The organism is Rhodococcus sp. NPDC003322 (genome assembly GCF_053589555.1).
The window spans coordinates 1-57,671 of record NZ_JBSFSC010000008.1 but is presented as its reverse complement, the minus strand read 5'-3'; the positions used below and the strand labels follow the sequence as shown (position 1 = coordinate 57,671).

Below are 57,671 nucleotides of genomic sequence, written 5' to 3'. Positions count from 1 at the left end.
ACAAGTCTGTTCGCATCACTATCGCGTTCAATCCGGCAACAGAAGAATTCGCGACACTCACACCGGTCATTCGCAAGAACCCCGAGTGGATCTCGGACGTCAGCGAACTCTTCAATGCAGCTTCGACCTACGGATTCGTGAAGGCCTACTTCGAATCGAATCCCTCCGCCGACGCCTCGACCGTCGAGGCAAACATCGCACGTCTTGAAGCGATCAAGAACGCCCAAATCGGCATCATCGCACTGAACGACGACCTCGACGTCGAGACGGTCTCGGAGATCTTCATTCGCATCAACTCCAAGGGCGTGCCGCTCAGCAGTGCCGACTTCGTTATGAGCAAGGTCGCGTCGTACGGACCACGGGGACGAAATATCAGGAAGCTGATCGACTACTTCTGCCACCTCGCGGTTGCGCCGCATTCGTACCCTGATATCAAGGACAACGACAGCGAGTTTGCGGAAAGCCCGTACTTGAAAGCGATTTCATGGCTCAAGGACGACTCCGAGGACTTGTACGATCCGTCCTACGGTGACGTCATTCGGGTCGCTGGGCTTGTCGGCTTCAGCCGAGGCAAAGCGTCGTCGATCGTGAGCGAACTTTCCGGCCGCGATCCCGATACCAGGAAGATCGATACCGACCGTGTGCCGGTGGCCTATGACCGGCTCGAATCAGCGCTGCTGGAGATCGTGAAGAAGTATCACTTCGAAAACTTCATCATGACCATCAAGTCTGCTGGCTACATCAGCTCGGACATGATCGGCTCGAGGAACGCCCTGAACTTCGCGTACGCACTGTACCTGAGACTTCGCGCGGACAGCTCGATGCAGGAAGGAGAGAGGAAGCGAATAGTTCGCCGCTGGTTCGTCATGTCGATGCTCACCGGGCGCCATTCGGGAAGCTTCGAGTCGACGTGGGAGCAAGATATCCGCCGGATCGATTCCCTCGGCGCAGCTACCTACCTCAAGCAGATCGAGGAATCTGAGCTCACTGACGGGTTTTGGACTGTCGCTCTTCCCGCCGCGCTCGAGACGACCAGTACGGCGAGCCCGTTCTTTCAGACATTTCTCGCAGCGCAGGTTGCCCGTGGCGCCCGAGGCTTTCTGTCGAAGAGCATTACAGCGGCAGCCATGCATCAGCAATCGGGCGACATCCACCACATCCTGCCGAAGGACTATCTCCGCAAGAATGGCTACACCGATCGTGTGCACTACAACCAGGTTGCGAACCTCGCTCTGACCGAGACGTCAATTAACATCAGCATCGGGAACCGACCTCCCACCAGCTACATGGCGGAGGTTGCAGACCAGATTGGTTCCGGTGAACTCACACTAGGGGAGATCATCGACCAGTCCGATCTCGCGAAGAACCTTGCCGAGAACGCGATTCCAGCGAACCTGGAGACGACAACATCAGGTTCGTACCTCGAGTTCCTGGGGCATCGAAGGAAGTTGATAGCGGGCACCATCAGAGCACATTTCGAACAACTCTGACGGCGACGCAACCCGGAAATCGGCTTCGCGGCATGAGCATCGCCGCCTCACGCAGATCGGCCGGGGCGCGCGACGGTGCAGGTAGCGGATCGAGATCGAGATCGTCAGTGAACACGTCATCGAGCGCGCACGATGTATCAGCCGCGATCGAGCGTTTGGGCACCGAAGAATGCGGCACCGGTACCGGCGAACGGAGTGATCGAAGGGACCTCAGAGTACTTTCTGCAAGCGATATTCGGCAGCCAGACGGAACGTCAGCGGAACGAGCCGTGGCAGACACCGTGGCAGGTCCCCGATAGTCGGTCCACCTGGTTCCGGAGCCAGGTTGTGATCAAAACCGATCTCGGTCGATCTCGCAGGCCACAGGTAGGTGCCGGCGGCTGCGTGATGCAGCGTAGTGGACCGGGGTAATCGATGTGTTCTCCCGCGTTGACCAGCAGCGCACAATGGCTTTGCCTGAAGATCCTTGGCTGTTGCGTGTCTACCCGCCGACTGACGCAGCGCTCATTGAGCGCAAGTTCCACAACATGCTTGATGCTGCCGATCATCACCGCACCGCTTCCAAGAAGGGTGTCCGCGAGCGGTTCCTGACCTCCCTCCGCATCCTTGACTGGTATGCGGCGGATCAAGGGCTAGAGATTCAGCGACCCAACGATGGGACTGTGGGGAGGAGTAGCCGACGGCTACTCGTAGATGTGTCCGAGCTCTTCGGACCTAACCCATGACGAGCTTTCGCTGTTGAGGTAGTCCACCAGCTCCTCGCGGATGGTCTTCTGCACTTCGAAGAAGAGGTCATCGACCGCCTCTTCTGTCTGCCACTCGTCAACGATCCACACGTACTCGCCCCCATCCACTGGCAGGCAAATGGGATTCTCGAAGGTCTGTAGGAACTGCTGGATCAGATCCTCCACGTAATCCTCTAGTGGCTGAGTCGTGGCTGCAACGATGAGCTCGTGCTTGGGGTGGAAGTACAGGCCTTCTAGTGCAGGGAGTTCATCAATGCCGTTGGGTGTGACCACGAAGGCAACATCAGCGAGCGTGAACTCAAGATCCCCGCGCACGCGCCACTCGCGTTCCCAGTCGAAGACGAAACGCTTGCTTGGCATCACGAGATCCACAAAGGGCGTCAGGTCCCACATCGGATGGGTGAAGTCAGCGTCAGCTACCAATGCGTCGAGTTGGGTGCGCATCGTTGCCGCTTGCACGGTGCCCTCATCGAGGTACCAAACGCGAGCACCCTGCTTCGACCGAATGAAGTCCTTGGTGAACCCGATGCCGTAGTGGCCGTGTCGGTGGGTCAGCCGCTGGATCTGGTCGAGGGGGATTTCGCTGAGGCAGACCGAGTGGTGTCCAGCGGCCACCTGCTTGATGGTCCGGTAGTAGCTGAAGCCGAAGGGCCCAGACGCCTTCAGACAGCCAGTCCCAAGGATCTTCCCGAGGATTGCTTGGGCATCAGTGAAGTGCACGACGTAGTCGCTCATGTCACCCGAGACCGGGTTCAGCAGGTGGCTTGGGACTTGTACCGGACTCGTCACGAGCAGAGCCTACAGGCTGACTGAACCGCCTCGGTGAGTCCGGAGACTTCATCTCTTGGGAAGGATGGAGTCATGTCAGGTTCGCAGAGGTACCCGGCCGAGTTGCGTGAACGGGCTGTGCGGATGGTCGCCGAGGTCCGTCCCGAGCACTCCTCACAGTGGGCGGCCATCAGGTCGGTTGCCGAGAAGCTCCACCGGACGACATCCGATTGTTGCAGCCAGCCGGGAGCAGATAAGCGGGGCACGTGCAGCCAGGTCACACTTTGTCTCACGGATCGTGAAGTCCACTCATCAGCACCCCGGGTCGATCTCCAGCCCTGCCACGACCTTCCTGGGTATGTGCAGCGTCGCGGCACCCGCCCTTGGATCTGGCGCAGTACGGAAAGTGCAGCCCGTCGCGTTCGGCGATCTTCCGCTGTTTGAGACCGAGTTCAGTCCATCGTTGCTGTCACTCGTCGACCGAACCCCACTGGCCGGCGCGGTGGGCGCTGGGCGCCGGCGCTTTTGAAGCGTCGATGGTCCACGAGCAGCGACGCGCACAGCGACAGCACCACTCTCTCCTTCTCTGTCGTCCCCGGTGCTCTGCATCACCATGCCACACCGCCAGAATCCGCTCCCCGTAAGCGGCTAACGACTCCACCCTGTCTAACGTCGCCACCTGGATAGAAACCATCTCGCTGTGATCGACTACCTCAGTGACCGACGCACTCCCCGAGGGAATCTACGAACTCCTGCGCACCGACCGCCTCGATGCCCAGCTGCAGCACACCGACCTGTCGCCGCAGTTCGCGGAGATCCCGAAGGGAGATTCGCCGCACGTCCTCGGCCGGCACATCGCCGACGCGGTGACCCGCATGCTGGAGGACATCGCCGAGCCGGAGGCGCGGCGGGAGCTGGCCAACCGGGTGCTGTCGGGTCTCGGTGCCGTCGACGAGCGCCTCCCCGCGCTGGAACAACTGCTGGAGTTGTCCTCGTCGCACCAGCCCCTCCCGCGTCCGGTGACGCCGCTGTCCGAGGTCGCGCTGCTCACCAACGCCCGGGGCGAGCCGAACATGGCCAGCGAGGTCGCGCACGAGTTGGCGAGTGCCGACACTGTGGACCTGCTGTGCGCGTTCATCCGCTTCGCCGGCATCAGCGTCCTCGCACCGCAACTCGCGCAGATCCGCGACCGAGGTGTGCCGCTGCGGGTGCTGACCACCACCTACCGCGGTGCCACCGAACGCCGCGCCGTCGACGAACTCGTCACCAAGTACGGCGCCCAGGTGCGCGTCCGCTACGAGACCGCATCTACGCGCCTGCACGCCAAGGCCTGGCTTTTCCGCCGCGCCAGCGGATTCGACACCGGCTACGTCGGCAGCTCGAACCTGTCGCGGTCCGCTCTCCTCGACGGGCTGGAATGGAACGTGCGCATCTCCGGCGTGAGCACCCCATCGCTGATCCGCAAGTTCGAGGCCACCTTCGACACCTACTGGAACGACCCGGCGTTCAAGGACTACGACCCCGCCACCGACGGCGAACTCCTCGACCGTGCCCTGGCCGAGGCCGGCGGCGCCGGATCCGGCCGGGTCACGCTGACCCTCTCCGGTCTGGAGGTCCGCCCGAAGCCGCACCAGGAAGCGATCCTCGAGGCCCTCGACGTCGAACGCGACGTGCACGACCGGCACCGCAACCTCGTGGTCGCCGCGACCGGCACCGGAAAGACCGTCGCTGCCGCCCTCGACTACCGCCGGCTCTCCGACGCCGCCGGCCGCCGACTGCCGCTGCTGTTCGTCGCTCACCGGAAGGAGATTCTCGAGCAGTCGCTGCGCATGTACCGGGAGGTGCTGTCCGACGCAAACTTCGGCGAACTGTTCGTGGACGGGCTCCGGCCGACCGCGTGGCAGCACGTCTTCGCCAGCGTCCAATCCCTGAACGCCGCGACACTCGCCACCCTGGATACGAAGCAGTTCGCGGTCGTCGTGGTCGACGAGTTCCACCACGCCGAGGCCGCGACCTACCGGCGACTATTGGACTTCCTGCGTCCCGTCGAGCTCCTCGGACTCACCGCGACCCCGGAGCGCTCCGACGGCCGCAACGTGCTCGACTGGTTCGGTGGACGCGCCGCGTACGAGCTCCGTCTGTGGGATGCGCTCGACCAGGACCTGCTGTGCCCGTTCCACTACTTCGGCATCGCCGACAACACCGACCTGCGCGCCGTGACGTGGAGCCGCGGCAGCTACGACCAGGCGGCGCTGTCGAACGTCTACACCGGCAACGACGCCCGCACCCGGCTGGTGCTGCAGGGCATTCGCGACCGGGTCGTCGACACGACGCGCATGCGGGCCCTCGGGTTCTGCGTGTCGGTCGAGCACGCCCGGTACATGGCGCGGGTGTTCACCGACCAGGGTGTCCGCTCTCTGGCGGTAACCGGCGGGTCCACCCGGACCGAGCGGGCCGAGGCGTTCGCCGCGCTCCGGGCCGGGGAGGTGCAGTGCCTGTTCGCCGTCGACCTGTTCAACGAGGGCCTGGACATCCCCGACGTCGACACCCTGCTGCTCCTGCGGCCCACCCAGAGCGCCACCGTGTTCCTCCAGCAGCTGGGCCGCGGCCTGCGCCGCAGTGCGGGCAAGGCGGTGCTGACGGTGCTCGACTTCATCGGCCAGCAGCGGCGCGAGTTCCGTTTCGACGCCCGCTACCGCGCGCTGACCGGTTCCTCTCGCAAGCGACTGATCACCGAGATCGAGGAGGGTTTCCCCTATCTCCCCGGCGGAAGTCGGCTCATCCTGGACAAGGTCTCCCAGCAGATCGTCACCGAGAACGTGCGGGCGTCGCTGCGCCTGAACCAGCGCAAGGAGATGGTCAACGACGTCCGCTCGCATGCCCTCGCGTCCCTGACCAAGTACCTCATCGAGTCCGGCCACGAGCTGACCGACGTCTACAGTGGCCGCGGCAGCTGGACGGCCCTGCGACGCGATGCCGGCCTGCCGACGCCGCCGCCCGGCCCCGACGAGGACGAACTGCTGCGCCGCATCGCCGCCCTCACCCACGTGGACGACCCCGAGCGGGCGGACGCCTACCGCCGGATGGCCTCGGTCGCTGGTCCCCGCTACGGCGACCTGTCCGAGCGGGAGCAGACCTTGGCGCGGATGCTGTTCTTCACGCTCTGGCCGAATCGCGGTGGCTTCGACGACTACGACGACGCCTTCAAGCACCTGCGCGCGCATCCCGCGGTGTGCGAGGAGATTTCACAGTTGCTCGATGTGACGGTGGAGCAGATCGCTTACGTGCCGCGTGCGATCAGCCCGGCGCTCGCCTCGATTCCGCTGTTGACGCACGCCCACTACCGCCGCGAGGAGGTGCTGGCCGCCACCGGGTGGGCATCGATGACGCGTGCCGCGCGCGGCCAGGCGGGCGGTGTGATCTGGGCACCGGAGACCGGGATCGACGCCCTGTTCGTCAACCTCCACAAGGACGAGGGCGAGTTCAGCCCCACCACCATGTACCGAGATTTCCCGATCTCCCGCGACCTGTTCCACTGGGAGTCCCCGAACTCCACTGCACTGGCTTCCGCCCCAGGGCAACGCTTCCTGCACCACCAGGAGATGGGCACACACGTCCTCCTGTTCGTCCGAGACAGGCCGAACAATGAGCTCGGTGCGGCGCCTTTCCTGCTACTCAGCGAAGTCGACTACGTCGAGCATCGCGGCGAGCGGCCGATCGCGATCACCTGGCGTCTGCGGCGACCGATGCCCGCCGAGGTGCTGCAGAGCGGATCGGTGGTCGCCGAGTGACAACCACCGCGAACCCCCGCCAGGAAGGCACGCGAGGTCGACGTGCAGCGTGTCGGCCGCCCAGTGCGAGTGGTACAACTCGACGCCCTGGTCGACGACAATGATGTTCGCCCGATTGCCCATGCCTCGCTCCTGCCGTTGTGATGTTGGCCGGCAACGTTCCCGATCGGCCTCGCGCAAGAATCGCAGCCGACACCGACGCGCCCGCATGGGAGCGGCAGAGGACGCCGGTGAGGTTCAAGCGAGTGGGATCCGTGTCGGGGGCTGACGTTACCGTCGCCGCACCCGAGCCGAGGAGTGGCCATGGACCAGAACGGTTTCGACGCGATCACGGCGGACGATGAGTGGGAGTCCGATGATCGCCCCAATGAACTGGCGCGAACCGTCATCCAGGGCGGGTGGGAGATCGCGAAACACATTGACCGCATCGCCGAGGCAATGACCGACTTCGACCCGGTGCTCACGACCGACTGCCTGAGGAAACTCGACGAGGTGGTCGGGGACGCCGGGTACAACGCCGTCCTCGCATATCTCGATCTCGCCGCGCTCTACGCTGACGACCCCGACCTGGAAGTCGAGGACGACTACTGGGGCGAGGTCCTGGAGCCACCGGGTGAGCTGGACCGCTCACGATGGCCGGTGGTGCCACGCGAAGGGGTCCGCAAGGGCACCCGGGCACTGGTGGCACAGACCTCCTCCTGCACGGACCTACTGCACACCTGCGCGACGTGGATCGACGAGTATCTCGCAGCCGCCAGCCGGTGGTACGACGACGACCAGCCCGGTGCGCGCGCTGTCCTGATCGCGTCGAACATTGTCGAGGTCCGAGACCTCGTCCGCAGAGTCGTCGATACCTGGCACAGCGACGTCATCCGTCCACACCGCAAACTGGCATCCGGTCTGCAGGGCCTGCATCCACCCGCATTCGTGGCGCGGGAGGCCGCACTGCAGGAAACGTTCGACGACATCGCCGCCCGGTTCGGCCGCCGAGGGCCGTCCGTTGCGTGACCATCGACGCCCGCCCGGGCCTGGTGCGTTCGGCATCGGCACCCCGCAGCCCCGGCCGCCGACATCGTCGGCCCTGTCCCGCGTCGCGCCGGCTCGATCAGCCAAGGATGTCGGTGCCTCGCGATAGCGTCATCAAAAAGGACGCGAGGTGCTCGGCGGAGCGCATCGACCGTCCGGGGAGACCGCAGCAAGACAGGGGGTTCGGGTGTCCGAGGTGGAAGTGTTCGACGAGGCCGTCGACGCGTCGTGGCGGGTGTTTCGCTCGGCCCTGGCCGACCACCTCGCGACGATGAGCGCCGACGACATCTTCATCGTCGGGGCGGCGTCGGCGGACTTCTCGAAGCTGGCCGTGACGCTCGATTACTGGCTCGCCCAGGATCACCTGGTGTGCTTCGCGCGGGTCGACGGCATGGCCGACAACCGTGACCTCCTCGACCTGGCACGCACCGGTGATTGGCGGCCCGTCGGCACTGACGAGCCCGACACCGTCCACCTCGGCATCCCGCAGCGGCTCGCGGACCTCGCCGCAGTGAAGGCGGTGGCGATGCTGCGTGACGTAGCCGGCATTCCGCACCCCAGCTTCGTGCACGCCCGCACCTCGGCCGGCCCGTTGGCGTTGACGCCGGCGATGGCCGACGCTCCTGAGGAGCTGGCGCCTCTGGTGCTGCCCGAACTCGACCATCCGACCAACCCCACCGAACTGCACGAGGCGGTCGCGCGGGCGCTGGCGTGGAAGTTCGGCACCCCGCCAGTCACCGACGAGGACAACGACTTCCCCGTCATCCTCGACGGATTCGCGGGGTACGTGCTCCCCCACGCCAAGGAGCCGCAGGTCCGGATCCTGGTGCCGCTGCTGCGCGACGTCACCGGACGCACCCGCGCCGCAGAGGTCCTCGCCGACCTCAACTCCCAGCTCGCGTTCATCCGCCTCACACTGACCGCCGATCAGGTGAACGCCGTCATCGACGTGCCGGGGCTGCCGTTCTCCCACGAGCAGTTCGGCGACCACCTCGACCGGATGACCACCTTCCTCCGCGGCCTCGACGACCAGTTCGCGCAGCGACTCGGCGGCCGATTCTGCGACGAGTCGCGCGCCACGGAACCCGAGGCCGCGTTCCCGGACCACGAATGCGAACCCGACCTGCCCGCCGGTCTGCTGACGCTGATCCAGCTGGATCCCGACGGGATCGGCGCGCTGGACGCCGAGCAGGTCGCCGACGTGTGCGGCCGCGACCGCGACACCATCCTCGAATACCTGCGGATCAGTGAGGAACAGGTCATCGAGTGGCGGGGCAACACCGTCCTCGCCCACGAATCAGACGACGCCGATGACGACGAACGCGAGATGTGTGAAGACGAGGCCGCCGGCTGGCAGCAGACCGTCGACTCGCTCCGCGCCGCCCTGCGTTTCGTCACCCTCGGCGCACCCCGCCGACCACGACAGATTGAACTCTTCGACCACGAACCCGACCAGCCCGACCTGTTCGACTGAACCGCTCCCCACCACAGACCTCACGGTCCGGAAAGCCGCACACCAACCCGGCCACCCCGCCCGCCCGTGCCGCGCTACGGTGTACGCGCACACCCGCACCAGACAGCGCCTCGCCCCACACCCGGCCGGCGCCGGAAAGAGGACGCTATGACCGAGCACGACCACACCGACGACCAGCCGCTGCAGCTCGACGGCGCCTTCGCCGTCGCCACCGAGGACCGCGACCAGCTGCACGCACTGTGCGTGCGGGCGCTGACCGAACTGCTCGGTGAAGCCCCCGAAACCGACGAAGACGGCGACATCGTCATCCCCGTGCACGGCTTCGGCGTGTTCGTGACGGTCGCCGACGACGGCCCGCAGCTGCACGTGTGGTCCTCGCTCCTCGACGGGCTCACCGACACCGCGAAGGCCGCCGAGCAGCTCGTCGAACTGGCACACGAGTGGCCGCGGCTGCGGTTCGTCCTCGACGACGGACACCTGCTGGCATCCACCATCGTCGACGCGGACCCGTTCGCGCCGCAGCACCTGCTGAACCTCGTCGACGAACTCCACGACCTCACCCACGAACTGGACGACGACTTCGCCGACCGCTTCGGCGGCACCCTCGACTGCGACGCCGACGACGACAGCTACGCCGGCGAATGCGGCGCCGGGGGCTGCGGCTGCGGCGACTGCGGATGCGGCGACGCCGGTGCTTCCGGAGACCTCGGCGACACCATCCCCGTCGGAGCCCCGCAGGCCTAGCCTCCTCCGAGGCCTGCCTCCGGCTTCTGCCGGACGAGCAGATCGCCTCTCATCGCAACGCCGAACCGGCGCCGACACCCGTGGGTGACGGCGCCGGTGGCGTCTCAACTCAGAAACCTGACGTGGGAGCGGGCGGTGCCTAGCCCTGCCGCACGAGCTGGCGCGCCTCCGCCAGCCACGCCACCCCCGCGCGCGGGTCGTCGACGGTCCCGCTGACCAGACCCCACTCCAGGCCCTGCCGCACGTCGCCGATGCTGCGGACCGGCCACGCACCCACCGCGTAGCCGGCGTCCTGCAGCCGCCGCACGACGGCGACGGTCAACCCGTCCCAGCCGCTGTAGAACGTCGACGCCCCGATAGCCTCGAGCACCGCCTCGATCCCGTCCGGGTGCCGCTCGGCGTCCGGGTAGCCCATCGTGATGAGCCCGCGCGGCACGTCCGGGGCGAGCTCGCGCAGCCGCAGCAGCGCCTCCGGAAGGAAGCTGGTGAACTGGATGCGGCGGGCGTCGTCGGGACGTGCCGCGACGATCCGCGCGACCTCGTCGACCGCCGAGGTGGCCTTGATCTCCACCTGCAGGGTCACGGTGGTCGCGTCGAGGACCTCCTCGAACGTCGGAACCCGCTCCCCCGCACCGACATCCACTGCCCGGATCTGCTCGAAGGTCAGGTCCGCGACCGGGCCGAGGTCGCGACCGGACTCGTCGGCGGCCCGGCGGTCCAGGGTGGCGTCGTGCACGATGATCGCCACGCCGTCGGCGGAGAGCCGGACGTCGAATTCGAGTTCGTGGACGCCGATCTCCTCGGCGAGCCGGAACGAGGCGATCGTGTTCTCGGGGGATTCGGCCATCGCGCCGCGGTGGCCCACCACTGCATACGAGGTCATCACGCCACCAACTCCTGGTACTGGGCACGGATATCTTCGGTGTCCTTGCGGATCACCTTGGCGGCGGCGGACAGCACCGTCGCCGGGTCGGCGTTCTCGGTGTACATCTTCTGCATGGCGTTGCGGGCCTCGATGATCGTCGAGGACACGTACCGGCGGACCGGGTCGGGCTGCCGGGCGATGTCGAGTTGCTTCACCGCGAGCCCGTAGTTGGGGCTCTCCGCGATCTTCTTGGTCACCACTGCCGACGCGGTCGCGCCCGGCGTCGCGGGCAGGTAGCCGGTGCCGACGGCCCAGTCCGCCGCCTGCTGGTCCTGCGCCAGGAACTCGATCAGCTTGGCGGCGGCGGCCTTTCGCTCGGGGTCCGCGTTCTTCAGGATCGACAGACCCGCACCGCCGGTCGGGACGCCGGGCGCCTGCGCGGTGGGCATGAAACCGGCACCGACCTCGAAGTCGGCCTTCATCAGGCCGGTCAGGGCGCCGGTGGAGTTGGTGATGGTGGCGGCGAGGCCGTTGGTGAAGTCGGTGGCGTAGTCCTGGGCCAGGTAGCCCATCTTGTCGTCGTTGATCAGCGCGCGGTCGAGCTCCGCCGCGGCGACCGCGGCGGGCGAATCGATGGTCACGTCCAGGCCGTTCGACATGGCGGCGCCGTAGTTCCACAGCAGGCCCTGCAGGTACCAGTCGTCGGCGCCGGTGTAGGCGCGCATGGCGACCTTGTTGCCGCGGTAGCTGCGGCCGTTCACCTTGTGCCCCCACTCGCGGAACTCGTCCCACGTCTGCGGCGCCCGGTCCGGCAGGCCGGCATCGGCGAAGATCTGCCGATTGAAGTAGAACAGCGGCGTCGACCGCCCGAACGGCACCCAGTACGACGCGCCGCGCACCACGCCCTCGTCGAACAGGCGCTGGTGGTAGGTGCCGCCGTTCCAGTTGCTCGTGAAGTAGCCGTCGAGCGGTTCGATCATGCTGGAGAGGAAGAACTTGTTCCACGACACGTCGGAGAACACGGCGATCTCGGGAATCTGCTTCGCCTGCAGGCCCGCCGACAGCTTCTCCGTCACCCCGTCGTAGCCCTTGAACTGCTGGACCTCGGCGTAGATGTCGGACTGCGACTCGTTGAAGCGGGTGACCAGGCCGGTGAACGCGTCGTGGTTCGTGCCGGACCACGGGCTCCACACCACGACGTTGGTGCGGCCCGCGAACTGGGCCGGGGGTGCGACGTCGGGCTGCGCGAAGCCGCCGCCGGAGCCGGACCCGCCGGGTGAGCCGCACGCGGCGAGGACGGGGACCGCGGCGGCGGTCATCCCGGCCAGGGTCAGGAAGCGGCGGCGGCTCAGCGACACGGCGCCGGGACGCGAGAACACGGACATGAGGGAACTCCTCGGGATCGTGAGGGGGGTGAGGGGTGAGGTGTCAGTTCTTGACGGCGGCACCGGCCAGGCCGGCAATGATGTACCGCTGCGCGAACAGGAACAGCAGGAGCATCGGCAGCACCACGAGGACGGTTCCTGCCATGATCGGGCCCCACTGGTCGACGCCCTCGGATTCCTTGAGAAACATCAAACCGATGGGGAGCGTGCGCATCTGGAGCGAGTTGGTGACGAGCAGCGGCCAGATGAAGTCGTTCCACTCGTCGATCACCGCGATGAGGGCGACGGTGACGACGGCGGGCTTGGACATCGGCAGCACGAACCGGGTCAGCCGGCGCAGGTGCCCGCAGCCGTCGAGTTCGGCGGCCTCGAGCACCTCCTTCGGTAGGGCGAGGAAGTGCTGCCGCAGCAGGAAGGTGCCGAACGCGCTCGCCAGCCCGGGCAGGAAGATGCCGGCATAGGTGTTGATCAACCCGAGGTTGCCGATGGTGATGTAGTTCATCAGCAGGGTGACGTGCCCGGGCACCATCAGCGCGCCGAGCACCGCCAGGAAGATCACCCGCTTGAACGGGAAGCTCAGGAACGCAAAGGCATACGCGCTGAACACCGCGAGGAGCACCTTAAGGGTGGCGCCGCATGCAGTCACGATCACCGAGTTCACGAAGATCTGCCCGAACGGCACCGCGTCCCACGCGCGCCGGAAGTGGTCGAGGACCAGTTCGGACGGGATCCACTGCAGCGGCCACCGGTAGATCTCGTCCTCCGGTTTGAACGCCGAGCTGAACATCCAATAGAACGGGATCAGGAACAGCAGGCCGACGACGATCAACACCAGCAGCCCGGGAAGGCCGCGGAGTCGACGTTTGGTCGCGGCATCACGCCGCTCGGTGGTGGTCGTGATGGCCATCAGTAGTGCACCTTCTTCTCCACGTACCGCATCTGGACCGCGGTGACAACCAGCAGCAGCACGAACATGATCATCGCGCCCGCCGCGGCGGTGCCGGCCTTGAACTGCATGAAGCCCTGCGAGTAGATGAACCAGCTCAGCGTGGTGGTGGCCTCGCCGGGCCCACCGCTGGTCATCATCGCGATCAGGTCGAACGACTGGAAGGCGCCGATGACCTGGGTGACCGCGAGGAAGAACGTGGTCGGCGACAGAAGCGGGAAGATGATGTGACGGAACGTCTTCCACTTCCCCGCCCCGTCGAGGCGGGCGGCCTCGAGTACGTCGCCGGGCAGCGATTGCAGCGCCGCGAGGTAGACGATGGCGACGAAGCCGACGCCCTTCCACACGGCGACGATGATCAGTGCGGGCAACGCCCACTGGCTCGACGTCGTCCAGTGCGGGGAGTCCATCCCCAGCGCGGAGAACACGACACGGGACAGGCCGTAGTTCGGGTCGAACAGGAACAGCCAGATCGCCGCGACCGCCGCCCCGGACAGGATGTGCGGCGAGAACGCCAGCGCCGAGACGACCCGGCGCCCCGGGATCCGGGCGGCGAAGAGCAGCGCGAGGGCGAGGCCTCCCGCGAGGCTGATCCCGACCACCGCGACCACCCACACCGCGGTGATCCGCAGCACGCGCAGGAACGACGGGTCGGTGAGCAGCGTTGCGTAGTTGTCGAATCCGACGAATGTCGGGCTCGGCGCGATCATGTCCCAGCGGGTGAGGCTGAGGTAGGCGTTGCCGATCACGGGCCAGTAGGCGAACACCGCGATGAGGGCGAGGTTGGGGAGGGCGAACAGCGCGAACAGCAGGTACTCGCGCCGGCGCCGCTGGGAGCTGCCGCCGCGGCGCCGCACGGACGCCCTCGCACGCTCCGGCTCACGCGCGGGCGTCGGCATCGATGTCGGTGCCGCCGCGGGGCGCTGCATTGTCAGGGACACGGCCACAGACCTTTCCTGGGTATCACTCGGGTGTTATCTACGAGCTCGGCCACCGCAGATGTTGGCACTCGCCCCGGGCGCGGTCAAAAGCACCAACGGCGCCCGTTTCGCACCGCGAGAGCAACACTCAACGGGCCGAATACCGGTGCTGTGCAGGTATTTTGACGCCTGCACCGGTGCCGGGACACGACGGTGGTCGCCCACGGTTCCACGGTCGTCGGGGAAAGCTTCGCGGCGCGTTCACCGACCATTCATCACAGTCGCGTTGTTATGAACGGGTGCCCACCACAGACGACAAGTGAGGACGGTTGATGGCGCAGCGGTCGATCAGCGACACCCGGCAGGAACGCCTGGACGCGATCCTCGAATGCCTACTCGCACAGCAGGATGCGTCGGCGCAGGCGCTGGCCGCCCGATTCGGGGTGTCGCTGATGACGGTGCACCGCGACCTGGACGAGCTGCAGCGGCGCGGCGTCGTCCGCAAGTTCCGGGGCGGCGTCAGCGTCCAGCGCACCAGCACGTACGAGATCGCGGCGACGCTGCGCCGGCTGATCGCGGTGCCGCAGAAGCGGGCCATCGCCGCGGCCGCATCGCGGCTCGTGGAGCCCGGCCAGTCGGTGCTGCTGGATGATTCGACGACCGCGGCCTCCATGCTGGACCACCTGCTCGACGTCGAGGACCTGCACATCGTCACCAACTACCTGCCGGCGATGTCGCGCATCGCGGCGGACGGGCGGGCGGCGCTGACCGCGATCGGCGGCACCTACGACGTCGGCCACGAGTCGTTCCTCGGGGTGGCCGCCGCGTCGGCCATCCGCGGCGTGCGAGTCGACACGGTGTTCTTCTCCACGACGACCGCAGACCCGGACGGCACCTACCACCAGGAGGAGTCGATCGTCGCGGTCAAGACCGAGATGATCCGGTCCGCGCGCCGTCGCGTGCTCCTGATGGATGCGAGCAAGCTCGCCGGGACGTCGCTGCGCCTGGTGTCGGACTGGTCGTCGATCGACGACCTCGTCACCGACACGGCCGCCCCCGCGGACCTGCTCGACTCTCTGCGCTCCCGGGGCGTGACCGTGACGGTCGCCGACCCGGAGGACACCGTGCACCAACCATTTTCACCAGATGAGGAGAAGTAGTGATCGAGCTCGACACCGCCGTGCAGGCGGTGCTGTGGGACATGGACGGAACGCTCGTCGACACCGAGCCGTACTGGTTCCGGGCGGAGACGGAGTTGCTGGCCGCGCACGGGATTCCGTGGAGCCACGAGCAGGCGACCGCCCTCGTCGGGAACGCGCTGCCCGACTCGGCGGCCGTGATCCGGGCGGCGGGGGTCGACCTCGGGATCCGCGAGATCATCGACACGCTGCTCGCGTCGGTGATCGCCCAGGTGCGGGCCGAGGTGCCGTGGCGTCCCGGGGCGCGTGAACTGCTCGCCGACGTCCGCGCCGCCGGCATCCCGTGCGCGCTGGTGACGATGAGCGAGCGTCCCCTGGCCGCGGAGATCGACCGTCTGCTGCCCGCGGGCACGTTCGAGTTCCTGGTCACCGGCGACATGGTCACCCGCGGCAAGCCGCACCCGGAGCCGTACCTCCTGGCCGTCGAGAAGCTCCGCGGCACGCGGGCCTCCGTCACCCACGACCGGGTGGTCGCGATCGAGGACTCCCTGCCGGGGCTGGCGTCGGCGAAGGCGTCCGGGGTGGTGACGATCGGCGTCCCCAACATGGTTCCGCTGCCCGCGGATTCGGGGCACACCCTCTGGCCCACCCTGGCCGGCCGCATGGCCGCGCATCTGCACGAGCTCGTCGCCGGCTGAGCCCGGCACTTCGGCCGCCCGGCGCCCGACCGCCCCTCTCCCCTCCCCGCCTGACCGAATGTGGGACTCGGACAGTTCAACTGACCGAATCCCACATTCGGTCAGCAAAAAGGGGCGGTCGGTGAAGGGGTGGTCGGCGAGGGAGGGGCGGACGCAGGAGGGGCCGCCCCGCTCGGGACGGCCCCTCCCCTCGTTCACGCGCTCAGGCGCATCCCGCTCTCGTGGTCGAACACGTGTACCGCGTCGGGTTCGGGGCGCACCCGGATCGTCGAGCCGATCGGCATCGACCGGTGGCCCTCCATCCGCACGGTCAGGTCGTGGCGCCTGTCGCCGACGCGGACGTGGCCGTAGACGAAGGCGTCGGCGCCGAGTTCCTCGACGACGTCCACCCGCATCTCCACGCCGGTGCCCTCGGTGCACAGGCGCAGCGACTCGGGCCGCACGCCGACCGTCACCGACCGTGCCGAGGCGGCGTCGAGGACGCCGCGCGCGATCGGCACGGTGAGCCCGGCGAGGTCGGCGCCGCCGTCGGTCAGCGGCAGGTCGAGCAGGCTCATCGCCGGGGAGCCGATGAAGCCGGCGACGAACCGGTTCGCCGGACGCAGGTACAGGTTGCGGGGTGTGTCCACCTGCTGCAGGACTCCCCCGTCGAGCACCGCGACCCGGTCCCCCATCGTCATCGCCTCGACCTGGTCGTGGGTGACGTACAGGGTGGTGACGCCGAGCCGCCGGGTGAGCTGCGCGATCTGATTGCGGGTCTGCACACGCAGTTTCGCGTCGAGGTTCGACAGCGGCTCGTCCATCAGGAACACCTGCGGCTGCCGCACGATCGCACGCCCCATGGCGACGCGCTGCCGCTGACCGCCCGACAGGGCCTTCGGCTTGCGGTCCAGGTACGGCTCGAGGTCGAGCATCTGCGCCGCCTCCCGCACCCGCCGCGCGATCTCGTCCTTCGGCGTCCGGGCGATCTTCAGCGCGAAGCCCATGTTCTCCGCGACCGTCATGTGCGGGTACAGGGCGTAGTTCTGGAACACCATCGCGATGTCCCTGTCCTTCGCGTCCACGTCGGTGACATCGCGGTCCCCGATCAGCAGACGGCCGTCGTCGACGTCCTCCAGCCCGGCGAGCATGCGCAGTGAGGTGGTCTTGCCGCAGCCGGAAGGTCCGACCAGGACGAGGAATTCGCCGTCGGCGATGTCCAGGTCGAGGGCGTCGACGGCGGGGCGGTCGGCTCCGGGGTAGCGACGGGTGAGGCCGTCGAAGGTGACGGTGGCCATGGGGTGTCCTTTCACGGGCAGGAACGTGCCCGACGATCCGTGGTGAGGGGGCGAGATGCCCGGCCGCCATTGCATCGCGCCGACGTGAACGCCATGTGGTCGCGAGGGGTCACGGGGGCGAACAGCACCCACCGACCGCTCACACCGCTCCCCGGACGTGGCGCCCGTCGGGTTCAGTGGAGTGGCCCCGGAGCAGGGCGAGCGCGCCGTCCCGGTACGCCTCGGTCGGTCGCACCGCGACGCGCTGGGCGGGGTCGAACGCGATCCACCCGAGGGTCACGGTCAACGCGGCCACCAGACGCTGCACCAGGCCGACGGTGTACTCGGCGTCCGCCGGCGCCGGGTCGGCGAGCAACCCGATCCGCACGGCGTCGCCCATCACCGTGACGCGCAACCCGATTCGCTCATCGACGAGCGAATCGGCGCCGTCGAACGAGCCGGGTGTCAGGTCCGCGTGCACCAACCGCACACAGTTGTGGACCACCCTGGTGAAAGTGGTGTCGGCACCGTCGAGGCGGGCGAACTGACAGGCCTCGAGGTCGAAGGCCGCGTCGAATTCTCGGTCGAGTTGGTGATCGCGGTGCCGCGGCACGACGAAGACCACGTACTCGGTGTATCCCATGTGCGTCTCCCCAGTTTGTCTGTACCTGGTTCGATGCAGCGACCACGCCAACGGTTCCCGCGGAATCCCACGCTGTGGACAGCTACCCCAACCGCAGCCCGCTCGCGCGGCGCACGTTCCGGGTCACGGCCGCGCGGACGGCGTCCTCCGTGCCGATGATGCGGACCTTCGTCCTGGCGCGGGTGATGGCGGTGTAGAGCAGTTCCCGGGTCAGCAGCGGAGAGTTCGCGTCGGGCAGGATCACGGACACGGTGCCGTACTGGCTGCCCTGGCTGCGGTGGATCGTCATCGCGTAGACGGACTGCACCGACGAGAGCCGGCTCGGGTGGATCAGCAGCGGCCGGCTGCCCCGGGCGAACGCGGCGATCAGTTCCCCGTCGTCGCGGCGGACAACGACGCCGGTGTCGCCGTTGTAGATCTGCGCGTCGTAGTCGTTGGCGGTCACCAGCAGCGGCCGGCCTGCCGACCAGCCGTCGGGGTCGAGACGGTGCCCGGTCGCGGCGCCGATCCATTCGAGAGACGCCCGCTCCCACCAGGACACGCCGTACAGCGGCCGGTCGCGGTGGGCGCAGAGCAGCCGATGCTGCTCCGACAGCTCCAGCGCCGCCACCACGTCGCCCGCCTCCGCGGCTGCCGTCACCTCCGCCGCGTTCGCCACCACCTGACGCCGCAGCGCGTCCAGGTCGTCGGGGGCCAGGAACTCGATCCCCGTGCCGCCGGTCCGGAGCAGGTCGATCACCCGGTCCGGCTCCTCGTCCCGGACCGCGTCCGCGAGCGCACCGATCTCCTCGTCGAACCGTCGGTTGCGATCGAGCCGGACAATGCCGCCGCGCAGCCGGTCCCGCTCGCCGTCCGCCCAGCGCGCCGCGCCGAGATCGGGGCCGACCACCTGCTCGAGCAGCGGGTTCTCGGGCACGGTGACCGGACGGTCCACGAGGTCGGCGAGTACCGCGCCGGCGTCGACCGACGCCAGCTGGTTCGGGTCGCCGACCAGGATCAGGCGCGTCTGCGGTCGCAGCGCCTCGAGGAGCCGGCACATCATCGTCAGCGACACCATCGACGTCTCGTCCACGACGATCACGTCGTACGGCAGGTGGTTCCCGGCGTGGAACTTCGGACCGTTCCGGCCCCAGCCCAGCAATCGGTGCAGGGTGGACGCCGCCAGGGTGTCGGGGATCCCGAGGGCCGCGCCCTCGCCCTGCACCGACTCCTGCAGGCGCGCCGCCGCCTTCCCCGTGGGGGCGGCCAGCCCGATCCGCAGCCCGTCGCCATGCAGCCGCCGCAGCATCGCCAGCACCCGCGCGACGGTGTACGTCTTGCCGGTTCCGGGACCGCCGGCAATCACCGCGGTCCGGTGGGTGGCCGCGACGGCGACGGCGACCCGCTGGCGGTCCGGCGCCTCCTCGTCCCGAAAGATGTCGGCGAGGCCTGCGCGCAGCACGTCCGCGTCGACCTCGGGGTGGTCACCGGCGCGGGCATCGAGCACGCGGCGGACGGTCTCCTCCTGCCTGTGGTACTTCTCCAGGTACAGCAGCGGACCGATCGGGGTGTGAACGAGCCGCAGCGGACGCAGCGGTCCGGCCTCGCCCCCGACGACCAGCGGGCTGGCGTTCAGCGCGTCGAGCAGTGCCGCCGGTTCCGGCCACGGCAACTCGTCGAGGTCGACCTCCGTCTCCTCCTCCGCGACCAGCGCGTCGACGCCCATGTCGCGAATCCTGTCCAGCTCCAGGCACACCGAGCCGGAGCGCACCGCCCGCACCGCGAGGGCCGTCGCCAGCACCGTGTCCTCGGACCGCTCCCCCGCCAGCTGCGCGAGCCGCAGCGCGACGTGCACGTCCGCGGCGCCGAGCACCCCCGCCTCGTTGAACGCCCGCAGCGCCCCCTGCCCACGCTGGGCCACCCACGCCTCGGTCACGGCCCCTCCTCCCCCGCCCGATGAAGGGCCCGTGTGTTCGGAACAACCGCACGAAGGTGCCCTTCAGCCACCTCGGGTGCGGGGGGGCCGGCCAGCAGATCGGACAGGTCGGTCACCAGCGCGGCCGGCGGATGCCAGTCGAACACCCCGCAGCCGGCGGGGGTGTCCGGGCCGGCCATGCCCCGGACGAACAGGTACTGGATGCCGCCGAGATGCACCGCCGGGTCGTAGCCGGGTAGCCGCCAGCGCAGGTAGCGGTGCAGGGCAACGGAATACAACAGTGCCTGCAGCGGGTAGTGCGAGCGCATCATCTCCGCGGCCATCGCGTCGCGGGTGAACTGTCCGGTGGTCAGGTCACCGGGCGCGATCCGGTTGGTCTTGTAGTCGACCACCACGAACCGCGGCTGCTCGGGATCGACTCCCGGCAGCCGCAGCACCGCGTCGATGCTTCCGGTCAGGTAGCCGCGCAGCGGGGCAGGCCCGAGCTCGGCGAGCTGGTCGGCGTACGGGGCGAGGATGTCGTCGGCGGGCAGGTGCCTGCGCAGCAGGGCGACCGCGGCGTCGAGCGTCACCCGGTCCGATGCGGCGTCGCCTCCCGCCAGTGGCAACTCGAAGTCGAGTTCCGGCAACCGATCCGCCGGCGCGATCGACGCGAGAGTGTGCTCGGCCCCTCCTCGGGCGAAGCCTCGGGCCGAAGCGCCGGCCAGCGGTGTCGCGAGCACCGGGAGCAGGGAGGCGGCGAGTGCGTCCGGGTCCACCCCGGCGAACCCGGCGGCCACCTCGTCGCGGCACCGCTGCCGGACCTCGGCGGCGAGGTCGGGGGCGGAGGTGTCGACGTACTCGAGGACGGCGTGCACGAGGGTGCCGAACGCGGCGCCGGCGGGAAGCCCGTTCATCGGGGAGGGCAGGTGGCCGTCGCCGGTGTCGACGCCGACCGCGGTCAGCGGCGGCTCCTCCGGTTCGTCGTCGAGTTCGGGTGTCTCCGCCTCGCTGGCCACAGGCGCGAGCGCGTGCGCGGCCGCGGTGATCGCCGTGTAGGACGTGCGCCGCCAGTCCGCGTCCAGGATCCGGTCGAACCGGGCCGCGACGAGCGTCTTCGCCGGCTCCTGCGGGGCGTTCCAGGTGCCGACGACGATCGGGTCCGGCGCCACCGGTTCGACCTCGATGCCGTCGACGCCGTCGGCCCAGCGGGAGAACAGCTGCGCGACTTCGGGATCCGCGGGAATCGACAGCCCGCGCGGCACATCGGCCGCGCCGGGGGTGCGGGCGAGCAGCATCCGGTGCAGCGGCGAGGACGCCGTCGAGGAGGACGGCGCCCACCACAACACGAGCGCGCACTTGGCCCGCGTCAGCGCGACGTACAGCAGCCGCAGTTCCTCGCCGGCCTCCTCCTCGTCGTGCCGCTTCCGGCGTTCGGCGTAGCCGGGGCCGTCGGGCCCGCCGACGTCGAGGATCCGGGTGTGGGCGTCGTCGTGCAGCAGCAGCCGGTCCGGGGTCGGGATCTTCGCCGCGTCCCACCCGTACGGCACGTAGACGATGGGGTACTCGAGCCCCTTGGTGGCGTGCACGGTGGCGATCTGCACCGCGGCGGCATCCGAGTCGAGGCGGCGGCTGCGGTCGACGGTGCCGGACGTGGGGTCCCGCATCCGGTCGGTGAGCCAGCGGGTCAGCGCGGTCAGACCCAGGCCCTGCCCCACCGCGACCTCGCCGAGCAGTTGCGCGATGTGCCGCAGATCCGTCAGCAGGCGTTCGCCACCGACCCGGCCGAGCAGCCTCGCCTCGAGCCGGCTCCACGCGGACAGTCGCTCCACCATCGCCGCGAACCCGGCCGTCGCGAACACCCGCGCGAGATCCCGTATCCCGCCGCCGATCTGCGCGACGAGCTCGTCACCGCCGGCGTCCAGATCGGTCGCGGTGTGCCCGAGCAACGACGTCAGCGCCGCCAGCCGCACGCGGTCGGCGCGGTGCGGCTGTTCGAGGGCCTGCAGCACCCACAACCAGTCCCGGGCGGCCGGGGTGACGAACACGCTGAGCCCGCCGACCGTGACCGCGGGGATGCCGGCGCGGTCGAGGGCGTCGTGGACGAGGGCGATCTGCCTGTTGGTGCGCACCAGCACGGCGACGTCGCCGGGCGCGACCGGCCGCGGTCCGGCGCCGAGCGGGTCGTCGGGGCCGAGATTGATCGTCGCACCCCCTTCGACGAGCCGCACCACGTCCGCGGCGACGTCGTCGGCGACCCGCGACCGAAGCGCGGCCACGAAGGGAAACCCGTTGCGGCCCAGAGGTCCCGCACCGGCGCGGGTCAGGTGCCGCAACCGGATCGGCGGCGCCCCGGACACCCGCGCGGTGGACCTCGCCGCCGACACGGGGTGCACGACGATGTCGGGGTGCCCGAGCGCGGCACCGCCCTGGACGTGGGCCAGCGCGTCGAGCAGCGGCTTGTCGCTGCGCCAGTTGGTGGTCAGTTCGAGGGTGCGGGCCTCGGTGACGGCGTCGAGGTACGCGAAGACCTCGGCGCCGCGGAACGCGTAGATCGCCTGTTTCGGGTCCCCGACCAGGATCAGGGTGGCGTGCTCGTGGAAGGCGGCCCGCAGGATCCCCCACTGCAGCGGGTCGGTGTCCTGGAACTCGTCGACGAGCACCACCTCGAACCGTTCGCGGACCCGGCGCCGCGCGTCGGCGCCGTGCTCGGGATCGGTGAGCACGCCGTGCAGCAGGGCGGGCAGGTCGTTGAAGTCGCGGATGCCTGCGGCGCGTTTGCGCCGTTGCACCTCGACTCGGACGGCCTGCGCGAACGCGACCGCGTCCCCGGCGGCGGTGCCGCCCATGTCACCGGCGGCGGTCCCGTCGGCGTTCTGCGGCGCGAGCAGGGCCTGCGGGTCGAAGATGGCCCCCCGCGCCGCCTTTCGCGCCTCTTCGGGGGTCAGCGACGGGTCCGGGTCGCGGCCGAACCGGTTCAGGTACAGGTCCGAGATGGTCTCGGCGATCAACTCGGTGGCTTCCTCGACCAGTTCGGTGTCGGGGTCGCGTTCCCCGGCGATGCCGATGCTGTCCAGCATGCGTTGGCAGAAGCTGTGCGTCGTCGCGATGGTGGCTGCGTCGAAGTTCGACAGCGCCTGCAGCAGCCGGCGGCGACGCAAGGCCACCGTGTCCGCGTCGGCATCGGCGAGATACCGCACCAGCCGGTCGTCGGTGGACGCCGGGTCGGCGAGGCCGGCGGCGACGCCGGCGAAGCGCTCGCGGGTGCGCTCGCGCAGCTCCTTGGTCGCGGCGCGGCTGAACGTCACCAGCAGCAACCGCTCGGGGTCCACGCCGCGTTCGGCGACGTACCGCACGGCGAGACCGACGATGGCGTACGTCTTGCCGGTCCCGGCACTGGCCTCGAGGACCGTCGTCTCCGACGGCAGCTCACCGAGCAGATCGAACGCGGCGCGGTTCGTGGTCGTCGCGGGCGCCATCACACCGTCCCCACCGTCTCGGCGGCGAGCAGTGGCGCCCACAGGATGCGGGCCTGCTCACCGAACCGGGTGCCTTCCGACCCGGCGGCGACATCGGCCGTGAGCACCGTCAGCGGCGCATCCGGCCCGTACAGGTAGCTCACGTGCTTGTCCTTCCCGTCACCGAACGGGCTGTCCCATTCCTTCTGGGCCGCGTCGACGGCGATCGCCACCGAGTCGCCCTGCGCGCGACACTGCGCGTACATCGCGGTGGCCCCGGTCGCGATCGGCAGCGGTGCGCGCAGTCCCTCGTACCGCAACGCGATCAGCGCGGCGAGCTGCTCGCGGGCGTCGGCGGGGGCGACGATGTGCGACCGCCACGCCGTCGGCCTGCGGGACCGTCCCTTTCCGGTCGTCTCGGCCCGCCACCGGCGGTCCGGGTTCGCGGCCGCCAGCGCCAGCACCTGCACCCACGCCGTGAGCCGGTGCTTCGGGCCGAGTTTCGAGAAGGTGGTGCGCGCGACGACGTCACCGTGGACCCCGTCGACGCTGCCGGTCAGCCGGAGTCCGCCCCCGAGATCGACGTCGACGTCGAGTGTCTCGGGCGGCCCGGGCATCCGGCCCGCGGACGCGAGCACCCGCACCGTCTCCTCCACCTCACGCAGCGCCCGCTGCCCGAGCTCCGCGGGCGGCAGGGTTCCGCGACGCCATTCCGCGGCGCGGAAATCGGCGACGGCCGTGGTGATGTCGCGGTCGTCGGCGAGGACCGCGGCGAGCATCCGCTCCCCGATCGCCCATTTCGCGAGCGAGTCGAGTTCCAGATCGAGTGCGTCGGCGATCTCCTCGTCCAGGTCGGCCAGCCGAACGCCGAGGCGCTGTTTGAGGAACCCCTGCGTCGGATGCACGACGAAGGCGATCAGGTCGGCGAGGTCCACGTTCCCCCGCTCCCGCTCGGTCAACGGCGACGGCAGCAGCCCCGGGTCCCGTTCGGCGGGATGCTGCGCGGCGAGTGCCCCGGCGAGGGCGGCGTTGTCGAAGCTGAACGGGGCGGAGAATCCGAGGGGCGTGTCCTCCCGGAAGTTGCGGGCATCGAACGGCTGCAGCGGATGTGCGGTGACGGCGGCGCCGGGACGGCCGACCATCTCGTCGAGCACGTCCCGCACCTCGCTGAGCGGGATGGCGGGCGGGCGCACGGCGCCGCTGACCGGATCCCTGCCGGTGTAGAACAGCAGCAGCCGCTCCCCCGCCGCACCGATCGCGTCGAGCAGCAGCTGACGGTCCTCGCTGCGCGGATCCCGTTCCCCCGGAAGCGGGTTGCGACCGAGGACGTCGTCGCCGTCGACGCCCGGACTACGCGGAAACGCCTCGTCGTCGAGGCCGAGCAACGCCACCACCCGGTGCGGGACCGATCGCATCGGCACCATCGTGCACACCGTCAACTCCCCGGTCCGGAAGTTCGAGCGGGTGGGCCTGCCGGCGAGCCGGGACGCGAGCATCGCGCGCACGTCGGCCAGCCGCAACTGCGCGGTGCCGTGTTCGACCGCGGCGGCCAGTTCCCGCTTCGCCTGCCCGAGCTGCCAGGCGTCGCGCTCGCGCACGTCGACGAGCAGGTCCAGCGACAGATCCAGCGCCGCGGCCCACGCGTCGACGGACTGCGGTCCGGCGAGGCCGTACAGCGACTTGTCGAGCCGGTCGACGAACTCGGCGAGCCTGCCTGCGAGGTCGATGTCGCCGCTGTCCACCCCGCCGAGGGGCAGGGCGAGCCCCAGCCAGTCGCCGTCGGCGTCGTCGGTGGCGGCACCGAGCAGGATCCGGTCCAGCGCCGACCGGACGGTGTTCTGCCGGAACTCGGGCAGTCCGTGCGCGGCACGCTCCCTGGTACCGATGCCCCACCGGGCACCGGCGACGGTGATCCACTCCCGCAGCCGCTCGAGGTCGTCGTCGGAGAACCGGAACCGGCGGCGGACCGGCTCCGTGGCGGCGAGATCGAGGACCTGGCTGGCGGCGACCCGGCCGTCGGCGAGCTCGAGCAGCGATGCCACCACTCCGAGCACCGGATTGGTCTGGTGCAGTGCGCGATCCGCCAGCCGCACCCGCAATGCGTGCCCGGGGTGCCCGACGCCGTCCTGCCCGAACGCCGCGCGGATCAGCGGCGCGTAGGTCTCCACGTCGGGGCACATGATCAGCACGTCACGGGGTTCGAGGTCGGGTAGTTCGGTGAACAGGTGCAGCAGCGACTCCCGCAGCACCTCCACCTGCCGGGCCGGACCGTGGCAGGCGTGGATCTGCACCGAGCCGTCGAGCGGGCGCCGGGTCGGTGCCCGGTCCGCGGCGAGGTCGGACTGCAGCGCGCCGAGCAGGGTGTCCGGGCGCGGCCGTGCCGGATGGTGTGCGTGCGCGACGGCGTCGAGCCTCAGCCGGCCCTGCAGTTCCCGCACGTCCCGGCCCAGGCTCGCCAGCAGCGGATGCCGGACCGCGAGGCCGCGCTCGTCGGCTGCGCGGGTGGCCGGCGGGTCGACACGGGCGAGGGCGTCGAACATCGCCGGACTCGGATGCGGAATCCACAGGTGCACATCGCGATTGACGGACAGGGCGTCGAGGACCTCGAGCTGGGCGGTCGTCAGCCGGGTCGGCCCGAACACCGAGATCCGCTCGGGGAGGTCGACGATGCCGGGGCGTTCCCGCAGCGCCGCGCACGCCGGAGCGAGCCGTTCCGCGGGGCTCGGCGCGCCGAGGCGCTCGCGGAGCCGGCGCCACAGTTCGGCCTGCCACGCCAGGTCGGGCGGGAGCATCGCACCGGCGCCGTCGCTGTCGCGTCCCGCCGCCCAGTCGACGAGCATCGCGGGTCGCTGATCACCGTAGGCGCGGAACAGTTCGGCCAGGTGCGCGGCGGTGCCGTAGCGGCGGCCGGCGCGATGCCCGTCCGGGTCGTCCTGGCCGAGGTGTCGCGCCAGCACCGCCGCCCAGGACTCGTCGAGGCTCGCGTCGATCACGTCCAGCAGCGTCCACAGGACCTTCGCGGGCTGCCACGGGTCGGCGTCGGCGGTGGTGCCGGTGGCCGCGGCGAGCGTCTCGTCGACCAGCCGGGTCGGCGACGGGAAGTCGATGTTCGCCGCGACCCCGTCCGCCGCATTCGGTGCCGCGCCGAGCACAGCCGAAAGCCGTTGCGTCAACCAGCGTTCGACCCCCTTGGCCGGGACGGCGATCACCTCCCGCGCGAACGGATCCGCGAGCGGGGCGGCAAGGGTGCGCGCGAGGGTGTCGGCGAGCGTGTCCGACCGCTCGGCGCGGTGCAGTGTGAGCACGATCCCCCCATCGGTCGGTGTGCGGGTCGAGTCAGGCTTACCACAGGCCCCGGACACGACAGCGCCGCCGCGCGCCAGGTCAGGCGGGCATCCGACCCGATCCGGGTACTCGCCGCACCGCGACTCCGCCTCGGGTGCACACACCCCTTCCCTCGTCCACACCCCATCTGCGCGCCCAATCTCCGTGTACACGCGGCAACGCCTGTGTGCACACGGCCGATCGCGGGCGCACACACCTTTTCCGGCGTCCACCCCTCGGCACGCGCAACGCCCCAGCACACAGGCAAAAACCCCTGCGCACACCCCACGACAGGTCCAGTTACTTATGTCACAGATCGTCCTGCAAAGCGGGACCCGGGGTGTGCTCCAGGCCACTGCGTGAGGTAGTGATGAACGAAAGGATTTGAGGCGTATTTCACGGGTACAGAGGTAATGACTATGTCTGACGCAGTGGCCATCGGCGATGGCATCTTTCAGATCACGGTTCCGATGACGCACAACCCGCTGGGCAGCACCTTCGTGTACGCGATGGAGTCGCCGGGTGGAATCGTGCTTGTCGACGCCGGATGGGACGGCGACGAGGGCTGGGAGGGGCTGACGCAGGGACTGGAGTCGGTCGGACACTCGGTCACCGAGGTCGAGGGCGTCGTCCTGACCCACTTCCACCCCGATCACACCGGCCTGTGCGGGCGCGTGCGGGAGGCATCCGGGGCGTGGATCGCGATGCACGAGGACGACCACGAACTGTTCCGGCTGATGTCCTCGAACCACGATGAGGCGTGGCTGGCGGACCAGCTGGTGAACATGGCTCGGGCCGGCGCCTCCGAGGAGGATCGCGACGCGTACGCCGAGGCGGTCCGCGGCATCAGCTCCCCCGCCGGCCCCGAGTCCACCCCGGACCGCACACTGAGTGGTGGTCAGGTCATCGCGCTCAAGGGGCGTGACCTGCGGGTGGTGTTCACCCCCGGCCACACGCCCGGCCACGCGTGCTTCCTCCTCGAGGACGCCGACGTGATGTTCACCGGCGACCACGTCCTGCAGAAGACGACGCCCCACGTCGGGAACTTCGTCTACCCGCTCGAGGAGCGCGACGCCCTCGCCGAGTTCATGGACTCGCTGCAGCGGGTGCAGTCCATGGGCGTCACGCGCGGCCTCGGCGCCCACGGCCTGCCGATCACCGATCTCCCGGGCCGCGCGAAGGAACTGATCGAGCACCACGAGGAGCGCCTCGATCACCTGTACGAGGCGTTCGGCGATGACGAGATCACCCTGTGGCAGGTCGCCGAGCGGATGAAGTGGTACCGCGGGTGGGACGCGTTCTCTCCCCAGGCACGCGGCATGGCGGTGTCCGAGGCCGCCGCGCACCTGCGGCATCTGGTGGCGCGGGAGAAGGTCGCCCAGGTTCCCGGCAGCGAGCCCGCACTCTTCGCCCGGCGGTGACGTAACGGTCTCCGCCGGTGCGGAACCCTCGACCGGCCCGCCCGGTCATGGGTTCCGCAAAACCCTTCCCAATTAGTTGGACGTCCCATAATCTGACGTGCATGAGTCTCGATCCGCGCACCCACACCGTCGACGGCGTCCTTCGTCGCTCGGCGGCGAAGTTCCCCGACCGCACCGCGCTGGCGTTCGACGGTCGCGTCCGCACCTACCGTGAACTCGACGACGCGGTGACCCGCGCCGCCGCCCACCTGCTCTCCCTCGGCCTCGCACCGGGCGACCGGGTCGCCGCCTACGGCACCAACTCCGACGCCTACGTGATCGGGTTCCTCGCGAGCGCCCGTGCCGGGCTGGTGCACGTTCCGGTGAACTACGCCCTCAAGGGCGAGGAGCTGACCTATCTGGTGTCCCAGTCCGGGGCTCGGGCCGTGCTGGTCGACCCGGCGCTCGCCGGCACGCTCGACGGCGTGCGGGCCGACCTGACCGGCGTCGAGCACGTCCTGCCACTGCGCGACGCGGACGGATCGCTGCTCGAAGCGGCCGAGGCCGACGAGGTGCCCGACCTGACGCCCCGCGCCGCCGCGACCGACCTGGTGCAGTTGCTGTACACCTCGGGCACCACCTCGAAGCCCAAGGGCGCCATGATGACCCACGAGGCCCTCGTCTACGAGTACGTCTCGTCGGTGATCGCGCTGGACCTGAAGTCGGACGACAATCCGCTGATCGCGATGCCGCTGTACCACTCGGCGGGCATGCACGTGTTCATGCTGCCGTACCTGTCGGTGGGCGCGACCGTGAATCTGATGGCGGCACCGGACATTCCGGAGATCCTGCGCCGCGTCGAGGCCGAGAGGATCGGGTCGCTGTTCCTCGCGCCGACGGTGTGGGTGCCGCTGGCGAACCACCCGGACCTCGAGACCCGCGACCTGTCGTCGCTGCGCAAGGCGCAGTACGGTGCGTCGATCATGCCGGTGACGGTGCTGAACCGGCTCCGCGAGAAGTTCCCCGACCTGGGGTTCTACAACTGCTTCGGCCAGTCGGAGATCGGTCCGCTGGCGGCGGTGCTGCGTCCGGAGGAGCACGCGGAGCGGCCGTCGTCGTGCGGGCGCGCGGTGTTCTTCGTCGAGACCCGGGTCGTGGACGCGGAGGGCAACGACGTCGCCGACGGCGAGTCCGGCGAGATCCTCTACCGCTCCCCGCAGCTGTGCCAGGGCTACTGGGAGAACCCCGACGCGACCGCGGAGGCGTTCCGCGACGGCTGGTTCCACTCCGGCGACCTGGTCAGCCGCGACGCCGAGGGCTTCGTCACCGTCGTGGACCGGATCAAGGACGTCATCAACACCGGCGGCATCCTGGTCGCATCCCGCGAGGTCGAGGACGCGATCTACACCCATCCGGCGGTCGCGGAGGTCGCGGTGATCGGCACCCCGGACGAGAAGTGGATCGAGGCGATCACCGCGGTCGTGGTGCTGCGCGAGGGCCAGGAGCTGACCGAGGAGGCGCTGGTCGGGCACGTCAAGGAGCGGATCGCGCCGTTCAAGGTGCCCAAGCAGGTCCGCTTCGTCGAGGCGCTGCCCCGCAACCAGAGCGGCAAGCTGCTCAAGCGGGAACTGCGGACGCCACTGGGCTCCTCCCAGGGATGACATCGGGCGCGGGTCACGGGGACACCTCCGTGACCCGCCCCTACATCGACAGGGCCATCCGCGCGAACCCGCGCGCCCAGTCCGGCGGCCGCCCGGCATCGCGCGGGGAGGACGCAGTCACCGCGCCGATCAGCTCGAGGAAGTCCGCGGTCGCGGCGGCCACCCGCCATGCGTCGGACTCGTCGAGAACCCCGCCGTCCTCGAGGCACCACCCGAGCGCCTCCAAGCCCTCGGCCAGCGCGGCACGCTGCTCGGCGCCGGTGGCCCCGGCGGCGACACCGAGCAGCAGCAGGCGGCCGGCCTCGTACTCGATCTGCTCCCTGCCGAGCGGCACCGTGGTGACCACGTGCTCCCACAGGTCGGAGTCCCGGCGCAGCAGCGTCGCACCGCGCTTCGTCAGCAGGAGCGCGCCCTTGTACTTGCGGGTCAGGCCGAACGCGCGGCCCGCGTCCAGGAGCCGCCGAAAGAGCGGATTGTCGGCCTCGCGGGGGCCGGTCCACCGTCCGCCCCAGTCGAGTTCGTCGCGGGCGGCCGCGACATGCTCGGACGGAACGTAACCGGCCGCGGTCAGCGCGATGCCCTCGGTGCCGATCCGGCGCAGCAGCCACCGCAGCTGGGCGAGCGCGGCGGCCTCCATCTCCTCGAACGGCACCACCAGCCGGTCCTGCAGGTCCGCGCGCGCCACCAGCGCGTGCACCCGAGGGGCAGCCTGGTACGGAATCCGCGCCAACAGCGCCGCGAACCGGGAGTCCAGGACGGGCGGGTGAAGTCGCACGGCGTCGCGCGCGGCCAGATTCACGTTCACCGCGTCGACGTCGAACGCTTCCGGGTCGAACTCGCCGCCGAGCCAGCCCAGCAGGTCCTCGCGTTCCGAATGCGCCCGGTCCGCGAGCACTCCCACCAGGTGCCGGTAACCGGACGCGCCCCCGCAGTCCTCCGGTGGACAGGCCCGTTCGCCGGCGATGCAGTGCGATTCGTCCGGGGAGGCGTCCCGATCGACCGCCTCGAGCACCACGGTGTGTTCCCAACCGTCTCCGAAGTCGTACTCGTACTCCAGGACGTCGCCGGGCGCCCTGAGCACGTCGTCGAGCCGAACCTTCTCCTCGCAGCGGGCGCCCTCGTCGAAACCGTCCTCGATGCTCGACCGCATGGCATACCGGTCACTGTCACCGAACCCCCGCGGGTCCGGACGGAGCCATTGGTGCAGGTGGGTGTCCTTCCATCCCATCGCGGACTGCAGTACCGGGTGCAGCTCGTCGAGCCTGAGCGTCGACGGCACCACCAACTGCCGCCACACCGCCGGAAAGACTCCGTCGAGGTCGATTCGCAACCGGTAGGCGACGGCGCCGAGCGGCTCCGTCCAGGCGCGGGTCTCCTCGACGAACGACCGCAGAGCGTCGGGGTCGGTGGGCACGGACCGGAGGCGTCGACCGGATGCGGAAGCTCCCATTGCGCCAGCCTAGGACAGGTCACGGACAACGGCCTCCGGAGACCTTCCCAATTTCTGCAACACGTTCTAGGGTGCTGGGCATGAGCATCCTCATCGACGACCGCGCCCGCGTCCGGACGCTGACCCTCGACCGACCGGACGCGCTCAACGCGTTCAACGAGGCGCTCTACGACGCGACCACCGAGGCGCTGCGTGAGGCCGCCGCGGATCCGTCGGTGGCGGTGGTGCTGCTCACCGGCAACGGCCGCGCCTTCAGCGCGGGCACCGACCTACGCGAGATGCACGCGCGGGCAAGCGATCCGAACTTCCAGCCGGGAAAGCACGGCTTCCTGGGCCTGATCGACGCGCTCGCCGAGTTCCCGAAGCCGCTGATCTGCGCGATCAACGGACTCGGCCTGGGCATCGGCACGACCATCATCGGGTTCGCCGACCTGGCGTTCATGTCGACCGCGGCGAAGCTCAAATGCCCGTTCACCGGCCTCGGCGTGGCCCCCGAGGCGGCGTCGAGTTACCTGCTGCCGACGTTGATCGGGCGGCAGAACGCGGCCTGGGTGCTGATGAGCTCGGAATGGATCCACGCTGAGCAGGCCAAGGAGATGGGCCTGGTCTTCCAGGTGTGCGAGCCCGACGCACTGCTCGACGTCGCCCGGAGGCACGCGGAAACCCTGGCCGCCAAGCCGATCTCGAGCCTGACGGCCGTGAAGCGGACGATGACCGAGCCGCTGCGCGCCGAGATCGCCGCGGCACGGGAGCGGGAGAACGCCTGCTTCGCGGAACTGATGGGCGGCCCCGCGAACATCGAGGCGCTCGTCGCCTTCGCGGAGGGCAGGGAACCGGACTTCACGAAACTGCCGGCGGGGGCCTGACCCTGCAACGACCCACATTCACTGTCGCCCCCGGCTCGCGCCGCTACGACGGATGCGGCGCCTCATGGCCGGGGGCGCCGACGATACCACTCACTACGAACCCCAGCATCTCATCGCTGGAGTCGAACCAAATCGACAAGCTTCTTCCCTCATGTTGAAGAGCGGCTGTCCACACCGTCGTACCCTGACTCTCCTCGAGGCGAGACAGAAGCTCCCGCATTCCCGGGAAGACTTCGCCCCGCTGATCTGCGCGCCGCAGCCTTCTCTGGAAGGTCGTCACAACAGCACGCCTCTCAATAGCATGCAGTTCGATACGTCCCGACCGGGTACAACTCTGCAAAATGACACCGACGCCAGCCGCAATCGACGGCTCCAATCCCAGCCGATCGAGTTGTCGCCGAACATACTCGGCCCCCAACAACCGCGGAAGTGCGCTCATGACTGATCCTTGCGTCCTGGTCTTGTGCGGTCAGCGTATCTCGGCATTGCGAACCGGCCCCGCAATCAGTACTTCGAACTCGCCAAAGGCATCCGGCGATGGGACCCGAGTGTAGGTTGGGCCATCAACGTTGGGCATCTGCAAGACAACTCCCGGACCGTTTCCGCTGCGCGCGAAGTCCTGCGCAATCGACTCGTCGACGGTCCACGAAGTGAAAATGCTGTTGTTGTCACCCTGGTTGTGGAGATGTGGGTCGTGGTGGCCGCCCCATGGCACGGCAACACCGTCGAGCGCATCGGCATGTGCGGGATGTCCGTAGTAGACGCCGCGATAGAGGTACTCATAGGTGCTGGAGTCGAGATACCCCATTCCAGCAACGCCAGCACTCCCACACGCCTCCGGCGTCAGCCCCAGCGGGTCGATCCATCCCGTGGGGTTGTGTGGGTACGCACTGGGATTCGGCGCCGGCCTCAGGCCGAGTGGGTCCTGCGTGACGTACCGCCCGAGTGCGGGGTCGTAGTAGCGGTGCAGGTTGTAGTGCAGGCCCGACTCGTCGTCGAAGTACTGCCCCGGAAACCGCAACGGCGTGGACTCCCCCTGCCAGATGGTCCGTCCCCACAGGTCCGCCGATGCCGAGCCCACGACCTCGCCCGCGCCGGGGTCGACCAGCTCCACCGGCGAGCCGACGAGGTCGGTGACAATCGCGAAGAACTCGGCATCGACCCGCGACTGTGTCAGGGGTGCGAACCCGCCCGGCCGATACGTCCACCGGGTCATCTCCCCGGATGTCTCCTGCTCGACGAGTCGAGTGCCGTCCCAAGTGAAGTGGCCCCAGTAGGCCACCATCCAGTCGCCGCCGCCTTCGTCGCCGCGATCAGCGAGCTACGATGCCGAACCGAGGTCGAGCGAACTGTTCGGCCACGAGTTCGAGTTCATCGCATTACGCTCTGGTAGGCACCAATCTTCCGCAGCGACAACCACTCTGCTGTCACCTTGATCCTCGGGACGTCCCGACACGTTAATTCGATCCTGCCCTCAGCGTTCCGAGCTATTTCAATGTGTGTGCCCATCTCGGTACCCCAGCCCTCGATTGTCACGCTGTGAACGGGCGAAAGCTCAAGTTCGATCTGAACCGTGTTCGCTTCCTGTGCAACCCATTTCTTGGGCGGGACCGCGGGATAGTCGGCAAGGTCAAGGTTCAGGATGAGAGACCCCCCTTGCCTGTCCAGCCGCACTTCGTGGAGGTCGACCGAGTCGAGCGATGGGTCCACATCGCCGAATATTGCCCGGATACTCCTATTGTCAAGAAGGAGATCAACCCAACTCACCCGCTGCCTCCAAACCTGGCGCCAACTCGTCACCGTGACTCCGGATACTTCCCGCCTCCGCCAACCTCATTTCCTGAGGATCGCGGACTTGAACTCACTAAGCTCGACCTCAGTTGACCGAGTCACGTCCAACTCGTCATCGATTGTGACAAGGTCCGCGTTCCCGTCGATGGTCACGTTGAATACGTCGAGTGTGACGTAACGAATCATTTTATGGGCGGCGGCCTCACCCACCGCATCGAGCAGCATATTTCGCGTGTACTCATCACACTCTGCCTCAATGAACTCACACAACATGTCATTCAATTCACTCACCCCCGTGGAAAAGCGGTCTTGATCCAACCATCTCGAACATATACCTGCATCGAGGAGGTCAGATCGCCGTTTCGGGCCGTTCCGATCGGATGATCGAAATCGTGTGACAGTTGAATTGTCCCACGGCTGCTAGTCAGGTCACCGTGCGCAAGCACCTCCTCAACCAACCCTTTGATCTCTGAGGCGCGTGTCCCCGCCAGGAATCTTCCTATGCCCCCAAAACCCGAGTCCGGGCCATGCCGGTACATGATGTGCTCGATAGTCGACATCAGCCCACCATGTCGATAAGTATCGGCGCCCCAACTGGCCCAACCAGAACCGCGGGAGAGCGCTTCGGCAGATCGTTCGTCGGGGTTGCGCGTGTCCCCACACGCCTCCGGCGTCAGCCCCAGCGGGTCGATCCACCCGGTCGGGTTGTGTGGGTACGCACTGGGATTCGGCGCCGGCCTCAGGCCGAGGGGATCCTGCGTGACGTACCGCCCGAGCGCGGGATCGTAGTTGCGGTGCAGGTTGTAGTGCAGGCCCGACTCGTCGTCGAAGTACTGCCCCGGGAACCGCAGTGGCGTGGACTCCCCCTGCCACGTCGTCCGTCCCCACAGGTCCGCAGAAGCCGACCCCACGACCTCGCCCGCGCCGGGGTCGACCAGCTCCACCGGCAAGCCGACGAGGTCGGTGACGATCGCGAAGAACTCGGCATCGACCCGCGACTGCGTCAGGGGCGCGAACCCACCCGGCCGATAGGTCCATCGCGTCACCTCACCCGCGACGTCCTGCTCGACGAGTTGAACTCCGTCCCAAACGAACCGGGTCCGCTCGACCACCGTCCCGTCGTCCGCCACCCGCGACTTGGTGGTGCGGCGGCCGTACGCGTCGTAGGTGTACCGCCAGCGCCGCCCGTCCGGGGCTATCACCTCGACGAGTTGGTCGAACGCGTCGTACCGGTACTGCCAGACATCGGGTTTGCGGGACAGCCGGGTCACCACCTTGCGCACCAGCCGCCCCGCGCGGTCATGGTGGTAGCGGCTGCGCCCGTCCCGGACGATGAGGTTTCGGCGGTACTCGCGTCGATCGTCGCCGGCCCGCGAGATGTTTCCGAGCCCGTCGTATCCGTACCGTTCACCGGTCACGTGACCGCGGTCGATGGCGGTGATCCGGCCAACCGGGTCGAGCGTGTAGTCGGTCTGCAGACGCGCATCGCCCGCCAGTGCCAGGTGCCGGACCAGGTAGCCGTCCGGCCGGTAGTCGTAGGTGTCCTCCCGAAGCACCGCCGGGGCAGCACCCGACCCGCCTCCGAGTCCCAGGTTCAGCGCGGACGCGGGGTGCGCGGTGACGGAGCGTCCGGCGAGCCGACCGGATGCGGTGTGGGTCTGCGCGAGCGCGATCTCACCGATCCGCCAGCCGGTGGCGGCGCCTCGTGCGTCGTGGGTGAAGTCGATCCCCCGCCCGTCGATGGTCAGCGCCGACAGTCGTCCCGCCGGATCCCATCGCCACGTCGTCTCCCCACCGGTCGCGCTCACCCGCCGGGTCCGCCGACCGGCGAGGTCGTGCTCGAAGGCCGCGCGGCGTCCGTCCACCGTCTCGCTCACCGCCAGACCGTGTGATGTGTAGTCGAATTCGACGGTGTGCGCGGTACCGTCGGCGGCGATCGACTCCGCGAGCGTGACCCGTCCGGCGAGATCGTGGACGAAGCGGCGACGCTCCCCGGTGTCGGCGCGCAGGTCGGTGAGCCGGCCGAGCAGGTCGTAGTCGTGGGTGCGGGTCACCCCGGTCGCGGCGGTCACCGTCGCGGGCTGGCCCATCGGGTCCCGGGTGTAGGTGGTCGTGGCTCCGGTGAAGTCGGTCTCGGAGATCAGGCGCCCGGCCGGGTCGTACCGGTAGGTCCAGGTATCGCCGAGCGGGTTGGTTACGGCGGTGAGCCTGCGCTCGGTGTCCCACTCGTACCGGGTGGCCGTGCCGTCCGGCTCTGTGCGCGCGGCGAGTAGATCGAACGGCCCGTACTCGTACCGAGTGATGCCGCCGACCGCGTCCGTGTAGGCGAGCAGGTTGCCTTCCCCGTCGTACGACCAGGTTTCCGCGGCGCCGTCGGGATCGGTTCGGCTGAGCAGGTGCCCGCTCGGGGACCAGGTCTGGACGGTGGTGGCGCCGGTTGGGTCGACGACTTGGACGGGGCGGCCGAATCCGTCCCGGTCGATCCTGGTGACCGCGCCGGTCGGGTCAATGTCCCCGACCGGCAATCCGGCGGCGTCGCACTCGACGAGGGTGGTGGCGCCGGTCGGATCGGTGACGCGGGCGATCGCACCGGTGTTGTGGTGACCGTACGAGGTTCTGGCACCGGACGGGTCGATGAGCGCGACGAGTCTGCCGCACTCGTCCCACTGCTGCCGAATGGTGGCGCCGTCCGGGTGATGCACGGCCGCCGGCTGTTTCGGTGCGGAGTACTGGACGGTGACGACTGCGCCGTCGGGCCGGGTGATGCGGGCGACGTCCCCATCTGGCGTGTACGCGTATCCCGTGGTGGCGCCGTCCGGGGTGCGGACGCGCAGCGGCTCGCGCCGACTGTTGTAATCCGTGTGGGTGTGCCCGCCGACAGGATCGATCAGGTCGCGCAACCGCAGATCGGCGTCGAAACCGTGGGTGGTGGCCGCCCCGGTGGAGTCGGTGACGACGGTGACCCGCCCGCTCGGCAGGTCGGTGTACTCGAAGCGGCAGTTCATGATTCCCGCGGTGCCCCGCTGGAGCACGACGCGGCCGTCCTCGTCGTAGGTGTTGTCCATGCGGGTGCCGTTGTCGTCGACCCACGCGAGCATCCGGCCGTCCGCGTCGTACTCGTATCGGGTGACGCCCCCTTCCCCGGTCGTCACCGAGGTGAGGTTGCCGCCCGTGTAGCCGAATCGGCGCACTCGCACCGTCTCGTCGCGGTCCACGACGGACAGCGACGTCACTCTGCCCGCCACAGCGGAGACGAGCACCCGGTAGCCACCGGAATGCGAGATCTCCCGCGGCGCCCCGTCCGCGTCGTACCGGAACAGGATGCGGTTGCGATGCCGGTCGGTGATCGCACTGATCGCCAGGTTGCCGAGTGCGGCATCCACCCCGCCCAGTTCGGGTTTCGGCGCGAAGTGCCAGGTGATGCGGCGGTCGGGGTCGTGGATGCGATAGCCGCCGGTCTCGGTGCGGGTGAGCGGCCAGCGCTGCCCGGACGTCGGCAGCACCTCGGCGTCGACCTCGGGGTGCGGGTAGGTGAGCATCACGCCGTCCTCGGCGAGGAACGTGACGCCGTATTCCTCGACCACCACGCGCAGGTCGAGGGTCGCGGACCAGCTCGGCCCGAACCATCGGCCGAATCGATGGTTCGACCGGTGCCGACGTCCCAGGACGAGGGGAAGCACACCGGGGAGCGCGAGATCGGTTTCCGGGAGCAGGAATTCTCCCGTCGCCACATCGACCGGGTCGCCGCCCTCGGTGTTCTGATGTCCCGTGCGGTCGGCTTCGACCCCGTTGTCCGCCGCCGCCTGGTACGCACCACTGTCCGCGTCCGCGAGCTCGTGGGGTGTGGGTGCAGCGTCACCGCCCACCTCGGGCGCACCCGCGCCGCCCGAATCCGGTTCGCGGGTGGCCGGTTCCGTGTCGTGGTCCGGTTGGCCTGCCCCGTCGGAGGTGGAGTCGGCGGACCCGTGACCCGTCGAGTCGGAGGCCGGGACCTGTTCTCGGCCGGCGGGCGGGTTCGGGTCGCCGCTGTCTGCACGCGGTGACGCCGCGGGATCGGTGTCCGCTGTCGAGTGCATGTCCGCGGGCTCGGTCTGGGGTGCAGCATGGGCTTCCGGGATCTCCGGTCGCGCCGTGTCCGGAATCGCTCCGGGCCGATGTACCTCCGGGACGCGCTCCGCGAGCCGCGCCGCATCGGCGATCCCGTCGGCGACGTCCGCGATCCGCTCCGCCCCGCGCACGGCGGCGACGCCCGCACCCCCGACACCGCCGGTCGCCACGGTGAGAACCGCGTCGCCGGTGAGGCCGCCGAGCACCTCGAACGGGTTCTCGCGGAAGTCCGTCAGCATTCCCTCGACGACGGCGCCCGGGTCCGAGGCGGCGACGAACAGGCCGGCCACCAACGCCGACATAGACTCCGCGTACTCGGCGGGATGGCTGAGGTTGTAGGGGTCGGTCGGGTTGACCTGGCGGACGAACCCCACGATGCCGGAGACCGAGGTGACCAGTCCGGAGGTGAAGTTCGCCTCCGCCATCTGCGCCACACCGTGAAGGTCCGCCACATCGGCGAAAACACGGTCGGTGAAGGGAGGTTCGGTCGGCGCGGACTCGGTGGCCGCCGCCAACTGGGAGGCGATCCGGATGGCGGCGCCGTCACGTTCGGCGCGGGCACCGCGAAGGATCTCCGTGGCCGTGTCCTTCGCCTCGCTCCACGTGTCGGTGACCTCGCCACCCGCTGTTGCACTCGCGGCCCGAGCCAACTCGGCCTCTCGCCACAGCACCACGGCATCCGCGGCGCGCGCCTGTGCCGCCGCGACGGCGTGCCCCCACGAGGTGAGGCAGTTCCCTGCCGTCGTCATGGCGTCGGATGCCGCGCGCCAGAGTCCCGGCTGTTTGTCGTACACCGAGTCGAACGCATCCGAGGCGCTCCCCGTCCACCCGGCGGTGTCGATCGCGGCGAGGGAGTCGCCCGTCAGCGCGATGCCGGAGGCCATCTCGGCCAGCGTCGAGACGGCCTCGCCGATCGCGGCCGGATCGCCGCGGACGAGTTCTCGGGGGTCGTCGGTCTGGCCGAGTTCGAGTTCGTCGACCGCCCCACCGGTGATGTCGGCGACCCGGTCACCGAGTCCTGTCAGGGTGTCCGCAATCGTGTCCGCACCCAGGTCGCGGGCGAACCGCGCGGCTCTGTCCAGTCCGGAGTCGACCGCCTGGCCGAGGGTTTCGGTACCGGATTCGGCGGTGTCGGTGAGGAAGTCACCGGCGTCATCGATCGTTCCCTTCGCCGCCTCCCAGGTGTCGCTGAGCCAGCTCATTGCGGGCGCCCGGATCCGGGACCCGCATCCGCTCCGGTCACGGCAGATACGGCCGTGACCCCGTTTGCCCGTATCTCCCGGTAGGCATCGGTGAACGACCCGACGCTGTACTCGGGGTGCAGGACATTGTTGACCGGATTGTCCGCGAGGGTTTCGCCCCAGTCGCGGTCGGCGACCTCCTCGCTGCTGAGGTGTGGGTTGCCTGCGATGTCGGTCCACACCGTCTTGAACATGGTCTCGGTGGTCTGCTCCATGTCGTGGTAGCGGCCGGCGTTCAGGTCCAGGGTCTGCGCAATCGAGTTGGCGGCCTGCACCAGATGCCGCACACCCCAGGACCAGCGCTCGACGAACTCCTCGAACCCGGCCTGCACGTCGTGCGCGCCCGCGTCCAGCGGCGACAGCGACAGCAGCGAGAAACCGCGGCCCATCGAGGCGGTCTCGCCGATGCCGAGGTCGGCGAGGGAACCGGTGATCGCGTTGATGCCCTCGGCCGCCTGCACGAGGACCTGCGGGTCGACCGCGAGTTCGCTCACGACGCCACCCGCTCGAGATCCGGTGGGAACGCCATCGGCGCCGCGCCGGCGGCGTCGATCACGACCCCGGTCGGGCGCGGCAGCGCGGGGAGGATCTCGTCGAGGAGACGGCGGCCGAACAGCGCCCGGTACCGCGCGGACGCCGCCCCGCCCCGGGCGTGGAGGTACGCCGCGTGCTCCGACTCGTCGGTGAACGCACAGAGCCAGTCGACGCCGCGAACCGTGCTGATCAGGATGCGGTCGTCGTCGGTGACGGGAAGCAACACCAGCGCGTCACGCAGCGCGGCGGTCAGCAGATCCGGCTGACCGAATCCCTGCCGGAACGCCTCGATCTCCCCGCGCAGCACCACACGGCCGTCGTCGAGCTCCCCCACCTGCAATCCCCCCGGATCGTCCCCCGCGTCCCCCGACGCGCCGGGCAAGGATAGCGTGCCGTCGGCGGAGCTAGCGCGACGCCATCGCCGCGATCCGGATGTCGCGGGTGCGTTCCTGGTGCGCGATCATCAGGGTGCGGGCCCGCTCCCCGTCCCCTGCGACGACGGCGGCATGGATCTCGCGGTGCTCGGCCTCGATCTGGGTGAGGTTCGACGGCGCCTTCGACTCCTCGGCGTCGTAGACGGCGAGTTGGGCGTCGAGCCGGTCCATCAGTTCGGCGATGGTCGTGTTGTGGGCGGCGACGCGCAGCGCCGCGTGCCATTCGTTGTGCAGCCGTAGCGCCGACGCGGGATCCGGTGCCGCCACGGCGCTTTCGAGCAATCTGCTCAATCGCGCCACGTCGATGTCGGACCGCCGGCCGGCGGCCGAGTGCGCCACCGCGGACTCGAGCGCGATGCGCGCGTCGCAGATCTCGAGCACCTCCTCCTCGCTACGTTCGCGCACCACGTAGCCGCGGGTCACCTTCGTGACCAACCCCTCGCTCTCCAGGCGGTGCAGTGCCTCGCGGACCGGGGTGCGCGACAGTCCCAGCTCGACGCCCACCGCGGCGGGTACCAGCATCGAACCCGGTGGGCAGTGCCCGCCCGTGATCCGTTCGCGCAGTTGCGTGTACGGCGACACCGCGTTCCGCACCGACCCTCCCCATTCCGTGACGACTGAAACCGAACGGGGCAACGCTTACCAGGGTCGTGAACACAAGTAAATAGTTTGAATCCATGTGTATACATATGTCGTCATATGCGTGCACTCGTATTTATCGTGCTCTCCGCAACACACTGCGAGGAGAACGATGCACACCCCAGCACCCACCACGGTCCGGTCATGACCGACACGACCCTCGCGCCGGTTCAGGCGCCGGAACCGACCACACCCCCACGGCGCCACCACCTGAACCCCCGGCCGAGCGGCCGCGCGCTGCTCCCCTGGGTGGTGCCGGTGCTGGTCGTGCTCGGCTGGCAGTGGGCCTCGTCCACCGGGGTGATCTCCGCGGCGATCCTGCCGCCGCCGAGCAAGGTCCTCGACACCGCCGCGAACCTGTGGAGCACCGGCGAACTGCAGACCCACCTGCTGGTGAGCGTGCGCCGGATCGTCCTCGGCTTCGTCATCGGCGCCTCGATCGGGCTCGCCCTCGGGTTCGCCGTCGGGCTCTCCCGGATCGCCGAAGGCCTCGTCGACCGGACGCTGCAGATGCTGCGCGCGCTGCCGCATCTCGCGCTGGTGCCACTGCTCATCGCGGCGTTCGGCATCGGGGAGGTGCCGAAGGTCGTGCTCGTCACCCTCGGCGTCATCTTCCCCGTGTACCTGAACACCGTCGCAGGCATCCGCACCGTCGACCCGAAGCTCGTGCAGCTCGGCCGGTCCTACGGCCTCGGCCGCGGCGCCCTAATCCGGCAGATCATCGTGCCCGGCGCGATGCCGATGACCCTGACCGGCATCCGCTATGCCCTCGGTGTCGCCTGGCTGACCCTCGTCGTCGCCGAGACCATCGCCACCAGCGAGGGCATCGGCTATCTCGCACAGAACGGCCGCGATCTGCTCCGCAACGACCGAATCGTCCTCGCGATCGTGCTCTACGCGCTCGCCGGCCTGCTCGCGGATCAGCTCATCCGGTTCGTCGAGGCCCGGGTCCTGCGGTGGAACCCGAACTACCAGAAGGGAGATCGGTGATGGGCGGCAAGGGGAGCCAGCGCACCGCGCCCGAGGACGACCTCGTCGGCCTGGACCTGCTCGGTGTCGGGCACCGCTACCGCGACAAGCAGGTCCTCGACCGCATCGACCTGTCCATTGCCCCCGGTGAGTTCGTCACGTTCCTCGGCCCGAGCGGCGTCGGCAAGTCCACCCTGCTCCGCATCCTCGCCGGACTGGAGGAGCCCACCGAGGGCCGGGTCGAGCCGACCGTCGACCGGCCCGTCGTGTCCCGCATGATGTTCCAGGAGGACCGCCTGCTGCCGTGGCGCAGCGTCCTCGACAACGTGCAACTCGGCACCCGGGGGCGCCGCGACGAGGCCGCCGCGCTGCTCGGCGAGGTCGGCCTGTCCGGACGCGAGAACGACTGGCCCTCCGAGCTTTCCGGCGGCCAACGCCAGCGTGTCGCCCTCGCGCGGGCCCTGCTGCACCAGCCCGATGTGTTGCTCCTGGACGAGCCGTTCGGTGCGCTCGACGCGATCACCCGGGTCACCATGCAGCAGTTGCTCGAACGCGTTCTCGCCGAGCACCCCCGGACGGTCCTGCTCGTCACCCACGACGTGGAGGAGGCGCTCGTCCTGTCCGACCGCGTCCTGCTGCTGACCGAGCGCGGCATCACCCGGGATCTGCGGATCGACCAGGCCCGCCCCCGCCATCGCGGTGACGCCCGGCTCGCCGGATGGAAGGAGGAGTTCCTCGACGGGCTCCTCGAGGCCGACCGCGCCCTGCACTCCTGACACACCGAAGGAAGGTTCGTTTCGCATGTCACCCCTGATCACCCCCGCCCTGAACCGGCGCGGCTTCCTCAAGGCCACCGGCGCCGGACTGCTCGGGCTGACGGCCCTGTCGCTGGCGGGTTGCGGCACCGACGCCGCCGCGTCCGAGGGCGGCCCCCTCACCGAGGTCCGGTACGCGCTGATCGGCGACGGCAACACCGAGCCCGGCGCGGTGCTGCGCAACGGACTCGGCGGATTCGACCTCAGCGCCGACCTCGGCGGGGTGCCCGTGCAGTGGCCGTCCGGCTTCCCGGCGTCACTGCCCGTCATGGAGGCGATCAAGTCCGGCAGCGTCGACTTCTCGTTCGCTACCGCGACCGCCGTGATCTACGCGATCGGCGGCGGGGTGCCGATCGTGCCGCTGGTGGCGTACCCGCTGCCGAGCGACGAGGTGGAGGTCCTCGTCCCTCAGGGCTCGACCATCAAGTCGGCCGCGGACCTCAAGGGCCGCAGGGTCGCCGACCATCGCGGCACCACCGGCACCTACAGCCTCGTCAAGTACCTCGAGTCGGCGGGCCTGACGATGGACGACATCGAGTACGTCAACCTCACCGCAGCCGACGCCGAGGCCGCGTTCGCGCAGGGCAAGGTGGACGCCTGGATCACCTGGCAGCCGACCGCCGAGCTGGCCAAGCGCAAGCACAACGCCGCGACCCTGCCCGACGTGAAGACCTACGACTACGCCTTCTTCGTCGCCAGCGAATCGTTCGCCGACAATCACCCACAGGAGGCGGCGACGCTGGTCCGCAACGTGCGTGACGCGCAACGCTGGATCGAGGCGAACCCCGAGGCCGCGGTCGCCGAGTTCACCCGGCTCGGCGGCTTCGCGGGCAGCGAGCTCGAGGCACAGGTGTACCTCGACCTCGTGAAGTCCGGCCGCCTCTCCTATTCCGGTGCGGGACAGTTCACCTCGGTCGACGCGAACGCGATCACGGGTACCCAGGACCTCGCGGACAACTTCCACCGCCTCGGCATCTACCCCGACCAGGTCGACGTCACCTCGTGGCTGCAGGACCCGCGGTTCGACTCGATCAAGTCCATCATCGACCAGGAACTCTCGAAGTAGGTATCAGCACCCTCATGTCCGACTCCCAGATGCACCTCGCCGCGTTCATCACCGCAGGGCCGGGCCGTCCCGGCGGCTGGCGCTACCCCGCCTCCGTTCCGGGTTGGCTGTCCGCGGACTACTACCAGAACATCGCGCGCACCCTCGAGGACGGCCGATTCGACCTCGCGTTCTTCGCCGACATCCTGTCCGTCCCCGACCGATTCGGATCGAGCACCGACACACAGCTGCGCAACGGCGCACTCGGGTCGATGCGACTCGACCCGCTGCACGTGCTCTCGTCGATGGGGGCCGTCACCGAACACCTCGGCCTGGCCGCCACCGTGTCCACCACATACGCACAGCCGTTCACCGTCGCCCGCTCGTTCGCCAGCCTCGACCACCTCACCGGGGGACGCGCGGCGTGGAACGTGGTCACCTCCTTCCAGGAATCCGAGGCCCGCAACTTCAACCGCGACGAGCAGTTCCCCCGCGACAAGCGGTACGAACGCGCCGACGAGTTCCTCGAGGTCGCCGCGAAGCTGTGGGACAGCTGGGAGGACGACGCCCTGGTGCTCGACACCGAGGCGCCGCTGTTCGCCGACCCCGCCAAGGTGCACGCGATCGACCACAAGGGCGAGTGGTTCACGGTGCAGGGGCCGCTGAACGTGCCCCGTCCGCCGCAGGGCTACCCGGTGGTCATCCAGGCCGGCGCCTCCGCGAAGGGCAAGGACTTCGCAGCCCGCTGGTCCGACGTGATCTTCTGCAGCCACGCCTCGCTCGAATCCGCGCAGGCGTTCTACCGGGAGATCAAGGAACGCGCCGCCGCGCACGGCCGCGACCCGCGCCAGGTGAAGATCCTGCCGTCCATCGCCCCGGTCATCGGCGCCACCAACGCCATCGCACAGCAGACGTTCGCGGAGCTGTACGAGCTGGTGCCACCGCTCGGCGGGCTGTCCACCCTCGCCTACCACCTCGACGTCGACCTCTCGACGTTCCCGCTCGACGAACGCCTGCCCGACGTCGAGGTTCCCGGCGTCGAGGGCCACTACCACGAGGTCCGCGAGATCACCGAGCGTGAGGGACTGACCCTGCGCGAGCTCGGCAAGCAGTACGGCGGCCGCGTCGAGGGCGGATTCATCGGCACCGCAGCCGAAGTCGCCGACGGCCTCGAGCAGTGGTTCACCGAGGGCGCGTGCGACGGCTTCATGGTGCAGGCCCCGTACCAGCCCGGCGGGTTCGAGGACTTCACCCGCCAGGTCGTCCCCGAACTGCAGAAGCGGGGCCTGTTCCGCACCGAGTACGAGGGCGCAACGCTGCGCGAGAACCTCGGCCTCGACCGGGCGGCCGCAGGCGAGTGGGAGAACCGGATCCCCAAGTCCGCGAGCATCACCGGATGAGCAGCACCACCATCACGCCGCCGAACGTCGCCCGGGTCTCCGGGCACACCATCTCGGGTGTGCCCGGGCGGTTCGTGGTCGACGCCCGGACGAACCATCTGGTCACCGACTCGCGCCTCGGTCCGGGCGAGTCGATCCAGGCAGGCGAGCTCCTGCTGTCCGCGCTCGTGTCCTGCGCGATGGCCAACTTCGAGGCCAACGCGCAGGAGCTCGGACTGCCGGTCACCGGGATCACAGTCGACGCCGAACACGCCCGCGGCAGCGTGGATCCGACGCGCTACGACTTCACCCGGATCACGATCACCGTGCAGGGGACGGATCGGGCCGCGGCGGACACCCTCGCGGAGCGGTTCGTCGCAACCTGTCCGATCTACAACACGATTCGGCGCGGCAGCGGGATCGACCTCGCGGTCGCGACGGCCTGAGCCGAGCCCACGTGAGCGGACCGTCCGGAAACTCACGCGTCCCGAACGGTCCGTTCACCCCGCGGTTCGGTCGCCGGCGGGCCGACGTCGCACGTACGCCTCGGTGACCGCGTCGAGCACCCGGTTCCCGTCGCGGTCCCGCAGCTGCCCGGTCGAGGTCACCAGCCCGCGGCCGTGGTCGTCGAAGGTCACCTCGTCGATCCGCATGGTTCCGGTGAGGGCGTCACCGGGCCGCACCGGACGCCAGAACCGCACGTCCTTGAGCCCGCGGCCGCCGATCACGCTCAGGTGCCGTACGCGCCATCCACCGAAAGCCGCTGCAGCACCGCCATGGAGTGGATCCCGCTCGCGATCAGCCCGCCGAAGTAGCCCCTCTCCGCGACCTCCTTGTCGACGTGGAAGTCCTGCGGATCCCACGCGGTCGCGAAGTCGACCAGCTCGGTCTCGGTGACGGTGTGCGACCCGAGTTCGATCACCTCGCCGACGGTCAGATCCTCCGCGTACTTCACATCGCTCATGACCTCGATGCTGCCAGGGGCACGGAGGATCACCATTGGCGGGGACTACAGCGCCTTGGCGATGATGCCCTTCATGATCTCGTTGGCGCCGCCATAGATCCGTTGGACCCGCGCGTCCTGGTACATCCGCGCGACCAGGTACTCACGCATGTAGCCGTATCCGCCGTGCAGCTGGACGCAGCGGTCGATCACCTCGCACTGCTTGTCGGTGAGCCAGTACTTCGCCATCGCGGCCTCGGCGGCGTCGAGTTCGCCGGCCAGGTGCTGCCGGATGCAGTGGTCGAGGAACGTCTCACAGGTACGCGCGATGGTCTGACACTCGGCGAGTTCGAACGCGGTGTTCTGGAGCTCGAACAGGCTGTGCCCGAACGCCTCCCGCTGCTTGGTGTAGGCGACGGTGTCGTCCACGGCGCGGCGGGTGGCACCGACGGCCTGCGCGGCGATGATCAGCCGCTCCTGCACCAGCTGCGTCATCAGCTGACCGAAGCCCTGCCCCTCGCGCTCGCCCAGCAGGTTCGTCACCGGAACACGCACGTCGGTGAACGACAGTTCGGAGGTGTCCGCGCCGAGCTGACCGACCTTGTCGAGGACCCGCCCGACCGCGAACCCGGGCGTCTCGCGCAGGTCGACGATGAGCATCGAGACGCCCTTGGCCCCGGCCTTCGGGTCGGTCTTGACCGCCATCACGATGACGTCGGCGGACGAGCCGTTGGTGATGAACGTCTTCGACCCGTTGACCACGTACTCGTCGCCGTCCCGGATCGCCGTGGTCTTGATCGCCTTGAGGTCCGAGCCGGCTCCGGGTTCGCTCATGCCGATCGCGCCGAGGATCTCGCCGGTCGCCATGCCGGGCAGCCACGCCTGCTTCTGCTCCTCGGTGCCGTACGCGAGGATGTAGTGCGGCACGATGCCGCTGTGCACGGAGATGCCGAACGACAGGTCGCCCGCATAGCCTTGGGCCTCGAACACGGCGAGGTCGTGGGCGAAGGTACCGCCACCGCCGCCGTACTCCTCCGGAATCGAGCAGCACAGCAGGCCGAGTTTGCCCGCCTCGAACCACACCTCGCGGTCGATGCGGTGCTGGGCGTCCCACTTCTCGTTGTGCGCGACGATCTCACGTTCGAAGAACCCGCCCGCGAGCTCGGACAGGGCACGAACCTCGTCGTCGTGCCAGGTGGGGACGTACTTCTTCATCGAACTACCGCCTCTTCGGATCCGGGTACACCGGGCGCGCCCATGCGCGCACCACTATCGGACGCCATGCTAACGATGCATCCGTACTAGCGATCGCTCAGTTGCGGACACAGAGACAGAAGTGGTGCCCGACGGGATCGCGGAAGACCCGGAAGGTCGGATGGTTCTCACCGCCCTCGACGAGGCGGGCCCCCAGGCCGATGACCCACCGGGCCGAGGCATCCATGTCGTCGACCACGAAGTCGAGGTGCATCTTCACCCCCTCCGCAGGCCACGAGATCTGGGTGAAGTCGGGGGCGAGCTGAAACGCCAGCCGCAGTTCACCCGGGCCCTGCAGCACCGCCCAGTCCCCCTCCGACCGGACGATCCCCCAGCCGAGGACGTCGCGGTAGAACTCGGCGAGCGCGGCGGGGTCCGGACAATCCAGGACGGTGTAGTCGACGACGATCTCGGGGCGCGTCATGCCGGTGAGCCTAGGCCGACCCGGGCGCTCGCGCCGACCGTCCGCGGGACACCGATCCTCCGGCTGCGCACCCCTTACCCTGGCCGCATGAGCAACTTCGACGACACAGTCATCGCCGCGGTCACCGGCCACATGAACGGCGACCACTCCGCCGACAATCTCGCGATCGTCCGTGCATTCGCCGAACCCGACGCCACCGCGGCCCACATGACCGGACTCGACACCGAAGCCGGCGAGTGGACGGCGACGGTCGGCGGCACCGAGCGTGCCGTACGGGTGCCGTGGCTCGCACGGTCACCGACCGAGCGTCGATCCGCACCGAGGTCGTCGCGCTGTACCACGCGGCGTGCGAGCGACTCGGCGTCGAACCCGGCGGCCACTGACGAACCACACCGAACCAGGGCTCGGCGAAATTCGCTCGCGCGCACCGAACGGGACGGCTAGCGTCGAGTCATGTCTCCCCCGTCCTGAAAGGGCCCCGACATGACCGCGCCGACGGCGATCTCCACCCGCCGGCTGACGCCCCTGCTGCTGGTCAACCTCGCAACCCTGTTGTCCGCGACGGGCAACGGCATCACGATCGTGGCTCTGCCGTGGCTGGTGCTCCAGCAGACCGGACGGGCCACCGATGCGGCCGTCGTGGCCGGCGCCGCGACACTCCCTCTGCTGCTCTCGTCGCTGTTCTCCGGGACCGTCGTCGACCGGTTCGGTCGCCGTCGCACCTCGCTCGTCTCCGATTCACTGTCCGCGCTGTCGGTGGCGTTGATTCCCGTCTCCGCCGCGACGATCGGACTGTCGGTCCCGCTGATCGCGGCCCTGGCCGCGCTCGGCGCCGCATTCGACCCGGCCGGCATCTCGGCCCGAGAGTCGATGCTGCCGGCAGCGACGACCGCCGCGGGCTGGCGACTGGACCGCGTCAACAGTCTCTACGAGGCGAACTACAACGTCGCGTATCTGATCGGACCCGGCGTCGGTGGCGTGCTGATCGCCACCGTCGGCCCGGTGAACACACTGTGGGTGACGTCGGCCTGCTTCGCCGGGTCGATCGCGACGATCGCGTTCCTTCGCCTCGACGGTGCCGGGGTCCCGGACCACGAGACCCGTCCCGCGTCGATGTGGTCCGGGACCCTCGAGGGGCTGAAGTTCGTGTGGCGCAACCGATTGCTCCGCACCCTCGCCCTCGTCGACATGGCCATCGTGGCGCTGTACATGCCGGTCGAGAGCGTCCTGTTCCCGGTGCACTTCACCGACCTCGGGCAGCCCGCGCAGCTTGGCTGGGTGCTGATGGCAATGAGCATCGGCGGCGTGATCGGGGCCCTCGGTTACGGCGCGCTCGCCGCCCGGGTGCGCCGCCGGACCCTGATGCTGGTCGCCGTCACCGCGCTCGGCCTCTGCATGGTCGGGATGGCGTTCCTGCCGCCGCTGTGGGTGACGCTCGTCCTCGCCGCGGCGATCGGGTTGGTGTACGGCCCGGTCGGCCCGATCGCGAACTACGCTATGCAGACCCGCAGCCCCGAGCACATGCGCGGGCGGGTCGTCGGGGTGATGACGTCCACCGCCTATGCGGCCGGTCCGCTCGGGTACCTGCTCGCGGGACCGATGATCGACGCCGTCGGTCTGCAGGTGACGTTCTTCGCGCTCGCGATCCCGGTGTGCGTGATCGCCGCGATCTGCTTCCTGCTCCCTGCCCTGCGTGAACTCGACGACCCTGCCGATCCACCGGTGTGAACCCCGGCCCTCACACCGGCGCGGGCACCTTCGACACAGCCTGTTCGCCGGCGACGTCCGCGCGCCGCTCGGAGGCGGTGGCGACGAGCAGAACCAGCAGACCGGTCGCGGTGACGGCGGCACCGATCCAGATCGGGGCGGTGAAGCCGAGTCCCGCGGCGATCGCGAGCCCGCCGAGCCACGCACCGATGGCGTTGCCGAGGTTGAACGCGGCGATGTTGGCGCCGGATGCCATCGTCGGCGCCGACGCCGCATGGTTCATGATCCGCATCTGGAAGCCGGGGACGGTGGCGAACCCGAAGGCGCCCATCAGGATCAGCGACACCAGCGTCGCCGGCTTGCTGTGCGCGGTGAGCGCGAACACGACGAGCACCACGGTCAGCACGGCCAGGATCGTGATCAGCGTCGGGGTCAGCGCCCGGTCGGCGGCTCGTCCGCCGAGGGTGTTTCCGAGTACCAATCCGGCGCCGAAGAGCACGAGCAGCCATGGCACCGTCGCGGCGGCGAACCCGCCGACCTCGGTGAGCGTGTAGGCGATGTAGGTGAACGCCCCGAACATGCCGCCGAATCCGAGGACCGTGATCGCGATCGAGTACCAGACCTGCCCCGATCGGAAGGCTCGCAGTTCCGCCCGCAGGCCGCCGCCGATCCGGTCCCCGGTGGTGGACGGGACCAGGGCGGCGATGCCTGCGAGCGCCACGATCCCGATCGCGGTGATCGCCCAGAAGGTCGACCGCCAGCCGAACTGCTGACCGATGAAGGTCCCCGCCGGCACTCCGAGCACGTTCGCAACCGTCAGGCCGGTGAACATCATCGCGATCGCGGCCGCGCGCTTGCCGGGGGCGACCAGGTCGGCGGCGACGACGGCCCCGATCCCGAAGAATGCCCCGTGGCACAGTGCCGCAACGATCCGGCCGGCCAGCATGACGTCGTAGGTCGGAGCGAGGGCGCTGAGCGCGTTGCCGACGACGAAGAGCACCAGCAGAGCCATGAGGACCCGCTTGCGGTCGAAGCGTCCGGCGGCGGCCGTCAGCACGACGCCACCCACCGCGACGGACAGCGCGTAGCCGGAGATCAGGTATCCGGCGGTGGCCTCCGAGACGGCGAAATCGCCTGCGACGTCGGGCAACAGGCCCATGATCACGAATTCGGTGAGACCGATACCGAACCCGCCGACGGCAAGGGCCAGGAGACCGAGAGGCATCCGAGTTCCTCCATATTTCGATTGCTTGAGCAGATATCGCGCGTATGCATTAGTTGCAGGCGCGTCATAAATAGTTGCACGCGCCGACTATCAGCGCAAGCGGCTATGCTCGGGTGACGACAACGGGAGGTGGACGTGGGTATCGCGGACGACGCGGTCGAGGTGCGAGCACAGGGCTGGCGGACCCTCGCGGCCCTGCACGGACTGCTCGACACCGAGCTCGAACGCGCACTGCAACGGGAGCACGACCTGTCGGTGGTCGAGTACACCGTCCTCGACGCCCTCGGACGCCAGGACGGGTGGCACATGCGCATGGCACAGCTGGCCCGCGCCGCGGCACTCAGCAGCAGCGCGACCACGCGACTCGTGAACCGGCTCGAGAGCCGCGGACTGCTCGCGCGGTACCTGTGCGAGGACGACCGCCGCGGGATCTACACCGAGGTCACCGAGGCCGGGCGGGCGCTGCTCGACCGGGCGCGACCCACCCACGACGCCACCCTCGAACAGGCACTGGACAAAGCCTGCGCCACACCGGAACTCGCACCGCTCGTCGCGGCACTGCACGCCCTGCCGCGCTGACGGCGGCCGCGCCGGTCAGCTGCCGCCCGCTCAGCTGAAGCCCATCACCTCATTGCCCCAGGCGGCCCGGAGCGCCTGGTCCGGATCGGAGACGAGGGTGTCGGACTTGTCGATCAACAGGGTCGAGCGGGTGTCATCCGTGTACCGGGCCCAGTGCTTCGACCCGTCCAGCGCGGCGGGCACCCCGTGCCGGGCGAACGCCAACCAGCGCCGCTGCATCCGGCCCGCCACCTCGACCGCGGTCTTTCGCCCACCGAGCCAGAACGTCGGATCGACATTCAGGGTGCCGAAATTGCCGAACACGTAGGGCAATTCGGTGGCATGGCTCGCTCCGACCCGGGCTGCCTTGAGCATGGGGGTGGCGTGGTCGAAGCGGTACACCCACGTCGGCGAGTGCGAACAGTGCGCGTCCGCGATCCACAGGCACGGCATCCGGAACGCGGCATCACGCGAGACGGCCATCGCCCCGGTCGATTTCATGAAGTCGGGGTAGGCGGCGATGACCTCGGCGATCCGCGACGGCGACAGGTCCGCGTGGTCGGCGGCGATCGCGTCGAACATCTGCGACACGGTGTCCGCGGTGACCGGCAGGATCGGCGACCGGGTCAGCCGGAATATGGACGCCTCGTCCCTGTTGGTTCCGATGATCAGCGGAATCCGATGCGCGAGTCCCTTCTGGAACGCCGCCACCGGGTACTTCGGCACCAGATCCCGGTCGACGACCGGCGCCATCGCGAGTGTTCCGGGCACGGAGGTGACGACATCGTCGAGCAGTTTGTCGCCGATCCGGGTGAGCTCCTCGAACGGCAGCTCCCGCAGCCGCCCGGCGTCGGCCGGCGCCAGTCCCGCGAGCTCGAGGTACCGGGCGGCGACGGCGGCCGCCCGTTCCGTCCCGTACACCGACGTGGCCGGCGCGCTCTGCGCGATCGCGCGATGGAACAGGCCCTCCGCCCGCGGCGCCGTCATGAGCGTGGTGATGGACCCGGCGCCGGACGACTCCCCGAACACCGTCACGTTCCCGGGGTCGCCCCCGAACGCGGCGATGTTGTCGCGGATCCATTCGAGGGCGGCGATCTGGTCCCGCAATCCGATGTTGGACTCGAACTCCGCCCCGAACGAGGAGAAGTCGAGGAACCCGAACACACCGAGCCGGTAGTTCACGGTGACCACGATCAGATCCCCGGTCTCGGCCAGATGCCTGCCGTCGTACACCGTCTGCGACGAGGCACCGACGCAGTACGCGCCGCCGTGGATCCACACCATCACCGGTCGCGGCTCTCCGTCCGGACGCGGCGCCCACACGTTCAGCGACAGGCAGTCCTCGTCCTGCACCAGGTCGGGATCGATCGGCACCTGCATGGCCTTGGCCTGCGGAGCGATGGGGCCGAAGTCGCGACAGTCGCGTTCACCGTCCCACGGCGTCACCGGCAGCGCACTGCGGAACCGGCGGCCCTGCCCCGCCGACGCGTACGGCACGCCCTTCCACACGAGCACCGAACCCGCTGCATATCCTCGCAGTGCGCCGTCCGATATCCGCACCGTCAGGGTGTCCGGTGACCTCACTGCACCGTTCTCGTCGGTCTGCACGACTGCCTCCCTCGGGCCGCGGTCACGTCATTCGCCAACGTACCAAGGGGCCGCCCGGCTCGGCGTCTGCTCGTCACGCACGTCTCGCCATGCTCGAGACGAGCACCGCCTCACAGCCACCCGATCAGGTGCAATGGCCCACATGAAGGCGCCCCAGGCCCCGGACCACCGCCACGTGCCGGCGTCACCGGCGGCGCCTCTCCGGTTTCGGAGCCACGATCGCCCACGGTGTCCTTCTCGCCCGACGTGAACGAGGTCGGGCAGGGCGAGTGCGACCTGTCCGCGGGCCATGACGTCGCGGCCGTCGGCAGGTGCGTCAGGCCCGGGCCGCAGACTTGTGCACGCTTGCGCAGCGGCCGGGCGACCACCACTCGGTCGATCCGACGCCATCGGCCAAGCCCTACCATGGCGCGCATGGGTGCGTCACGAATCATTCTGCTGCTCACCGTCGTCTGCTGCACAGCTGTGGTCGGGGGCTGCGCGCATTCGGTGGACGGCTCCGCCGCCCCGACCACGCAGCAGGTGACGGCGACGACAACCACTTCCGCAGCACCACGCACCACCACGCGAACCCAACCGACGACCACAAGCACCGCACCCGCGGCGCAGGTGGCGGAGTACATGGGTGGCGCGAGCGGGTCGTACTACTTCACCAGCCCGAGTTCGAAGTTCGAGTGCGCCGTCGTCACCGCCCCGAATCCGGTGGCCGGATGCCACGGCAAGCTTCCCGCCACAGCGCCACAGGTGCCGGCTCCGGGCGGTCCGGGCACCATGGCCCCGAACGCAATCCGCGTGACCGCCGCCGGTCCCGGCGAGTTCGCCGCCACCGGCGATCCAGCGTTCCACCGCTTCGACGGCACCGCGAAAGCACTGCCCTACGGGTCGGCGCTACGGGTGCAGGGCTTCACCTGCACCGTCGACGAACACACCGGCGTGACGTGTGCCAGCGCCGCGGGTCACGGCTTCACGGTCTCGGACGCGGCCTACCGGCTCTGGTGACCCGCTTCGCGTGAAACGGGTCATCGAGGTTCAGGAGTAGAGCGAATCGATCTCGGCGCCGAACCGTTCGGCAACGACATTGCGCTTGATCTTCAACGTCGCGGTGAGCTCGCCGCTCTCCTCGGTCAGATCGCGGGAGAGGATGACGAACTTCTTCACCGACTCCGCATGCGACACCGACGAGTTCGCGTCGTTGATCACCGCCTGGACCGCGGCCCGCAGGTCCGCGTCCTCGCTCAGGTCCGCCACCGTGGCGTCCTCGGCCTTGCCGTTCTCGGTGCGCCAGCGCGCGAACGTGTCGGGATCCACCGTGACCAACGCCCCGATGAACGGCCGCCCGTCCCCGACCACAACGGCCTGCGACACGAGTTCGTGCGATCGCATCCGGTCCTCGAGCGGGCCCGGCGAGACGTTCTTGCCACCGGCGGTGATCAGGAGATCCTTCTTGCGTCCGGTGATGGTGAGGTAGCCGTCCTCGTCGAGCGACCCGAGGTCACCGGTACGGAACCAGTCACCGTCGAAGACCTCCGCGGTCGCGGCGTCGTTGTTCCAGTACCCACCGAAGACCACACCGCCGCGCAGTTCGATCTCGCCGTCATCTGCAATCCGGACCGCGTTGCCGCCGAGCGGCTGCCCGACGCTCCCGATCCTCTGGGCCCGCGGCATGTTGACGCAATGGGCCGCAGTGGATTCCGTCAGGCCGTAGCCCTCATAGATCGGGACGCCGAGACCGCGGAAGAAATGCCCCAGGCGCGGCATGAGCGCTCCGCCGCCGGAGATCGCCCACCAGCACTCGCCGCCGAGGACGGTACGCAACTTCGAGTAGACGAGCTTGTCGGCGACGAAGTGCTTGACCCGCAACAACGGCGACGGCGCGCCCGAGTCGAGCGCCTCGCTGTACTCGACGGCCGTGGTCTCCGCGAAGTCGAATATGCGCTTCTTCAGCGCTCCCCCGGCCGACGCCTGCTGCGCGGCAGCATCGCGAACCTTCTCGAAAACTCTTGGCACACCGAGGATCACGTTCGGACGGAACCTCGCGAACTGCCCGACAATGGTGCCGAAATTGGACCAGTGAGCCTGGGTGCCGCCGGCCTCGAACATCGCCAGCGACACGGCACGGGCGAGGACGTGCGCGAGCGGCAGGAACGTCAACATCCGGTTGCCGGGCCGAGCGACCGAGCCGACACTGGAGGCGAGGATGCCCCGGATCTCGGACAGGAAGTTCCGGTGCGTGAGCACACAGCCCTTCGGCCGTCCCGTCGTCCCCGAGGTGTACACCAGCGACGCCAGATCGTCGGCCCGCAGAGCCGAAACCCGCTGCTCCACGGCGTCGTCGTCGAGGTCCGCACCGGACGCGAGGAGCGTCTCGACGGCGGCGTCGTCGATCTGCAGGACCCGGGCACCGGAGTCGACGAAGGACTCGGCGTGGAACGCGGTCTCGACGATCGCGACCTTGGCACCCGAGTCCTGAACGATCCACTTCACCTGATCCGCCGACGACGAATCGTAGATCGGCACCGATGCGGCGCCCGCCGCCCAGATCGCGAAGTCGAGGAGCGACCACTCGAAGCGGGTCGCCGACAGCAGGATCACCCGGTCCCCCGGCTGCACCCCACCCTGGATCAGCCCCTTGGCCACGCCGGTGACCAGGTTCGCGAACTCGGAGGCCGTGACGTCCACCCACTGCTCGCCGCGCGGACGGGAGAACAACACCAGGTCCGGTGTCTCCTTGGCGTGCCGGTACACCGTCCGGACGACGGCATCGTCATCGGCAATGGTGAAAGTGGGCGAGGTCGCGTACTCACGCATTCGGGTCGCCTCCGCTGTTGTCGGGAGTGGAATCTGGGATCGCCGTACGGAATCGGTGCAGGAGTTCGCCGAGCTGCTGGACATCCGAGTCCGACCAGCCGCGGACGCGGCCGGCCACCTCGGCGAGGCGGTGTTCCGCCGCCTGGACCAGCACCTCGCGGCCGGCAGGGGTGATCGAAAGAGGATGACCGGTGCGCACGGGTCCGGCCTGGGCACTCACCCAACCGCTGTCGACGCATCCACGCACCTGCCTCGACACGGTCGACCGGTGCACCCCGAAAGCATCGGCGATCTCGGTCGCCCGGCAGCCGGGATGGCGATCGATGAACGAGAGTACCGAGTGCTGGGCGAATGTCGGGGTACCGGCGTCCACTCGATCGCCGGTCATCAGCTGCCGCACCAGGTGTACGAGCTCCTCGTGCACCTGCGTCACGGCACCGCTGTGTTGCATGACGCAACTATATCGCCGATGGAGGCGGGTGAATACCCCCGGTATGCAGCCCCCGGAGTGATTCCGGCTACGTCCGCTCAGAGTGCGAACTCGGTGTACCTGCCGACAGCGGTGAACCCGATCCGTGTGTAGACCGGTGCACCCTCGACGGTCGCTTCCAGGACCGCGATCCGAGTCCCTGCCCTGCGTGCCACGTCCAGGGCGGCCAGTGTCACCGCGGTGCCGTGGCCGCAACGACGGAACTCGTCGAGAGTGACGACGCCGTACAGGCCTGCGACACCATCACTGACGTGCACCTCGGCGCCACTGACCGGACGTCCGTCGAGATACCCGACGACGAAGGTACTCGCGCAAGACGGACGCAGGATCGACTCGGCAACCGTGTCGAAGTACGAGACCACGGTGGCCGAGGGCGGCGTCCAGTTCGCCGCCATCAGGGTCGCGTAGTCGCGGAGCGTCCGCCGATCGCGGACGGTTTCGACCCGCAGATCCGAGCGAGTGCCGGGAACCGGGATATCGGAAAGTGATGCGGTCATGGCCAGTTCGGATTCCTGCTCGACGAATCCGTTCACCGTAAGCAGGGCAGGCAGATCCGCGGGAGTCGACGCCGGGCCCACCCACCACGAGAACGGGCGCCCAGTCCCGCGCACGAGTGCGGCGGTGTCCTCCACGCGCTCCGACGCATCGTCGATCGTGAACCGCGCACGACAGATGAGATTGAAGGTGTCGTCGTGCAGGCCACTGTCCGCGAGAAGCAGATCGTCGCTGGTGTGTACCCGAGCCCCTGGTATCGCCGAGTGCAGGTGCGACGCGTGAGATGCCAGATTCGCGTCCATCGCGCCGAGTATCCGATTCACGTCCTGATCCTAGGTAGTCCGATGCACACGACTTTTCGTCGGTGCACACGGCCTTTATGCGTGCATCCCGTGTGTGCACGCTTCAACAGGTATGTGCACACGGGTTTTCCGCGCCGGGTAGCGGAATTGTCGTGTGCACACGACTCTTCGTCGGTGCACACGACCGTTGCGCGTGCATACGGTCTGTGCATCCAGCATCAGGTGTGTGCACAGGGGTTTTCGGTGCCGCCGCACCGACTGCTACCGCGGCATCGGCACGCGGCCTCCCCAAACGCCGAGCGCACAGGAGTTCGCCGGTCCACACAGCCATTGCGCGTGCATTCGGTCTGTGCATCCAGCATCAGGTGTGTGCACACGGGTTTTCGGTGCCGCGGACGCCGCCGCACCGAGTACCGCCACCGGCATCGCGGCACGGCCTCACGCCGGGCCGAGCGCACAGGAGTTCGCCGGTCCACACGGCCTTTGCGCGGTGCGTGAAGGCGGCATCGGGTGTGTGCACACGGGTTTTCCGCGCCGGGTAGCGGAATTGTCGTGTGCACACGCCTGGTCGGCGGTGCACACGGCCTTTACGCGTGCATTCCGTGTGTGGACGCCGCATCGGGTGTGTGCACAGGGGTTTTCGGTGGCGCGGGACGCTACCGCACCGAGTACCGCCACCGGCATCGCGGCACGGCCTCCCCGCCGGCCGAGCACACAGGAGTTCGCCGGTCCACACAGCTTTTGCGCGTACATTCCGTGTGTGGACGCGACATCGGGTGTGTGCACACCGGAAACGCCGGCACCAGCCCCAACAAGAAACGAAAACACCCCCAGAAATGCCGAATGCCCGGGACCAGAAGAAAACTCCTGATCCCGGGCAACCGGGGATGTTATGTACGGCGGTGTCCTACTCTCCCACACCCTGTCGAGTGCAGTACCATCGGCGCTGGAGGGCTTAG

43 protein-coding genes and 2 pseudogenes (1 of these 45 running past the window's edge) are annotated in these 57,671 nt (G+C 69.0%); 19 read left to right on the top strand and 26 right to left on the bottom strand.

Features of this window, described 5'->3' with window-relative positions; translation table 11 throughout:
- On the top strand, positions 1-1,490 hold the 3' portion of the coding sequence (locus ACWDUM_RS26105) for a GmrSD restriction endonuclease domain-containing protein (protein WP_450136238.1). 301 nt of this gene lie to the left of the window's left edge; 1,490 of the gene's 1,791 nt are visible here — the last part of the coding sequence; its start codon lies off the left edge, out of view; the stop codon is at positions 1,488-1,490.
- A gap of 683 nt (positions 1,491-2,173) precedes the next feature.
- On the opposite strand, the gene ACWDUM_RS26100 is transcribed toward ACWDUM_RS26105, so the two are convergent.
- On the bottom strand, positions 2,174-3,025 hold the full coding sequence (locus tag ACWDUM_RS26100; RefSeq protein WP_450136237.1) for an abortive infection system antitoxin AbiGi family protein: 852 nt from the start codon (positions 3,023-3,025) through the stop codon (positions 2,174-2,176).
- Between the two features lie 695 nt (positions 3,026-3,720).
- Here ACWDUM_RS26100 and ACWDUM_RS26095 point away from each other — a divergent pair.
- The 4 genes from ACWDUM_RS26095 to ACWDUM_RS26080 all read left to right on the top strand — a co-directional run bounded on the left by ACWDUM_RS26095 (position 3,721) and on the right by ACWDUM_RS26080 (position 10,039).
- Positions 3,721-6,795: a DUF3427 domain-containing protein gene (locus ACWDUM_RS26095; RefSeq protein WP_450136236.1), complete on the top strand. Its 3,075-nt coding sequence runs from the start codon at positions 3,721-3,723 to the stop codon at positions 6,793-6,795.
- A 303-nt stretch (positions 6,796-7,098) separates the two neighbouring features.
- The gene (locus ACWDUM_RS26090) at positions 7,099-7,803 is read left to right on the top strand and encodes a hypothetical protein (protein ID WP_450136235.1); all 705 of its coding nucleotides are present in this window, start codon (positions 7,099-7,101) and stop codon (positions 7,801-7,803) included.
- Positions 7,804-8,008: 205 nt separating this feature from the next.
- Positions 8,009-9,295 carry a T3SS (YopN, CesT) and YbjN peptide-binding chaperone 1 gene (locus ACWDUM_RS26085; RefSeq protein WP_450136234.1) on the top strand — a complete coding sequence of 429 codons (1,287 nt, stop codon included), beginning with the start codon at positions 8,009-8,011 and terminating at the stop codon, positions 9,293-9,295.
- Between the two features lie 147 nt (positions 9,296-9,442).
- Positions 9,443-10,039: a T3SS (YopN, CesT) and YbjN peptide-binding chaperone 1 gene (locus tag ACWDUM_RS26080; protein WP_450136233.1), complete on the top strand. Its 597-nt coding sequence runs from the start codon at positions 9,443-9,445 to the stop codon at positions 10,037-10,039.
- Between the two features lie 139 nt (positions 10,040-10,178).
- Here the strand turns inward: ACWDUM_RS26080 and ACWDUM_RS26075 are convergent, their stop codons facing one another.
- The 4 genes from ACWDUM_RS26075 to ACWDUM_RS26060 are packed head-to-tail and all read right to left on the bottom strand — an operon-like array spanning position 10,179 to position 14,176.
- A complete protein-coding gene (locus ACWDUM_RS26075; RefSeq protein WP_450136232.1) occupies positions 10,179-10,922 on the bottom strand; it encodes a glycerophosphodiester phosphodiesterase in 744 nt (247 codons plus the stop codon).
- A complete protein-coding gene (locus ACWDUM_RS26070) occupies positions 10,922-12,289 on the bottom strand; it encodes an ABC transporter substrate-binding protein (protein ID WP_450136231.1) in 1,368 nt (455 codons plus the stop codon). Before ACWDUM_RS26070 ends, ACWDUM_RS26075 begins: the two co-directional genes overlap by 1 nt.
- Before the next feature lie 43 nt (positions 12,290-12,332).
- On the bottom strand, positions 12,333-13,196 hold the full coding sequence (locus ACWDUM_RS26065; protein WP_450136230.1) for a carbohydrate ABC transporter permease: 864 nt from the start codon (positions 13,194-13,196) through the stop codon (positions 12,333-12,335).
- Complete coding sequence (locus tag ACWDUM_RS26060) at positions 13,196-14,176, bottom strand: carbohydrate ABC transporter permease (RefSeq protein WP_450136229.1); 981 nt, start codon at positions 14,174-14,176, stop codon at positions 13,196-13,198. Before ACWDUM_RS26060 ends, ACWDUM_RS26065 begins: the two co-directional genes overlap by 1 nt.
- Positions 14,177-14,487: 311 nt before the next feature.
- Here ACWDUM_RS26060 and ACWDUM_RS26055 point away from each other — a divergent pair, with 311 nt between their 5' ends.
- Positions 14,488-15,315 (top strand): DeoR/GlpR family DNA-binding transcription regulator, encoded by an 828-nt coding sequence (locus ACWDUM_RS26055; protein ID WP_450136228.1) that lies wholly within the window; start codon positions 14,488-14,490, stop codon positions 15,313-15,315.
- Positions 15,315-15,992: an HAD family hydrolase gene (locus ACWDUM_RS26050; RefSeq protein WP_450136227.1), complete on the top strand. Its 678-nt coding sequence runs from the start codon at positions 15,315-15,317 to the stop codon at positions 15,990-15,992. The genes ACWDUM_RS26055 and ACWDUM_RS26050 overlap by 1 nt, the downstream gene beginning before the upstream one ends.
- A 194-nt stretch (positions 15,993-16,186) precedes the next feature.
- Here the strand turns inward: ACWDUM_RS26050 and ACWDUM_RS26045 are convergent, their stop codons facing one another.
- From ACWDUM_RS26045 to recC, 5 genes are all read right to left on the bottom strand, one after another.
- A complete protein-coding gene (locus tag ACWDUM_RS26045) occupies positions 16,187-17,269 on the bottom strand; it encodes an ABC transporter ATP-binding protein (RefSeq protein WP_450136226.1) in 1,083 nt (360 codons plus the stop codon).
- A 139-nt stretch (positions 17,270-17,408) separates the two neighbouring features.
- Positions 17,409-17,891, bottom strand: coding sequence for a hypothetical protein (locus tag ACWDUM_RS26040; RefSeq protein ID WP_450136225.1), 483 nt, complete (start codon positions 17,889-17,891; stop codon positions 17,409-17,411).
- An 82-nt stretch (positions 17,892-17,973) separates the two neighbouring features.
- Positions 17,974-19,806, bottom strand: coding sequence for an exodeoxyribonuclease V subunit alpha (gene recD / locus ACWDUM_RS26035; RefSeq protein ID WP_450136224.1), 1,833 nt, complete (start codon positions 19,804-19,806; stop codon positions 17,974-17,976).
- Positions 19,803-23,264, bottom strand: a complete 3,462-nt coding sequence (locus ACWDUM_RS26030) for a UvrD-helicase domain-containing protein (RefSeq protein ID WP_450136223.1) — start codon at positions 23,262-23,264, stop codon at positions 19,803-19,805. The genes recD and ACWDUM_RS26030 overlap by 4 nt, the downstream gene beginning before the upstream one ends.
- Positions 23,264-26,548, bottom strand: coding sequence for an exodeoxyribonuclease V subunit gamma (gene recC, locus ACWDUM_RS26025; protein WP_450136222.1), 3,285 nt, complete (start codon positions 26,546-26,548; stop codon positions 23,264-23,266). Before recC ends, ACWDUM_RS26030 begins: the two co-directional genes overlap by 1 nt.
- 438 nt (positions 26,549-26,986) lie before the next feature.
- Here recC and ACWDUM_RS26020 point away from each other — a divergent pair, with 438 nt between their 5' ends.
- Together ACWDUM_RS26020 and ACWDUM_RS26015 are read left to right on the top strand one after the other, a co-directional pair.
- Complete coding sequence (locus ACWDUM_RS26020) at positions 26,987-27,988, top strand: MBL fold metallo-hydrolase (protein ID WP_450136221.1); 1,002 nt, start codon at positions 26,987-26,989, stop codon at positions 27,986-27,988.
- Between the two features lie 101 nt (positions 27,989-28,089).
- Positions 28,090-29,628, top strand: coding sequence for an acyl-CoA synthetase (locus tag ACWDUM_RS26015; RefSeq protein ID WP_450136220.1), 1,539 nt, complete (start codon positions 28,090-28,092; stop codon positions 29,626-29,628).
- A gap of 40 nt (positions 29,629-29,668) precedes the next feature.
- Here ACWDUM_RS26015 and ACWDUM_RS26010 read toward each other — a convergent pair whose 3' ends face one another.
- Entirely contained in the window at positions 29,669-31,078 is a 1,410-nt protein-coding gene (locus ACWDUM_RS26010) for a plasmid pRiA4b ORF-3 family protein (protein WP_450136219.1), read from the bottom strand.
- 80 nt (positions 31,079-31,158) lie between these two features.
- On the opposite strand from ACWDUM_RS26010, the gene ACWDUM_RS26005 reads away from it, so the two are divergent.
- Positions 31,159-31,944: an enoyl-CoA hydratase/isomerase family protein gene (locus tag ACWDUM_RS26005; protein WP_450136218.1), complete on the top strand. Its 786-nt coding sequence runs from the start codon at positions 31,159-31,161 to the stop codon at positions 31,942-31,944.
- A 469-nt stretch (positions 31,945-32,413) separates the two neighbouring features.
- On the opposite strand, the gene ACWDUM_RS26000 is transcribed toward ACWDUM_RS26005, so the two are convergent.
- The 7 genes from ACWDUM_RS26000 to ACWDUM_RS25970 form a co-directional block, all read right to left on the bottom strand.
- Entirely contained in the window at positions 32,414-33,229 is an 816-nt protein-coding gene (locus tag ACWDUM_RS26000) for an RHS repeat-associated core domain-containing protein (RefSeq protein ID WP_450136217.1), read from the bottom strand.
- Positions 33,230-33,315: 86 nt separating this feature from the next.
- Positions 33,316-33,711 carry an Imm50 family immunity protein gene (locus ACWDUM_RS25995; protein WP_450136216.1) on the bottom strand — a complete coding sequence of 132 codons (396 nt, stop codon included), beginning with the start codon at positions 33,709-33,711 and terminating at the stop codon, positions 33,316-33,318.
- Between the two features lie 66 nt (positions 33,712-33,777).
- Positions 33,778-33,960, bottom strand: a complete 183-nt coding sequence (locus ACWDUM_RS25990) for a hypothetical protein (RefSeq protein WP_450136215.1) — start codon at positions 33,958-33,960, stop codon at positions 33,778-33,780.
- 62 nt (positions 33,961-34,022) lie between these two features.
- Entirely contained in the window at positions 34,023-39,044 is a 5,022-nt protein-coding gene (locus ACWDUM_RS25985; protein WP_450136214.1) for a putative T7SS-secreted protein, read from the bottom strand.
- On the bottom strand, positions 39,041-39,577 hold the full coding sequence (locus ACWDUM_RS25980) for a hypothetical protein (RefSeq protein WP_450136213.1): 537 nt from the start codon (positions 39,575-39,577) through the stop codon (positions 39,041-39,043). Before ACWDUM_RS25980 ends, ACWDUM_RS25985 begins: the two co-directional genes overlap by 4 nt.
- Positions 39,574-39,951, bottom strand: coding sequence for an SseB family protein (locus tag ACWDUM_RS25975; RefSeq protein WP_450136212.1), 378 nt, complete (start codon positions 39,949-39,951; stop codon positions 39,574-39,576). Before ACWDUM_RS25975 ends, ACWDUM_RS25980 begins: the two co-directional genes overlap by 4 nt.
- 70 nt (positions 39,952-40,021) lie before the next feature.
- Positions 40,022-40,645, bottom strand: a complete 624-nt coding sequence (locus ACWDUM_RS25970) for a GntR family transcriptional regulator (protein WP_450136211.1) — start codon at positions 40,643-40,645, stop codon at positions 40,022-40,024.
- A gap of 189 nt (positions 40,646-40,834) precedes the next feature.
- Between ACWDUM_RS25970 and ACWDUM_RS25965 the strand changes: the two genes are divergently transcribed.
- The 5 genes from ACWDUM_RS25965 to ACWDUM_RS25945 are packed head-to-tail and all read left to right on the top strand — an operon-like array spanning position 40,835 to position 45,344.
- A complete protein-coding gene (locus ACWDUM_RS25965) occupies positions 40,835-41,680 on the top strand; it encodes an ABC transporter permease subunit (RefSeq protein ID WP_450136210.1) in 846 nt (281 codons plus the stop codon).
- Positions 41,680-42,435 (top strand): ABC transporter ATP-binding protein, encoded by a 756-nt coding sequence (locus ACWDUM_RS25960; protein ID WP_450136209.1) that lies wholly within the window; start codon positions 41,680-41,682, stop codon positions 42,433-42,435. Before ACWDUM_RS25965 ends, ACWDUM_RS25960 begins: the two co-directional genes overlap by 1 nt.
- A 25-nt stretch (positions 42,436-42,460) precedes the next feature.
- Positions 42,461-43,540, top strand: a complete 1,080-nt coding sequence (locus ACWDUM_RS25955) for an NrtA/SsuA/CpmA family ABC transporter substrate-binding protein (protein WP_450136208.1) — start codon at positions 42,461-42,463, stop codon at positions 43,538-43,540.
- Between the two features lie 14 nt (positions 43,541-43,554).
- Positions 43,555-44,919 (top strand): LLM class flavin-dependent oxidoreductase, encoded by a 1,365-nt coding sequence (locus ACWDUM_RS25950; protein ID WP_450136207.1) that lies wholly within the window; start codon positions 43,555-43,557, stop codon positions 44,917-44,919.
- Entirely contained in the window at positions 44,916-45,344 is a 429-nt protein-coding gene (locus tag ACWDUM_RS25945) for an OsmC family protein (RefSeq protein WP_450136206.1), read from the top strand. Before ACWDUM_RS25950 ends, ACWDUM_RS25945 begins: the two co-directional genes overlap by 4 nt.
- 54 nt (positions 45,345-45,398) lie before the next feature.
- Here the strand turns inward: ACWDUM_RS25945 and ACWDUM_RS25940 are convergent.
- The 3 genes and pseudogenes from ACWDUM_RS25940 to ACWDUM_RS25930 form a co-directional block, all read right to left on the bottom strand.
- Positions 45,399-45,898, bottom strand: a pseudogene (locus ACWDUM_RS25940) (MaoC/PaaZ C-terminal domain-containing protein).
- A gap of 9 nt (positions 45,899-45,907) precedes the next feature.
- Entirely contained in the window at positions 45,908-47,056 is a 1,149-nt protein-coding gene (locus ACWDUM_RS25935) for an acyl-CoA dehydrogenase family protein (RefSeq protein WP_450136205.1), read from the bottom strand.
- 97 nt (positions 47,057-47,153) lie between these two features.
- The gene (locus tag ACWDUM_RS25930) at positions 47,154-47,519 is read right to left on the bottom strand and encodes a VOC family protein (RefSeq protein ID WP_450136204.1); all 366 of its coding nucleotides are present in this window, start codon (positions 47,517-47,519) and stop codon (positions 47,154-47,156) included.
- 87 nt (positions 47,520-47,606) lie between these two features.
- Between ACWDUM_RS25930 and ACWDUM_RS25925 the strand changes: the two are divergent.
- Positions 47,607-47,902, top strand: a pseudogene (locus ACWDUM_RS25925) (DUF2470 domain-containing protein).
- 100 nt (positions 47,903-48,002) lie between these two features.
- On the top strand, positions 48,003-49,247 hold the full coding sequence (locus ACWDUM_RS25920) for an MFS transporter (RefSeq protein WP_450136203.1): 1,245 nt from the start codon (positions 48,003-48,005) through the stop codon (positions 49,245-49,247).
- A 10-nt stretch (positions 49,248-49,257) separates the two neighbouring features.
- On the opposite strand, the gene ACWDUM_RS25915 is transcribed toward ACWDUM_RS25920, so the two are convergent.
- Positions 49,258-50,451, bottom strand: a complete 1,194-nt coding sequence (locus ACWDUM_RS25915; protein WP_450136202.1) for an MFS transporter — start codon at positions 50,449-50,451, stop codon at positions 49,258-49,260.
- A 135-nt stretch (positions 50,452-50,586) separates the two neighbouring features.
- On the opposite strand from ACWDUM_RS25915, the gene ACWDUM_RS25910 reads away from it, so the two are divergent.
- On the top strand, positions 50,587-51,030 hold the full coding sequence (locus ACWDUM_RS25910; RefSeq protein ID WP_450114268.1) for a MarR family winged helix-turn-helix transcriptional regulator: 444 nt from the start codon (positions 50,587-50,589) through the stop codon (positions 51,028-51,030).
- Between the two features lie 30 nt (positions 51,031-51,060).
- On the opposite strand, the gene ACWDUM_RS25905 is transcribed toward ACWDUM_RS25910, so the two are convergent.
- Positions 51,061-52,617, bottom strand: coding sequence for a carboxylesterase/lipase family protein (locus ACWDUM_RS25905; RefSeq protein ID WP_450136201.1), 1,557 nt, complete (start codon positions 52,615-52,617; stop codon positions 51,061-51,063).
- Positions 52,618-53,031: 414 nt separating this feature from the next.
- On the opposite strand from ACWDUM_RS25905, the gene ACWDUM_RS25900 reads away from it, so the two are divergent.
- Entirely contained in the window at positions 53,032-53,616 is a 585-nt protein-coding gene (locus ACWDUM_RS25900; RefSeq protein WP_450136200.1) for a hypothetical protein, read from the top strand.
- A 30-nt stretch (positions 53,617-53,646) separates the two neighbouring features.
- On the opposite strand, the gene ACWDUM_RS25895 is transcribed toward ACWDUM_RS25900, so the two are convergent.
- From ACWDUM_RS25895 to ACWDUM_RS25885, 3 genes are all read right to left on the bottom strand, one after another.
- Positions 53,647-55,425, bottom strand: coding sequence for an AMP-dependent synthetase/ligase (locus tag ACWDUM_RS25895; protein ID WP_450136199.1), 1,779 nt, complete (start codon positions 55,423-55,425; stop codon positions 53,647-53,649).
- Complete coding sequence (locus tag ACWDUM_RS25890) at positions 55,418-55,876, bottom strand: MarR family winged helix-turn-helix transcriptional regulator (RefSeq protein ID WP_450136198.1); 459 nt, start codon at positions 55,874-55,876, stop codon at positions 55,418-55,420. Before ACWDUM_RS25890 ends, ACWDUM_RS25895 begins: the two co-directional genes overlap by 8 nt.
- A 77-nt stretch (positions 55,877-55,953) precedes the next feature.
- Complete coding sequence (locus tag ACWDUM_RS25885) at positions 55,954-56,733, bottom strand: GNAT family N-acetyltransferase (RefSeq protein WP_450136197.1); 780 nt, start codon at positions 56,731-56,733, stop codon at positions 55,954-55,956.
- Positions 56,734-57,671 lie beyond the last annotated feature (938 nt).

Bases quoted from the DNA above. Each gene is read 5' to 3' on its own strand.
- ACWDUM_RS26040 (WP_450136225.1), bottom strand. From the start codon at position 17,891: ATGGGATACACCGAGTACGTGGTCTTCGTCGTGCCGCGGCACCGCGAT.
- ACWDUM_RS25990 (WP_450136215.1), bottom strand. From the start codon at position 33,960: ATGCTGCTCGATGCGGTGGGTGAGGCCGCCGCCCATAAAATGATTCGT.
- ACWDUM_RS25920 (WP_450136203.1), top strand. From the start codon at position 48,003: ATGACCGCGCCGACGGCGATCTCCACCCGCCGGCTGACGCCCCTGCTG.
- ACWDUM_RS26030 (WP_450136223.1), bottom strand. From the start codon at position 23,264: ATGGCGCCCGCGACGACCACGAACCGCGCCGCGTTCGATCTGCTCGGT.
- ACWDUM_RS26070 (WP_450136231.1), bottom strand. From the start codon at position 12,289: ATGTCCGTGTTCTCGCGTCCCGGCGCCGTGTCGCTGAGCCGCCGCCGC.
- ACWDUM_RS25890 (WP_450136198.1), bottom strand. From the start codon at position 55,876: ATGCAACACAGCGGTGCCGTGACGCAGGTGCACGAGGAGCTCGTACAC.
- ACWDUM_RS25895 (WP_450136199.1), bottom strand. From the start codon at position 55,425: ATGCGTGAGTACGCGACCTCGCCCACTTTCACCATTGCCGATGACGAT.
- ACWDUM_RS26090 (WP_450136235.1), top strand. From the start codon at position 7,099: ATGGACCAGAACGGTTTCGACGCGATCACGGCGGACGATGAGTGGGAG.
- ACWDUM_RS25965 (WP_450136210.1), top strand. From the start codon at position 40,835: ATGACCGACACGACCCTCGCGCCGGTTCAGGCGCCGGAACCGACCACA.
- ACWDUM_RS26045 (WP_450136226.1), bottom strand. From the start codon at position 17,269: ATGGCCACCGTCACCTTCGACGGCCTCACCCGTCGCTACCCCGGAGCC.
- ACWDUM_RS25945 (WP_450136206.1), top strand. From the start codon at position 44,916: ATGAGCAGCACCACCATCACGCCGCCGAACGTCGCCCGGGTCTCCGGG.
- ACWDUM_RS25985 (WP_450136214.1), bottom strand. From the start codon at position 39,044: ATGAGCTGGCTCAGCGACACCTGGGAGGCGGCGAAGGGAACGATCGAT.
- ACWDUM_RS25960 (WP_450136209.1), top strand. From the start codon at position 41,680: ATGGGCGGCAAGGGGAGCCAGCGCACCGCGCCCGAGGACGACCTCGTC.
- ACWDUM_RS26065 (WP_450136230.1), bottom strand. From the start codon at position 13,196: ATGGCCATCACGACCACCACCGAGCGGCGTGATGCCGCGACCAAACGT.
- ACWDUM_RS26010 (WP_450136219.1), bottom strand. From the start codon at position 31,078: ATGGGAGCTTCCGCATCCGGTCGACGCCTCCGGTCCGTGCCCACCGAC.
- ACWDUM_RS25900 (WP_450136200.1), top strand. From the start codon at position 53,032: ATGGGTGCGTCACGAATCATTCTGCTGCTCACCGTCGTCTGCTGCACA.
- ACWDUM_RS25935 (WP_450136205.1), bottom strand. From the start codon at position 47,056: ATGAAGAAGTACGTCCCCACCTGGCACGACGACGAGGTTCGTGCCCTG.
- ACWDUM_RS25915 (WP_450136202.1), bottom strand. From the start codon at position 50,451: ATGCCTCTCGGTCTCCTGGCCCTTGCCGTCGGCGGGTTCGGTATCGGT.
- ACWDUM_RS26075 (WP_450136232.1), bottom strand. From the start codon at position 10,922: ATGACCTCGTATGCAGTGGTGGGCCACCGCGGCGCGATGGCCGAATCC.
- ACWDUM_RS26055 (WP_450136228.1), top strand. From the start codon at position 14,488: ATGGCGCAGCGGTCGATCAGCGACACCCGGCAGGAACGCCTGGACGCG.
- ACWDUM_RS25930 (WP_450136204.1), bottom strand. From the start codon at position 47,519: ATGACGCGCCCCGAGATCGTCGTCGACTACACCGTCCTGGATTGTCCG.
- ACWDUM_RS26080 (WP_450136233.1), top strand. From the start codon at position 9,443: ATGACCGAGCACGACCACACCGACGACCAGCCGCTGCAGCTCGACGGC.
- ACWDUM_RS26000 (WP_450136217.1), bottom strand. From the start codon at position 33,229: ATGGTGGCCTACTGGGGCCACTTCACTTGGGACGGCACTCGACTCGTC.
- ACWDUM_RS25955 (WP_450136208.1), top strand. From the start codon at position 42,461: ATGTCACCCCTGATCACCCCCGCCCTGAACCGGCGCGGCTTCCTCAAG.
- ACWDUM_RS26015 (WP_450136220.1), top strand. From the start codon at position 28,090: ATGAGTCTCGATCCGCGCACCCACACCGTCGACGGCGTCCTTCGTCGC.
- ACWDUM_RS26020 (WP_450136221.1), top strand. From the start codon at position 26,987: ATGTCTGACGCAGTGGCCATCGGCGATGGCATCTTTCAGATCACGGTT.
- ACWDUM_RS25950 (WP_450136207.1), top strand. From the start codon at position 43,555: ATGTCCGACTCCCAGATGCACCTCGCCGCGTTCATCACCGCAGGGCCG.
- ACWDUM_RS26005 (WP_450136218.1), top strand. From the start codon at position 31,159: ATGAGCATCCTCATCGACGACCGCGCCCGCGTCCGGACGCTGACCCTC.